The organism is Oscillospiraceae bacterium NTUH-002-81 (genome assembly GCA_032620915.1).
GTDB lineage: Bacteria > Bacillota > Clostridia > Lachnospirales > Lachnospiraceae > JAGTTR01.
On the sequence record CP136052.1, the window covers coordinates 2,917,672 to 2,973,467 of the forward strand.

At 52.2% G+C, this 55,796-nt stretch carries 63 protein-coding genes and 8 pseudogenes (2 of these 71 only partly in view); 16 read left to right on the forward strand and 55 right to left on the reverse strand.

Going from position 1 to position 55,796, the window contains the following annotated elements; translation table 11 throughout:
* The 12 genes from RJD28_14370 to RJD28_14425 form a co-directional block, all read right to left on the reverse strand.
* Positions 1-918, reverse strand: the 5' portion of a protein-coding gene (locus RJD28_14370; protein ID WNV57412.1) for a M20 family metallopeptidase. The gene continues 261 nt to the left of window position 1, outside the view; only the first 918 of its 1,179 coding nucleotides appear in the window; the start codon lies at positions 916-918; the stop codon falls past the left edge of the window.
* 166 nt (positions 919-1,084) lie between these two features.
* Positions 1,085-1,429 (reverse strand): SbcC/MukB-like Walker B domain-containing protein, encoded by a 345-nt coding sequence (locus tag RJD28_14375; GenBank protein ID WNV59637.1) that lies wholly within the window; start codon positions 1,427-1,429, stop codon positions 1,085-1,087.
* Complete coding sequence (locus RJD28_14380; GenBank protein WNV57413.1) at positions 1,320-1,688, reverse strand: hypothetical protein; 369 nt, start codon at positions 1,686-1,688, stop codon at positions 1,320-1,322. Before RJD28_14380 ends, RJD28_14375 begins: the two co-directional genes overlap by 110 nt.
* A complete protein-coding gene (locus tag RJD28_14385; protein ID WNV57414.1) occupies positions 1,609-3,543 on the reverse strand; it encodes a hypothetical protein in 1,935 nt (644 codons plus the stop codon). The genes RJD28_14380 and RJD28_14385 overlap by 80 nt, the downstream gene beginning before the upstream one ends.
* Positions 3,513-3,938 (reverse strand): AAA family ATPase, encoded by a 426-nt coding sequence (locus RJD28_14390; GenBank protein WNV57415.1) that lies wholly within the window; start codon positions 3,936-3,938, stop codon positions 3,513-3,515. Before RJD28_14390 ends, RJD28_14385 begins: the two co-directional genes overlap by 31 nt.
* Positions 3,935-5,071, reverse strand: coding sequence for an exonuclease SbcCD subunit D (locus RJD28_14395; GenBank protein ID WNV57416.1), 1,137 nt, complete (start codon positions 5,069-5,071; stop codon positions 3,935-3,937). Before RJD28_14395 ends, RJD28_14390 begins: the two co-directional genes overlap by 4 nt.
* Positions 5,072-5,215: 144 nt before the next feature.
* Positions 5,216-5,908 (reverse strand): TrkA family potassium uptake protein, encoded by a 693-nt coding sequence (locus RJD28_14400; GenBank protein ID WNV57417.1) that lies wholly within the window; start codon positions 5,906-5,908, stop codon positions 5,216-5,218.
* Positions 5,909-5,920: 12 nt separating this feature from the next.
* Positions 5,921-7,219 (reverse strand): potassium transporter TrkG, encoded by a 1,299-nt coding sequence (locus tag RJD28_14405; protein ID WNV57418.1) that lies wholly within the window; start codon positions 7,217-7,219, stop codon positions 5,921-5,923.
* The gene (locus tag RJD28_14410; GenBank protein WNV57419.1) at positions 7,216-7,728 is read right to left on the reverse strand and encodes a DUF1003 domain-containing protein; all 513 of its coding nucleotides are present in this window, start codon (positions 7,726-7,728) and stop codon (positions 7,216-7,218) included. The genes RJD28_14405 and RJD28_14410 overlap by 4 nt, the downstream gene beginning before the upstream one ends.
* A gap of 307 nt (positions 7,729-8,035) precedes the next feature.
* Positions 8,036-8,881: a 4Fe-4S binding protein gene (locus RJD28_14415; GenBank protein ID WNV57420.1), complete on the reverse strand. Its 846-nt coding sequence runs from the start codon at positions 8,879-8,881 to the stop codon at positions 8,036-8,038.
* A 242-nt stretch (positions 8,882-9,123) separates the two neighbouring features.
* The gene (locus tag RJD28_14420) at positions 9,124-10,713 is read right to left on the reverse strand and encodes a hypothetical protein (protein WNV57421.1); all 1,590 of its coding nucleotides are present in this window, start codon (positions 10,711-10,713) and stop codon (positions 9,124-9,126) included.
* Positions 10,714-10,732: 19 nt separating this feature from the next.
* The gene (locus RJD28_14425; GenBank protein ID WNV57422.1) at positions 10,733-11,362 is read right to left on the reverse strand and encodes a TetR/AcrR family transcriptional regulator; all 630 of its coding nucleotides are present in this window, start codon (positions 11,360-11,362) and stop codon (positions 10,733-10,735) included.
* A 461-nt stretch (positions 11,363-11,823) separates the two neighbouring features.
* Between RJD28_14425 and RJD28_14430 the strand changes: the two genes are divergently transcribed.
* A complete protein-coding gene (locus RJD28_14430; protein WNV57423.1) occupies positions 11,824-13,146 on the forward strand; it encodes a putative DNA binding domain-containing protein in 1,323 nt (440 codons plus the stop codon).
* Positions 13,147-13,397: 251 nt separating this feature from the next.
* Here the strand turns inward: RJD28_14430 and RJD28_14435 are convergent, their stop codons facing one another.
* From RJD28_14435 to RJD28_14455, 5 genes and pseudogenes are all read right to left on the reverse strand, one after another.
* Entirely contained in the window at positions 13,398-14,315 is a 918-nt protein-coding gene (locus tag RJD28_14435; protein ID WNV57424.1) for a radical SAM mobile pair protein B, read from the reverse strand.
* Positions 14,303-14,434 (reverse strand): annotated as a pseudogene (locus RJD28_14440) (radical SAM mobile pair protein A). Before RJD28_14440 ends, RJD28_14435 begins: the two are co-directional and overlap by 13 nt.
* 46 nt (positions 14,435-14,480) lie before the next feature.
* Positions 14,481-15,317 carry an NAD-dependent protein deacetylase, SIR2 family gene (locus RJD28_14445; protein WNV57425.1) on the reverse strand — a complete coding sequence of 279 codons (837 nt, stop codon included), beginning with the start codon at positions 15,315-15,317 and terminating at the stop codon, positions 14,481-14,483.
* 17 nt (positions 15,318-15,334) lie between these two features.
* Positions 15,335-16,216 (reverse strand): NAD-dependent protein deacetylase, SIR2 family, encoded by an 882-nt coding sequence (locus RJD28_14450; protein ID WNV57426.1) that lies wholly within the window; start codon positions 16,214-16,216, stop codon positions 15,335-15,337.
* A 147-nt stretch (positions 16,217-16,363) separates the two neighbouring features.
* Positions 16,364-17,194 (reverse strand): NAD-dependent protein deacetylase, encoded by an 831-nt coding sequence (locus RJD28_14455; protein ID WNV57427.1) that lies wholly within the window; start codon positions 17,192-17,194, stop codon positions 16,364-16,366.
* A 127-nt stretch (positions 17,195-17,321) separates the two neighbouring features.
* On the opposite strand from RJD28_14455, the gene RJD28_14460 reads away from it, so the two are divergent.
* The 3 genes from RJD28_14460 to RJD28_14470 are packed head-to-tail and all read left to right on the forward strand — an operon-like array spanning position 17,322 to position 18,729.
* Entirely contained in the window at positions 17,322-17,774 is a 453-nt protein-coding gene (locus RJD28_14460; protein WNV57428.1) for an Rrf2 family transcriptional regulator, read from the forward strand.
* Complete coding sequence (locus tag RJD28_14465) at positions 17,723-18,070, forward strand: metalloregulator ArsR/SmtB family transcription factor (protein ID WNV59638.1); 348 nt, start codon at positions 17,723-17,725, stop codon at positions 18,068-18,070. Before RJD28_14460 ends, RJD28_14465 begins: the two co-directional genes overlap by 52 nt.
* Positions 18,067-18,729 (forward strand): hypothetical protein, encoded by a 663-nt coding sequence (locus RJD28_14470; protein ID WNV57429.1) that lies wholly within the window; start codon positions 18,067-18,069, stop codon positions 18,727-18,729. The genes RJD28_14465 and RJD28_14470 overlap by 4 nt, the downstream gene beginning before the upstream one ends.
* Before the next feature lie 26 nt (positions 18,730-18,755).
* On the opposite strand, the gene RJD28_14475 is transcribed toward RJD28_14470, so the two are convergent.
* From RJD28_14475 to RJD28_14495, 5 genes are all read right to left on the reverse strand, one after another.
* Complete coding sequence (locus RJD28_14475; GenBank protein ID WNV57430.1) at positions 18,756-20,267, reverse strand: recombinase family protein; 1,512 nt, start codon at positions 20,265-20,267, stop codon at positions 18,756-18,758.
* A 94-nt stretch (positions 20,268-20,361) separates the two neighbouring features.
* On the reverse strand, positions 20,362-20,553 hold the full coding sequence (locus tag RJD28_14480) for a hypothetical protein (GenBank protein WNV57431.1): 192 nt from the start codon (positions 20,551-20,553) through the stop codon (positions 20,362-20,364).
* Between the two features lie 70 nt (positions 20,554-20,623).
* Positions 20,624-21,565, reverse strand: a complete 942-nt coding sequence (gene mobV / locus RJD28_14485; protein WNV57432.1) for a MobV family relaxase — start codon at positions 21,563-21,565, stop codon at positions 20,624-20,626.
* 183 nt (positions 21,566-21,748) lie between these two features.
* On the reverse strand, positions 21,749-22,144 hold the full coding sequence (locus tag RJD28_14490; protein WNV57433.1) for a replication initiator protein A: 396 nt from the start codon (positions 22,142-22,144) through the stop codon (positions 21,749-21,751).
* 110 nt (positions 22,145-22,254) lie between these two features.
* Positions 22,255-22,668: a cysteine-rich VLP domain-containing protein gene (locus RJD28_14495; GenBank protein ID WNV57434.1), complete on the reverse strand. Its 414-nt coding sequence runs from the start codon at positions 22,666-22,668 to the stop codon at positions 22,255-22,257.
* A 363-nt stretch (positions 22,669-23,031) separates the two neighbouring features.
* Between RJD28_14495 and RJD28_14500 the strand changes: the two genes are divergently transcribed.
* The 7 genes from RJD28_14500 (at position 23,032) to RJD28_14530 (ending at position 27,779) form a co-directional block, all read left to right on the forward strand.
* Positions 23,032-23,475 (forward strand): hypothetical protein, encoded by a 444-nt coding sequence (locus RJD28_14500; GenBank protein WNV57435.1) that lies wholly within the window; start codon positions 23,032-23,034, stop codon positions 23,473-23,475.
* An 84-nt stretch (positions 23,476-23,559) separates the two neighbouring features.
* On the forward strand, positions 23,560-24,360 hold the full coding sequence (locus RJD28_14505; protein ID WNV57436.1) for a helix-turn-helix transcriptional regulator: 801 nt from the start codon (positions 23,560-23,562) through the stop codon (positions 24,358-24,360).
* A 184-nt stretch (positions 24,361-24,544) separates the two neighbouring features.
* Entirely contained in the window at positions 24,545-24,727 is a 183-nt protein-coding gene (locus tag RJD28_14510) for a hypothetical protein (GenBank protein ID WNV57437.1), read from the forward strand.
* Positions 24,711-25,715, forward strand: coding sequence for a hypothetical protein (locus tag RJD28_14515; GenBank protein WNV57438.1), 1,005 nt, complete (start codon positions 24,711-24,713; stop codon positions 25,713-25,715). The genes RJD28_14510 and RJD28_14515 overlap by 17 nt, the downstream gene beginning before the upstream one ends.
* 563 nt (positions 25,716-26,278) lie before the next feature.
* Entirely contained in the window at positions 26,279-26,542 is a 264-nt protein-coding gene (locus tag RJD28_14520; protein WNV57439.1) for a hypothetical protein, read from the forward strand.
* Positions 26,543-26,751: 209 nt separating this feature from the next.
* Positions 26,752-27,030, forward strand: a complete 279-nt coding sequence (locus RJD28_14525; protein WNV59639.1) for a hypothetical protein — start codon at positions 26,752-26,754, stop codon at positions 27,028-27,030.
* A gap of 524 nt (positions 27,031-27,554) precedes the next feature.
* On the forward strand, positions 27,555-27,779 hold the full coding sequence (locus RJD28_14530) for a helix-turn-helix transcriptional regulator (protein WNV59640.1): 225 nt from the start codon (positions 27,555-27,557) through the stop codon (positions 27,777-27,779).
* Here the strand turns inward: RJD28_14530 and RJD28_14535 are convergent.
* The 3 genes and pseudogenes from RJD28_14535 to RJD28_14545 all read right to left on the reverse strand — a co-directional run bounded on the left by RJD28_14535 (position 27,760) and on the right by RJD28_14545 (position 28,953).
* Positions 27,760-28,026: pseudogene (locus RJD28_14535) on the reverse strand (LysR family transcriptional regulator). The gene RJD28_14530 and the pseudogene RJD28_14535 overlap by 20 nt on opposite strands.
* Before the next feature lie 115 nt (positions 28,027-28,141).
* Positions 28,142-28,537 carry a pyridoxamine 5'-phosphate oxidase family protein gene (locus tag RJD28_14540; protein WNV57440.1) on the reverse strand — a complete coding sequence of 132 codons (396 nt, stop codon included), beginning with the start codon at positions 28,535-28,537 and terminating at the stop codon, positions 28,142-28,144.
* Between the two features lie 77 nt (positions 28,538-28,614).
* Positions 28,615-28,953 carry a helix-turn-helix domain-containing protein gene (locus tag RJD28_14545; GenBank protein WNV57441.1) on the reverse strand — a complete coding sequence of 113 codons (339 nt, stop codon included), beginning with the start codon at positions 28,951-28,953 and terminating at the stop codon, positions 28,615-28,617.
* Positions 28,954-29,072: 119 nt separating this feature from the next.
* Here RJD28_14545 and RJD28_14550 point away from each other — a divergent pair, with 119 nt between their 5' ends.
* The gene (locus RJD28_14550) at positions 29,073-29,639 is read left to right on the forward strand and encodes a flavin reductase family protein (protein ID WNV57442.1); all 567 of its coding nucleotides are present in this window, start codon (positions 29,073-29,075) and stop codon (positions 29,637-29,639) included.
* A 66-nt stretch (positions 29,640-29,705) separates the two neighbouring features.
* On the opposite strand, the gene RJD28_14555 is transcribed toward RJD28_14550, so the two are convergent.
* The 17 genes and pseudogenes from RJD28_14555 to RJD28_14635 form a co-directional block, all read right to left on the reverse strand.
* A complete protein-coding gene (locus tag RJD28_14555; GenBank protein ID WNV57443.1) occupies positions 29,706-30,917 on the reverse strand; it encodes an ATP-binding protein in 1,212 nt (403 codons plus the stop codon).
* A 146-nt stretch (positions 30,918-31,063) separates the two neighbouring features.
* Positions 31,064-31,162, reverse strand: a pseudogene (locus RJD28_14560) (Maff2 family protein).
* 232 nt (positions 31,163-31,394) lie between these two features.
* Positions 31,395-31,884, reverse strand: a pseudogene (locus RJD28_14565) (hypothetical protein).
* Positions 31,885-32,024: 140 nt separating this feature from the next.
* On the reverse strand, positions 32,025-32,360 hold the full coding sequence (locus tag RJD28_14570) for a hypothetical protein (GenBank protein ID WNV57444.1): 336 nt from the start codon (positions 32,358-32,360) through the stop codon (positions 32,025-32,027).
* 53 nt (positions 32,361-32,413) lie between these two features.
* Positions 32,414-34,150, reverse strand: coding sequence for an ABC transporter ATP-binding protein (locus tag RJD28_14575; GenBank protein ID WNV57445.1), 1,737 nt, complete (start codon positions 34,148-34,150; stop codon positions 32,414-32,416).
* Positions 34,151-34,153: 3 nt separating this feature from the next.
* Positions 34,154-35,926: pseudogene (locus tag RJD28_14580) on the reverse strand (ABC transporter ATP-binding protein).
* Positions 35,927-35,968: 42 nt separating this feature from the next.
* Positions 35,969-36,346, reverse strand: coding sequence for an L-2-amino-thiazoline-4-carboxylic acid hydrolase (locus RJD28_14585; protein WNV57446.1), 378 nt, complete (start codon positions 36,344-36,346; stop codon positions 35,969-35,971).
* Positions 36,279-37,205 carry a 2-dehydropantoate 2-reductase N-terminal domain-containing protein gene (locus tag RJD28_14590; protein ID WNV57447.1) on the reverse strand — a complete coding sequence of 309 codons (927 nt, stop codon included), beginning with the start codon at positions 37,203-37,205 and terminating at the stop codon, positions 36,279-36,281. Before RJD28_14590 ends, RJD28_14585 begins: the two co-directional genes overlap by 68 nt.
* The gene (locus RJD28_14595) at positions 37,202-38,044 is read right to left on the reverse strand and encodes a class I SAM-dependent methyltransferase (GenBank protein WNV57448.1); all 843 of its coding nucleotides are present in this window, start codon (positions 38,042-38,044) and stop codon (positions 37,202-37,204) included. The genes RJD28_14590 and RJD28_14595 overlap by 4 nt, the downstream gene beginning before the upstream one ends.
* Before the next feature lie 14 nt (positions 38,045-38,058).
* Positions 38,059-38,460: a hypothetical protein gene (locus RJD28_14600; GenBank protein WNV57449.1), complete on the reverse strand. Its 402-nt coding sequence runs from the start codon at positions 38,458-38,460 to the stop codon at positions 38,059-38,061.
* 14 nt (positions 38,461-38,474) lie between these two features.
* Positions 38,475-38,717 (reverse strand): hypothetical protein, encoded by a 243-nt coding sequence (locus tag RJD28_14605; GenBank protein ID WNV57450.1) that lies wholly within the window; start codon positions 38,715-38,717, stop codon positions 38,475-38,477.
* Positions 38,718-38,912: 195 nt separating this feature from the next.
* Positions 38,913-39,122: pseudogene (locus RJD28_14610) on the reverse strand (MBL fold metallo-hydrolase).
* A gap of 9 nt (positions 39,123-39,131) precedes the next feature.
* Positions 39,132-39,740 (reverse strand): methyltransferase domain-containing protein, encoded by a 609-nt coding sequence (locus RJD28_14615; protein ID WNV57451.1) that lies wholly within the window; start codon positions 39,738-39,740, stop codon positions 39,132-39,134.
* 1 nt (position 39,741) lies between these two features.
* Positions 39,742-40,356, reverse strand: coding sequence for a class I SAM-dependent methyltransferase (locus tag RJD28_14620; protein WNV57452.1), 615 nt, complete (start codon positions 40,354-40,356; stop codon positions 39,742-39,744).
* Between the two features lie 68 nt (positions 40,357-40,424).
* Positions 40,425-40,583 carry a nitrous oxide-stimulated promoter family protein gene (locus tag RJD28_14625; GenBank protein WNV57453.1) on the reverse strand — a complete coding sequence of 53 codons (159 nt, stop codon included), beginning with the start codon at positions 40,581-40,583 and terminating at the stop codon, positions 40,425-40,427.
* 124 nt (positions 40,584-40,707) lie between these two features.
* A complete protein-coding gene (locus RJD28_14630; protein ID WNV59641.1) occupies positions 40,708-41,220 on the reverse strand; it encodes a ferritin in 513 nt (170 codons plus the stop codon).
* On the reverse strand, positions 41,214-41,393 hold the full coding sequence (locus tag RJD28_14635) for a transcriptional repressor (protein ID WNV59677.1): 180 nt from the start codon (positions 41,391-41,393) through the stop codon (positions 41,214-41,216). Before RJD28_14635 ends, RJD28_14630 begins: the two co-directional genes overlap by 7 nt.
* Positions 41,394-41,589: 196 nt before the next feature.
* Between RJD28_14635 and RJD28_14640 the strand changes: the two genes are divergently transcribed.
* From RJD28_14640 to RJD28_14650, 3 genes are read left to right on the forward strand one after another with little or no spacing between them, the layout of a single operon-like run.
* Positions 41,590-42,018 (forward strand): rhodanese-like domain-containing protein, encoded by a 429-nt coding sequence (locus RJD28_14640; GenBank protein WNV57454.1) that lies wholly within the window; start codon positions 41,590-41,592, stop codon positions 42,016-42,018.
* Positions 42,015-42,437: an Rrf2 family transcriptional regulator gene (locus tag RJD28_14645; GenBank protein ID WNV57455.1), complete on the forward strand. Its 423-nt coding sequence runs from the start codon at positions 42,015-42,017 to the stop codon at positions 42,435-42,437. The genes RJD28_14640 and RJD28_14645 overlap by 4 nt, the downstream gene beginning before the upstream one ends.
* 12 nt (positions 42,438-42,449) lie before the next feature.
* Positions 42,450-42,770: a thioredoxin domain-containing protein gene (locus RJD28_14650; GenBank protein ID WNV57456.1), complete on the forward strand. Its 321-nt coding sequence runs from the start codon at positions 42,450-42,452 to the stop codon at positions 42,768-42,770.
* A 264-nt stretch (positions 42,771-43,034) separates the two neighbouring features.
* Here the strand turns inward: RJD28_14650 and RJD28_14655 are convergent, their stop codons facing one another.
* From RJD28_14655 to RJD28_14675, 5 genes and pseudogenes are all read right to left on the reverse strand, one after another.
* A complete protein-coding gene (locus RJD28_14655; protein WNV57457.1) occupies positions 43,035-44,216 on the reverse strand; it encodes an FprA family A-type flavoprotein in 1,182 nt (393 codons plus the stop codon).
* Positions 44,217-44,235: 19 nt separating this feature from the next.
* Entirely contained in the window at positions 44,236-44,928 is a 693-nt protein-coding gene (locus tag RJD28_14660; GenBank protein WNV57458.1) for a DUF2249 domain-containing protein, read from the reverse strand.
* A gap of 4 nt (positions 44,929-44,932) precedes the next feature.
* A complete protein-coding gene (locus tag RJD28_14665; protein WNV57459.1) occupies positions 44,933-45,190 on the reverse strand; it encodes a DUF2249 domain-containing protein in 258 nt (85 codons plus the stop codon).
* Positions 45,191-45,215: 25 nt separating this feature from the next.
* A complete protein-coding gene (locus tag RJD28_14670) occupies positions 45,216-45,371 on the reverse strand; it encodes a rubredoxin (GenBank protein WNV57460.1) in 156 nt (51 codons plus the stop codon).
* Positions 45,372-45,404: 33 nt separating this feature from the next.
* A pseudogene (locus tag RJD28_14675) lies at positions 45,405-45,770 on the reverse strand (ferredoxin).
* A 113-nt stretch (positions 45,771-45,883) separates the two neighbouring features.
* Between RJD28_14675 and RJD28_14680 the strand changes: the two are divergent.
* On the forward strand, positions 45,884-46,579 hold the full coding sequence (locus tag RJD28_14680; protein ID WNV57461.1) for a Crp/Fnr family transcriptional regulator: 696 nt from the start codon (positions 45,884-45,886) through the stop codon (positions 46,577-46,579).
* Positions 46,580-46,692: 113 nt separating this feature from the next.
* Here RJD28_14680 and RJD28_14685 read toward each other — a convergent pair whose 3' ends face one another.
* The 8 genes and pseudogenes from RJD28_14685 to RJD28_14720 form a co-directional block, all read right to left on the reverse strand.
* Positions 46,693-47,313, reverse strand: coding sequence for a hypothetical protein (locus RJD28_14685; protein ID WNV57462.1), 621 nt, complete (start codon positions 47,311-47,313; stop codon positions 46,693-46,695).
* Between the two features lie 469 nt (positions 47,314-47,782).
* Positions 47,783-48,712, reverse strand: a complete 930-nt coding sequence (trxB, locus tag RJD28_14690) for a thioredoxin-disulfide reductase (protein WNV57463.1) — start codon at positions 48,710-48,712, stop codon at positions 47,783-47,785.
* A gap of 14 nt (positions 48,713-48,726) precedes the next feature.
* Positions 48,727-49,050 carry a thioredoxin gene (gene trxA / locus RJD28_14695; GenBank protein ID WNV57464.1) on the reverse strand — a complete coding sequence of 108 codons (324 nt, stop codon included), beginning with the start codon at positions 49,048-49,050 and terminating at the stop codon, positions 48,727-48,729.
* 161 nt (positions 49,051-49,211) lie between these two features.
* Positions 49,212-50,393, reverse strand: a complete 1,182-nt coding sequence (locus RJD28_14700; GenBank protein WNV57465.1) for an MBL fold metallo-hydrolase — start codon at positions 50,391-50,393, stop codon at positions 49,212-49,214.
* Positions 50,394-50,430: 37 nt separating this feature from the next.
* Positions 50,431-51,474, reverse strand: a complete 1,044-nt coding sequence (locus RJD28_14705; GenBank protein WNV57466.1) for a ribonucleotide-diphosphate reductase subunit beta — start codon at positions 51,472-51,474, stop codon at positions 50,431-50,433.
* 10 nt (positions 51,475-51,484) lie between these two features.
* Positions 51,485-54,002 (reverse strand): annotated as a pseudogene (locus RJD28_14710) (ribonucleoside-diphosphate reductase subunit alpha).
* Positions 54,003-54,167: 165 nt separating this feature from the next.
* Positions 54,168-55,379 (reverse strand): FprA family A-type flavoprotein, encoded by a 1,212-nt coding sequence (locus RJD28_14715; protein ID WNV57467.1) that lies wholly within the window; start codon positions 55,377-55,379, stop codon positions 54,168-54,170.
* Positions 55,380-55,401: 22 nt separating this feature from the next.
* Positions 55,402-55,796, reverse strand: the 3' portion of a protein-coding gene (locus RJD28_14720) for an acyl-CoA dehydrogenase family protein (GenBank protein WNV57468.1). It continues 1,519 nt past the right edge of the window; 395 of the gene's 1,914 nt are visible here — the last part of the coding sequence; the start codon falls outside the window, past its right edge; its stop codon occupies positions 55,402-55,404.

Sequence of the window (55,796 nt, forward strand, 5' to 3'; positions counted from 1 at the left end):
TTCCTCCGTCATGGCCTGGTCGCAGATCAGCGGCGGCACCTCCGAGAGCATCTCGATGCTGGCCGTTCCGCCGTACACCGCAGCGGTACGCTCCGCCACCTCCTTCATCCTGCGCACCAGCAGCTCCCGCGCCTGCTTCTCATTGGTGCGGATCGTTCCCTCCAGCACCGCCGTCTGGGGGATGATGTTGGCTGCCGTACCCGCATGAAACTGGCCGATGGTCAGCACGCAGGCGTCCGACGGCTTGCACTCTCTGGCGATCAGCTCCTGCAGCGCCAGATGCACATGCACCCCGATGTTGATGGGATCGATCCCTGCCTGAGGATAAGCGCCGTGACAGCCTCTCCCTGTGATCGTGATCCGAAAACCGTCCACCGAATACATCATGGTGCCGCCCGCATTGTACATAAACAGCCCCACCGGCATCCGCCCCGGGGACACATGGTAGGCCAGCGCCGCATCCACATGCGGCTCCTCCAGAATGCCGTTTGCGATCATATCCCGGCTGCCCTGGAACGTCTCCTCCGCCGGCTGGAACATGAATTTCACCGTTCCCTTTAACATCCCTTCCTGTTCCTTTAACATCCGCGCCGCCGTCAGCAGCATGGCCGCGTGAAAATCATGGCCGCAGGCGTGGGCGTCCTCCCCTGTGGGGCAGGCGAAAGGCTCCCCGCTCTCCTCCGGCATGGGCAGCGCATCCATATCCGCCCGCAAAAGCAGCACTGGCTGGCCGCCTCCCAGCGTCGCCGTCACCCCGTGGCCGCAGTCCTTCGGTTCCAGCCCGTAAGCCCGTAGCCGCTCCATCACATAAGCCTTCGTCTGAGGCAGCTCCAGGCCGTCCTCCGCGTGGGTGTGCAGATACCGCCGGTCTGCGATGGTCTCTTCCTTTAATTCCTGTGCACGTTTATAAAAATCCATACAAGCAACTCCTTCTGTCATTCTGTTATTTTATGACCGTTGATGCACGGCCTGTCCGTCATCCTGCTGACAGATCTTTATTCTATTATACCCAATCCTGGAAAAGCGGACAATCCTCATATCTTTTCCAAGTTTTTCATGTCTGACCTCAAAAACCACCCATATTTTAATAGCGGATCTCCGCCCGGCTGCCCCCGGTGCGGTCTTTCGTGACAACGATCTGCCGGTCGATGCGCTCTTTCAGCTCCGACACATGAGAAATGATGCCCACCAGCCGGTTGCCCTCGGACAGCCCGGTCAGGGCTTTCATGGCCAGCTCCAGCGCATTTTCACTCAAAGAGCCAAAGCCCTCATCCACGAACAGAGTGTCCATCCGGATACCGCCTGCAGATGCCTGTACTTCATCGGAAAGCCCCAGTGCCAGCGCCAGAGACGCCAGAAAGGCTTCTCCGCCGGACAGGGGTATCGGCGCTGCGCTCGCTGCCGTTGTAATGATCGATGACGTCCAGATCCAGGCCGCTCTGGGATTTTCGATTGCCGGGGAGTTCCCGCCGTTTCAGCTCATACTGTCCATCGGACATGACCATGAGCCTGACGTTGGCCCGGTTCAGGATGCGGTCAAAATAGGTGGTCTGGATGTATGTTTCCAGTGTGATCTTTTCTTTGCCGCTGATGGTGCCGCTGGCGGTCTCATACAGTGCTTTCACCCACTGATAGCGGTGCTCCGCCGCCGTCAGCGCCTGGGACTGCTTGGAAAAATTGTCCCGCACGGACCGATGGTTGTTCTGATACACAGCAAGCTGCCGCTGTTTTTCCGTAAGCTGGCTTCTTTTTCTGCTGTGCAGCTTCCTGCTCTGCCTGTAACGCCTCCACGTCACAGACCGGCAGCGCCAGAAGCTGCTCTTCCAGTGTTTTTTTCTGTCCCTGTAACCCTTCGATCTGCTTTTGCACATCCTCCAGTGCCTGTCGGGCAGCCTCATTTTGCTTCTCGACCTCCTGCGCCTTCTGCACCAGCTTCTGTATGTGCTCTTCCACCGTTTTCCGGTCTTCGAAGGGCAGCTGCTCCGTCAGCTGGCGGATCTGTGTCTGCAGTGCATCCCGCCGGGCAGTTTCCCCGGCAAGCGTTTTCTCCAAAGCCTGTAGTTCGTCCGTTGTCTGCTTCTGTTTTTCCAGCTTTTCAGGAATGGTTTTGTCCAGGGACCGGCGGCGCTGCTGCTTTTTCTCCAGTGTTTTCAACTGGTCTGACAGCGTGCGCAGTTGGTCGTCCGCTGTTCGTATCAGATACGTCAAATGTTTCTGCTGTTGAAGAACATCCATCGGCACACCCAACGCCAGAACAATCAACACATTCGACCTTTCCTGTTTCCGGGGATCTATCGTCTGTGACTCTTCCTCTCCTGCTTTTGCAAACTGCACCCGCAGTGCCTCCACAAGAGCTGCCTCCTGGCTTTCCTGCTGTCCCCGCAGCGCTGCCGCTGCTGCACTTTTCTCGCTGGTCTCCTGGCTTGCCTGATCTGCCTCCTGTTTCGCCAGTTCCACCGCCGCCTGATCCGGCGCCTCTGCCGACGCCTCTGCCAGCACCGGATGATGGAGGGATCCGCACACCGGGCAGGGCTGCCCTTCCGTCAGATCCCGGGCCAGAATGCCCGCCTGGGCATCCAGAAACGCCCGGTTCTTGTGGACATACTCTGCCTGCCGCTGCTCTGCCGTTTCCCGGGCTGCCACATACGCCTCCTGCGCCCGGGCCAGTCTGTCCAGCAGTTTCCCGTAATCCGTCAGCTGCCGCTGCAGATTTTGAATGGTTGTTTTTTGAAGGTGCAGCTGTTCTTCCCGGTGCCTGGCCTCTGCCAGAGCCACGGATACATCCCCCAGGCTCCCTGCCTCTGTCTGCATGACAGTCAGTTCTTCTGCCAGTGTGGAAAGCCGGTTCTTCGTATCCGACAATTCTTTTTCTCTGCGTTGTATCGCCTGATTGGTCTGCCGCAGATCTGCCTGTTTCTGTTCCAGCTCTTCATACCGTGGCAGCTGCTGTTCCAGGATCACATTCTGCCGCTTTGCCTCCTCCGCCTGGGGAAGAAGCGCCTGCGCCTCCTGCGCAGTGGACTGCACGGCCTGCTGCCGTTGTTCTGCCTGTTCCAGGTTCTCCTGCACGGCCTTTTTCTGGCTTTCCCGCTCTGCCCGAGCAGCCGCATCCCGCAGCTTCTGTCCCAGCACATCCAGTTGCTGCTCTGTCCTGTGCAGGTTTTCTTCCAACATCACGGCTTCCTGTTTGTCCCGGGCCAGCAGCTGCTCCAGCAACGGTAAAATTTCATCCGAAGGAAGCCTCCCCTCTCTGGCCAGTTCCACCCGGGAAGCCAGCGGATCCTCCGCTTCACACCGAAGCCCAGACACATATTGCTGCACACTCTGCTGCAGCGCGGCGCAATGTTCTCTGGATCTGGACGCCTCGTTTTTCAACTGCTGCTGCAGCGTGGCATACCCTTCTGTTTTAAAAATCCCCCGAAAGATTTCCATGCGTTCTTTCGTATTTGCCTGCAATAACCGCCGAAATTCTCCCTGGGCGATCATGGCGATCTGAGAAAACTGCTTTCTCGTTACCCCCCAGAATATCCTGCACCCGGGCATCCACATCCTTCAGCCCGGTCATGACACGGCCATCCGGCAACGTAAGCTCGGCTTCCGCCTTTTTGGGTTACCAGCTTATCCCCCCGTTTTGCCGGGCGTTCATACTCCGGGCTGCGCCGCACCTTATAGGTTTTCCCTGCATAAGCAAACACCAGCTCCACCTGCGTGGGTGTTCCGGCATCTGCATATTTGGAGCGCAGCATATCTGCCGTGCGGCTGTCCCCACTGGCCTCCCCGAACAGGGCAAAGGTGATGGCATCGAAAATCGTTGTTTTTCCGGCACCGGTATCCCCGGTAACAAGATACAGCCCTCGGGTACCCAGCTGCTCCAGGGAAAGCTCTGTTTTCCCGGCATAGGGGCCGAAGGCGGACATGGTTAATCGAAGTGGTCTCATTGCGCGTCCTCCCATATGTTCTCTATCAGTCCCTGCACAAAAGCCGTCTGCTCCCCGGTCATAGGCTGCCGGTTCTGTTTTTCATAAAGCCGGGAAAACAGCTCCATGGGCGACAGGTGCTCCACGTCCACCGTGGCCTCGACCTGAAAGCTGCCCCGGGTGCGGGCATTGTCGTAATCCAGCTTCATCAGATTCGGGTAGATCACCCGGAGCTTTCCGATGGCATTTGGCACATCCGTTTCATCGGTCAGGGTAATATGAAAGTAATCATCCCGCGCCATGCCCTCATAAAATGGTCGGGACGTCACTTCCATATAGGTTCCCCTGATCTCCCGCAGATCGTGGCAGGGCCGCAGCGGTACCGTGCGCACATGGATATTCCCCTTTTCTTCCAGTTCCACAATGGAGACGGATTTCTCATGTCCCGCCTCGGAAAAGGAATATTTTAACGGTGATCCGCAGTAGCGTACCGTCTCCCGCCCCACCTTCTGCGGTCGGTGGATATGCCCCAGTGCCACATAATCAAAGCAGTCAAAAACCGCCCCGTCCACATTGTCTGTGCCGCCCACCGACACCTCCTCCGAATCGCTGCGCACTGCCCCCGTGACAAACTGATGGGTCAGCAGCACATTGCGCCGGCTTTCGTCCACCTGCATATGGTCTATGGCAATCCGCAGGGCATCTGTATAATTCTCCGGATCCTCTTCATCAAAAAAACGCCGCACATGGGACGGTTTTAAAAAAGGGAGCAGATACAGATGTACCTCCCCCCAGGCATCCGGCAATGAAATCGGCGCCACATTCCCATCATAGACCGGTGAAACATGAATGCCGCTCTGTCCCATGAGCCGCCCGCCAAAAGCCACCCGTTCCGGGGAATCGTGATTGCCGCTGATCAGGAATACCTGTCGCCCCCGACTGGCCAGCTGCCAGAGAAAATCATCCAGCAGCTGCACGGCCTCCGCCGGCGGTACCGGTTTATCATATACATCCCCGGCGATCAGCACCCCATCCGGCTGCTCCGCATCCACCACGTCTGTGATCTGTTTTAATATATACCGCTGGTCGTCCAGCATAGAAAACCCGTTCACCCGTTTTCCCAGATGAAGGTCTGATAAATGCATCAGCTTCATACTTCTCACCTCTGCATATATTTTACCATAAAATCTACAGTTCCATCGCAAGTTTCTTTTCCCGGGCCAATCTGGCAACGATTTCTATCAGCTGTTCGCGATCCAGCGGCTTTGCGATATGCTCATCCATGCCTGCAAAAACGGTTAAACAGCTTTGGTCTTTTGATAAATTGCCCATTCATTGATTTGGAGCAAGCCATCTTTACTGCCGGAAAGATACAGGATATCCTTTGCGCAGAACAAATAATCCGGCTGAATATTCTCCAGCACCCGTCCGTCACTTTCTATGGCAATAATATTCAACCCGAACCGCCCCCGCAAATTCGCATCGGCCACACTCTTGCCAATGAGTTGCATCGGCACTTGCATTTTGGAAATGTTAATCTGTTCACTCAGTTGGATAATATCCAGTTCTCTTGCCATTTCCAGACGGGCAGCCAGGCGAACCGCCATATCCCGCTCCGGATAGACGACCTCTGCGCCAAGTTTTTCCAAAATAACACCATGTTCCATACTTGTAGCTTTTGCCAGCACCTTTGGAATCCCCAGGGAAACCAGATTCAGGGTCGTCAGGATCGAGGTATCCATCTGCTCTCCGATACAAACTACAGCAACATCGCAATTCTGAATCCCAGAAGCCTGCAATGTCTTTTTATCCAAACTTTTCACGACATACGCATTCTCCGTTAATTCCCTTATTTCAGACACCTTCTCCTCGTCACGATCCAAAACGATCAGTTCTGCACCGGATTCTGCCAATTCCTGGGCAAGCGCCTGGCCGAAACGTCCAAGACCAACGATACCGTAAGTTGTCTTACTACTTTTATTTCTAAACATAGTGTTCCTCCATTATCCAATTGAAATATTCCCAGCCGGATAGCTGATGCGTTCGCCTCTGCCAAAATACCAGAGTGAGGCCACCGTCAGAGGTCCCAGCCTTCCTATATACATGATAAGAATAGACAGCAGCTTTGCCCCGATCCCCAGATCGGTTGTGATACCAGTCGAAAGACCAACTGTTCCAAAAGCACTCGTAACTTCAAAAAGCGCATCCATCAGCGAAACCTCCGGCTCCAGAATCACCATCAGCCAGGTACCTGCGGATACGACAGCTGCAGCCAACAAGGTTACGACAGATGCTTTCCGGAAAGCATCCTTCGGGATCGCATGATGGAAAGCTTTTTCGGATGTGTTGGTTGCCGCTGCTTTAACACCCTGCAGCAAAACGAAAAAGGTACTCGTTTTAATTCCGCCCCCGGTAGAGCCGGGAGAAGCACCAATAAACATCAATCCCGTCAATACCAGAAGGCCTGCAGGCGAAAACGATCTCAGCGGATAGGTTGAAAAACCTGCTGTTCTGGCTGAAATACTGTGAAACAGAGCACCGAGCCAGGTCACATTTTCCGTCAATTTGAGCAGCAGCGTACCCAAGACGATCAACGCGCCGCTGACTGAAAGCACAACTTTCGTGTGCATGGAGTATTTCTTCCATTTCAGCTTATACTGCCATATTTCCCGAATCACAAGAAAGCCGATTCCTCCAAAAAAGATTAACCCACAGGTAACAAGATTCAGCATCACATTGTTTCGGTACGGAATCAGGTTTTGGAAATTTCCCAATATGTCAAAGCCTGAGTTGTTAAATGCTGCCACGGAATGAAACACGCTGATCCAGAGTGCCTTTAAGGGCGGATAATCCTGTACAAAAACAAGAAAACTCAGCAACACCCCTACCAGTTCAAAAACCAGCGTGGTAAACAGCACACTTCTGACAAACCGCACCGCTCCGCTGTTGGAATTCAAATTTGAGGCCTCCCGAATCAGATTTCGACTTTTTAGGTTTAGCTTTTTACCCATAGCCAGAATGATTCCAGCGCTGATGGATGTAACCCCAAGTCCTCCGACTTGTATCAGCAAAGCAAGAAAAAACTGACCTAGCGGTGTAAAGGTGTCACCGGCATCTACGGCGATCAGCCCTGTTACACAAACTGCGCTGGTAGAAGTATAGAGGGAATCGATATACTTTAGCTTAACTCCTTCCCGCACACTGCATGGAAGAAGCAGGAGTAAAGATCCAACAAAAATGACGGCAACAAAGCCTATTGCAATTACCCGTGCCGGTGATTGTGCATGAAATATTTTTTTCATTTTCTTTCCTCTTTTACATTATGGTCTACCTGTAATCGCTTTTCCAGTGCCGACTGCTTTGCAAGAATCGCGTTCACCTTATCGTGCAGATCCTCAATCATGATCTCTGTCTTCAGATTAACTTTGTAGTCGTTTTCAGCCCTGCGGCGGTCCTTTTCCTCCTGACGGTTCTGGCTCATCATGATCAGCGGTGCCTGGATTGCCGCGATACAGGACAGCACCAGATTCAGCAGAATGAAAGGATACGGATCAAACGCCCGCGCTGCCAACACCGTATTTATCATCATCCACAACACCAGGCCGCCGGTAAACGAGAATATAAACGCCCAGCTCCCGGCAAATTTCGCAATAGCATCCGCCGCACGCTGTCCAAGCGTATACTTTTCTTTTCCGCTCTCCGGACTGACTGAAATCTTACTGTCTGCCAGCAGGTTCAGTACCTCCTCGTCAGTCATATCGTGACGGATATCCTTAAGTACCTCTTTTAGCAGTTTTCTGTTTTCTTTCATGATCATATCTCCTTGGTTTTATCATATCAATACCGGTATCTGTGCCAAAACAGAGACAACCGCAACTGCAGCAAAAATGGCAGCGATGGCCAGCGCCGCAATGATGATTTTTCTTTTCATAGACATACCTTCTTTTTTCTGCCCATCCTCTTTCAGGATTTCCTGCACAATTTTGACAATATAGTTCAGATTTATGGATTCTCTAAAGTATATCACACCATCATCTGACAAGCTATATCTTTGTATTCCATTTTGTCATGCGTTTTAAAGATTTATATGGCAACCGGCTATTATCCATCATTTTATCCTAACGCAGTGCTTTCGTGGGGCAGGCCTTTGTGCATTCATAGCAGAGGATACACTCCGTTCCGTTCTTTCGTCTGCGGGACTCTTTACTGACCTCAACATTCATGGGGCAAACCTGCAGGCATTTCCCGCAGTGGACACATTTGCTCTCATCGCAGTGGACACGCAGAAGTGAAAAATAGCTCATGGGCTTGAGAAATACCGTAACAGGACACAGATATTTGCAGAACGCACGGTTATCCCTGAACACAAAGGCCAGCGCAATGCCCGTGATATAGTAAAGTGCGTTCCCCACAAGGAACATCCGGAACATGATCTCCTCCAGATTTGCGACCCTCAGCAAAAACAGCCCGGAAACCAATGCCAGAGATAACGCAAACATCACATACCGCAGCATCCCCAGCTTTTTCACTCGCGGTTTCTGCGGCTGCCTGTAAGGCAGAAAGTCCAGCACCATAGCTGTCCAACAGGCATAGCCGCACCAGCCGCGCCCGAAAAGCAACGGGCCAAATATCTTCGCTACTGCATAATGGATGGTTGCCGCCTCAAAAGCTCCCAAAAACAGATAGTACCAGAAGCCTTCGATCTGCATATTTTCACAGGAGATTATCCCCAGATATAACAGCATATAACTTCCCACCGCCAGCTGCACAAAATGTCGGGCATAACTTTTCCCCGCAGTAAAAAGTGCTGTTCCCAAAGCAATGCAGCCTCCGATGTAGCTGAAATTCAACAGATAAAACAGGTTATCCTTAACAAGCCACAGAGTAATCGCTACTGTCTCAAATAACAAAAATAACAGAATTGACAACATATATTTGCGAAGCATACTATTCTTTCTCATCATTATCTTCGGTCTCCTCGGTTTTGTTCTGAATGCTTTTATCTTTACTCATAAATGCCTCCTCAGGTATATACATCATAAAATATAAATGGGCATTATAAAAGACACAATCTGCATATTGCAAAATTATTGTAAAATTCTATGCTCTTTTATACCGTCAATCCCATCAGGACTGGCAATTTTCATGCAAAAAATTCCGGTGCAGTATGGGCATGACGCGCACACTGCACCGGATATTTCATTATCTATCTGATATTCTCTTTATTTTTTCCTTTCTGTCTTTTGCCATGCAGGACAATGCCGGTTACCCCGAAGCCGGAAGCAAGCAGCAGCGTAATCCAAAGCAGCCTCTGACTGCTGTCGCCTGTTTCGGGAGTACTGGTGTCCCCCACAAAGGTAACTTCAATGGTGTGGCCTTCGTTGTCTGGGTTCTTTTCACCATACTCCGCCTTGCATACCTCGCAGATGGCCTTCGCCGTGCAAGTCGCCGTGCCGCCTGTGCAATCCCCGGTCTCGGTGTGGCTCGCATCGCGCTTGCAGACGCGGGTATGGGTACCGTCACCGTTAGAGACCCAATCGCCATACATGTGCCCGAGCGCAGCGAGTGACACGTCTTTATATACATCTTCTGCCCAGTCCGCTTCAAAGGAAGCCTGATATTTACCAAGGCCGGTCGTAAGGCAGGTCGGTTCAGTGACGACAGAACAGGATGCCGTGACGGTCTCGGTCTCCACGTGCGTGTCGTCCTTCTTGCAGACGCGCTTCGCAGTGCAGCTGTAGCCATCTTTGGTTGACGTCCATGTGTATTCCGTTTTCCCCCAGTCATGGCCGGTGGCGGGAAGGGTAACGTCTTTGGTCTGCATGGGGAAACCAAAGGCAGTGGAGAACGTTGCGGTATACGTACCGGTGCCCTCCTGCAGGCAGGTCGGCTCCGTTGTCACGGCATAGGTCACAGATGCAACATCGCTGACGTCTGTGTTGCAGTTCTTGCACTTGCTGTATGCTGCGCACATATAACCGTCCGGAACCACCGTCCACGTATAGTCCGGTTCGCTCCAGTCGTGGTCTAACAGGTCACCGGATACAAAGGTCGCCGCATCTGCTGTGCCCTCGGAACTCACGCCGCAGACGGTACAGGACTTGTAATAGACCGCCTTTTCGGTACAGGTTGCCGCAGACTTCAGATACATCTCCTCCGCGTTTTCCGCCGTGAAGTCGTGGGTGGAAAAGACTGCCAGGATGGTCACATCAGCTGCGGGCATGGTAAACGTGAATCTGCCGTTTGCAGTCTCGTCGCGGACAAATTGGACGCCTGGCTGATCCGCTGTCAGGTTCTCGAAGTGATACCCCGTATCAGGCATGGCGGTCAGGACAATTTCGCTTCCTGCCCCCGCATCTGCGGATGTAGCGGTCGCCGTGCCGCCGCCCTGCGTCCGCACCGTGACGGTATACCGCCGCGCCACGAGGTACAGCTTCTGGTCGCCGGTATTGTACTCCACCTGGGCGGCCGCATCGTCCGAAGAGAAGAAGCTCTCATAATTCGTGTCACAGATACCCGAGAACGCAACCGGATAGGTCATGATTGGCACCTTTCGTCCATCATCACAGTCGATCTCCGACCGCACATAGATGACCTGCCCGATCAGCTCACCGTTCAGCTCCATCACAAAATCCAGCTCCGGCACAAATGCCGGGTCATCCCGATAACAGTGCAGCACATAGTGCTCCATGCAGCCGGGCCGGTAAACATTCCAGAATGACTCGCGGGTCAGGTTTTCAACAACTTTGTAATCGTCTTTTGTTTCCGGGCGAATGATAATATTCTCTTCTGACATAACTTTTCTTCTCCATCTTTCATGTTGTTCTTTCCTTCTTTCTGTAACCAGCCTCAACCTTGGCAATAAAGTGATCAATATGTGTCGCCAGCAAAGAAGAAAACGATTCTTTTTCCTCTGCACCGTCATAGACACTGTATAAAAGATACATCGGCCCATAGAACTCCAGCGCCAACTGCATAGCGTCCTCATCAGAATCTGCCAGCTTGCGGAAGATGGCCGCCATGTACTCCAAAGGGCCGCCCGCCAGATAATCGTGATGGAGCTGTGCAAGCTTGGGATCACGATACTGCTCCAGCGTCAGCATTTTACGGAAATTAGAAGAAAACGATTCCTTTGTCCAATGGTCAAACTGGGCAAGGCTGTATGTGCGAATTTTTTGAATTGGCGTATGCAGATATGCTTCCGCAAAGCCGTCCGGTTCCATTTCCGGCATTTCATACGCCTCAGCGCGCTCATAGTCCATCTTGTTCATCCGCTCCACGATCTTATCTAAGATTTCCTGTTTGCCGGCATAGTGCTTATATAAGGCGGCTTTCGTAAATCCCAACTGCCCTGCAATATCATTCATAGATGTCCCCAGATAGCCGTTCTGCGCAAACAGTTCCAGCGCGATTCTCAAAATCCGTTCCTTTGTACCCTCTGCCATAACTATCTCCTTCTTCAAAGTAACCATTCGGTAACTCTATTATAGTTACCGAATGGTTACTTATCAAGAACTAATGAAAAAAATATACCCTTTGTTAAAGAGCTGAAAAATGGGCAGCGGTTTTCTCGCGCAGGGCGTTGTCGTTTGTAATCGTTGCGATTCTGGCATCACACTTTTCGCAATCCAGTCCGCAACAGCCGATCAGCTTATTCAGGTGCCCCTCCTTACATCTATCTGCATATATCTAATTTCTGTGCACATTCCAATCGCTTTGATTTTCTTGAGATGTTTTTCTTCAAGCGCATATACGATTCATATACTGGCGTTGTTCCCTCAAGGAAGCCGCCCTGGTGGCCATGTAATGCTTGCAGATCGACAAAATACTTGTTTCAACACCTCTTGGCCTTTCTTTCTTTCTCTCGTATAATAAGAAAGAAAGAACAAGAAAGGAAGCGTAGCTGATGCTAACATTCGACAACCAAAATATCGAATTCAAACAAGAATACGTCCCTGACATCCGCAAAGAGGTGATGGGATTTGCAAATGCAGATGGCGGTACCGTTTATGTCGGTATCCGTAAAGATGGAGTGGTTCTGGGTGTTTCTGATCCAGATGGTGTGATGCTTCAAATCGTGAATTCTTTAAAGGACTCCCTGGCACCGGACATCATGCCGTTTGTCAGTGTCACTACGATTGAATTAGAAGAAAAAACAGTCATCGAAATTGATGTAACAACCGGAACAAATCGGCCGTACTATCTACGTGAAAAAGGGTTAAAGCCGAGTGGCGTTTATGTAAGAAAAGGAAGCTCTACACAGCCAATGACCGAAGAAGGCATTCGAGAGATGATTCTTCAAAACAGCGGCAGATCCTTTGAACAGTGTAGAAGTATGAATCAAGAACTGACTTTTCACACCCTCCAAACCGAGATACAGAGAAGATCCATCGAAATCGGAGCATCCCAAATGCGGACACTCAAACTGATTGGTGAGGATGGTTTGTATACGAATCTTGCATTGCTGCTATCAGACCAGTGCGAAACCACAACAAAAGTCGCGCTATTTCAAGGGAAGGATAAGGAGCTATTCCGTGACAGAAAGGAATTTAAGGGCTCCATTTTGAAGCAACTTGAAGATGTCTATCAATTTATAGATTTGGTCAATAAAACAAAAGCCACCTTTACCGGTCTGGATCGAACCGACAGAAGAGATTATCCAGAGGATGCAATCAGAGAATCTTTATTGAACAGCATGGTTCACCGTGATTACTCCTTCAGCGGAAGCAATCTGATCAATGTCTATGAGGATAGAATCGAATTTGTCTCTCTTGGAGGTCTTGTATCCGGTCTGGAACTGGAATCCATTTTCTTAGGTGTTTCACAATCGAGAAATCCGAACCTTGCGGCTGTTTTCTACCGAATGAGATTGATTGAAAGTTATGGCACAGGAATTGGAAAAATTGAACGTGCATATAAGACTTGCCCATCCCAACCAGAGTTTGAAACGGCAAAAGGTGTTTTCCGCGTAACACTTCCCAATAGGAATGAGCAGCCGGAAATGGATGTCCGGGTATCTGATAAAGCGGACAAAGATGTATCACTAAATGAACAGAAGTCACTCATTCTTCAATATGCACGGGGAAACGGCAGTGTTACAAGAAAAGAAGTCGAGGATTTGATTAGCGCAGGAACAACAAAGGCTTTCCGGTTGCTTAAAGAACTTTGCGAAGATGGCAAACTTGAGCAAAAAGGAAGCGGCAAGTTGAGCACCTATGTTGCCAAATAAAATCATTGCACAAAGGAATACCCCGGCAATGAAATCAGCTTCATAAGTTTAGTCAAAAAACAAAAGGTCTGAATTCTGTGCTGTGCACAGGACTCTGGTCTCTCCTACATTTTGTGTAAAGTCCAGACAGCTATAAAACAAGAGCAATTTTAATATGAGGCGGCAGACGGCGAAACCGGCTGTCGCCTTAACAACAACATAACGCCGGCAAGGGGGAATGTCAAGGGCGGCGAAGCCATTTATTTTACAAATTATTTTTGGGGGTTGCGTCGCCCGCTGTTTTCCGAGCCACGCACTTCCTCATGGTAAAAGTAATCCACAATGACCGGGTGCCCAGGCTCTGCCCGGCCGTAGGGCAGCTCGTTGTCCACGAAGGGACAGTTGTTTTCTTTCGCCAGCCGTTCCGCTTGATCCTCCAAACCACGAAAGTAGCTTCTGTCTCCCTTGTTGTAGATAGCGTCGTACAGCGGAACCAAGTCAGGATATTTTTTACGAATATAGTCCATGATGTCTTTTTTGAATCCGCCTCGCAGATTTAGATTTTCCAACCATATCAGGTCGCATTGATTTCTGACCTGATGGAAGATAGCCTCAAAATCCGTGATGCCCGGAAAGACAGGGGCAATAAAGCAGACGGTGCGAATGCCCGCATCATAGATCTGCTTCATGGCATCCAGCCGTCGCTTGATGCTGACGGCATCGTCCATATCATTTTTAAAGCCTTCGTCCAATGTATTGATCGACCAGGAGACCGTGACCTTTCCCAATTTTTTCAGAAGGTCAATGTCACGGATTACCAAGTCTGACTTGGTACAGATGAGAATTTCTGCCTCACTGCCCCGGAGCTGTTCAAGAAGCTTACGGGTGTTCTGAAACTGAGCCTCCTGGGGCAGATAGCCATCGGTCACTGAACCGATGACTACGCGCTGCCCTTTGTATTTTTGCGGATTTTTGATTGCCGGCCAATGTTTCACATCCAGGAATGTCCCCCACGGTTCGGTGTGCCCGGTAAATCGCTTCATAAACGAGGCGTAGCAGTATTTGCAGCCATGGGTACAGCCCACATAAGGATTGACGGAATAGCCTCCCACCGGCAGGGCGGATTTTGTCATAATATTTTTGGTTTCTACATCTTGAATCAGAATGCTGCTCTCTTTTACTTCCGCCATGTCTTCTGTTCCTCCAATACCCAGTAAAAAACCGGGGGAAATTCTTGTACCATCTGTGCCTCTCCCATGATAGGAAGCAGATCTTCCTTCATAAATACAGGGATGCCAAGCGCATAACTCCCACCGCCTGCAAATAGGCATAGATGATTATGGTCCCCACAAACCTCATGCCCCGCACGCCTCCCGGAGCGCAGGCAGCAGCTCATCCAGCCGCCCGTCCAGTCCGAAGGACTTCTCTTTGATATTGTCCGCAATGTAGATCTCCCCCAGATTGATGGTCACATAAGTGGCGTTTGGCTCACCGGCCACCAGGCGCATCATCGGAGCCTTGATCAGCTGATTGCGCCAGCCAATGCCCAGCTCCAGAACCACCAGTTTCTTTCCGTGGTAGGTTTTCAGAAAGTTTTGGAACCGTGCCTGGGCAGAGGTATCCGGAATCATTCTCTGTCCCGCGCCCATGTGGATGTCCATGGGACCTCCGCACTTGGGACAACGCGGCACCAACTCTGTGGGCACATGGGCGCCCTGTTCAGCAGCCGATAATTTTTCGGCCACCTCTAAACTTGAATAGAGGGTGTCGTGGCAGGGGCGGGCACACTGCATCGTAAACCAGTTGCCCTCGATCTCATAGATTTTCGTCGGATCGAAGCCACACAGTTCAAAGTGACCTTCTCCGTTTGACGTGACGACAAAGTAATCTTTCTCTCCCACAATGGCCTTCAAATCGTTCATCACCGGCGTAGGCTGGTACTGCCCACAGTAATGATGGACGAGCCGGGCCCAGAAGGCCCATTTTTCCTCCTCGCTGGGCCATCCGGCCATCATGCCCTGCAAAATGCACCCAAGGCCGTACTTCCGTTTAAAATCCCCAAACAGTCTTTCAAAGGCCGCATTGTCCGCAAACAAATGCAGTCCTTCGGTGATGGACAGGCCGTTACTGGCCCCGATCAGGATAGCGTCCGCTTCTCTGAATTTTTCCGCAATAGGGTTCCAATCAATCATATTCGTTCGCTCCTTTTCTATTTTATGGTTGCTGCGATGGATCGCTCCTGCCGGAGGACGGCTAGAGTTTCCGACAAATCTCCTTGCAGATACAGGCTGCGTCCCCTCAGATGCTCTGGCCTATGAGCTGCCTCTTGATTAAGACATGCATAAAAGACGTTTTCGTTTTTGGCAGTAAGTTCCCAGAAGGGTAGTTTGATGATACTAGGTGTCATCTCACCCACACCAAGTTCCAACAGCAGAATATTCTTTCCCGTCTGCTCTAGCAGCCAGCGCCGGAGGAAAGCATGGTAGCGGTGCAGACTATCCTGCCAGAAGGTTCCCTCCAGAAAGGTATCATCTCGTACCCAGGGCACCAGCACCCGCCCGCAATCCGGGCAACGAGGAACAGCCTCCTCCGGCAGGCGAACACCTGCCAAGCAACCAGTCAGCTCCTTCACCAGCTCTCGGTTTTCCCAAATATCATCCCGGCAGGGCTGACTGCATTGGCAGTAACTAAAGTCTCCCTGAAAGGCGCAAATTTGTTTCTGGGGAAATACCCGAAAAAACTGCTGATCCACATTGGTGGTCAGAACAAAAGCAGGTTTGTCCGCAATAAGCGCTTGCAGGTCCAGATAGGGCTGCCCAGTAGGGGCTTCCCACAGGAAGCGGATATATTGACTGTAATATCCCCACTGCTCTCCATAGCTGGAAAAGCAATGGTAGAATCCAGCCAGCGGAGAGGTAAAGCCATACTGTTTGCGAAAGGGAGCCAATGCCTCCGAAAGTGCCGGGGACCAATGGTAGTGGTCGTATCCAGCCGCGCTTGACAGGCCGGAGCCGCCTCCGATCACAACAGCATCTGCTTGATCAATACGCTCGGCAAGTTCCTGAAGCACCGCTTGGTTTCCAACCCTCATTGATTGTTATCTCCGCTGTCCATGGTATCCCGTGCATCCCGTAGCACTTGAGCAATGTCGGCCACAATGGTCATGCCCTTGTCCTCCAACTGCTTGGGCAGGAAGTCATACTTGTTGTTGATAGCAATATATCGAGCATGGGGAAAGCTAAGGGTCAGGTTCCAGAAAGGTTCTTGGATAAACATGGGAGTCATTCGGCCAACGCCCAACTCCAGGAACAGAATTTTGCTGTCTTTGTGTTCCAGTACGTAGCGAGAAATTTTTTTCGTACTGTTCTTCATATTTCTTTCCTTGCAGGAAATTCCCATATCCTCGCACCCAGGGGAATGCCTCACCGCCGCAGTGAGGGCACCGGGGAATGAGATCCGTAGGAATCTTCGTGCCATCCCCCATAGCGGCTACCATATCAGCCACCGGCTTTACAGCATCCCAAGTGTCATCGGTACAACAGGCGGCACACTGGAAGAAACGGTGATCCCCCTGGATCTCTGCCACCTTCTCCTCCGGGTAGAGTTTGACAAACTGGGTATCCTGGTTCGTGGTGAGGATGAAGAAGTCCTTGCCTTTCAGCAAAGCGTCTAAATCCAAATAGGAATGACGCACAGGTGCGGTCTGGGTGGTGTGAAGGAAGGTTGCAAGATACCCCCAATACTCTTCCCTTGTCTTCCAGGGGTGCATCATCCCTGCAAAAGCACCTTTGAAGTGGTACTTCTCGGCAAAAGGGCGGAAATATTTGCGGTAGGAGTCGTTGTCCTCGTAGTAGAAATCTCCGCCACCGGCAGCGGACAGGCCGGAGGCCCCGCCCACTACCACACAGTCAGCTTCCTTTACCTCCTGTACCAAACAATGGATCTGTTCGCTATACGGCAGCGGCTTTTTGTCAGTTAGCTGATAAGGCGTACTGCCGGAAGCATAGATAGGATAGTGCCTGGAATAATTCATCTGGGTCTGCATGACCAAATCATCATAGAAGTTCATTTTCACCATTCCTTTTGATTGGGTGTTATTTTTATTTTTACTTCAAAACATTTTAGCATCCTCTTGCGTCACTGTCAATATGTTGTTATAATAAAAATAACATCAAAACAAAAAAGGAGATCAGGCCATGAAATATTCTACCCGCCTTAGCGATGCTGTTCATATTCTGGCTTTTATCGCTCTGTACCCAGACTGCGACCTGACCAGTAACAAGCTGGCAGAGAGCATTCAGACGAATCCTGCCTATGTACGCCAGCTCATGTCCGCCCTGCGGAAGGGAGGACTGCTGGTCAGCGTGAAGGGACATCCCCGACCTGCTCTGGCTCGTGAGCCGGAGAAAATCACTCTGCTGGATGCCTATCGGGCAGTAGAGGGCAACAAGCCCCTGCTCCATCAGGACATCCACACCAATCCTGCCTGTGGCGTGGGTGTAAATATCCAACTGGTGCTGCGGGATTTTTACTTGGACATTCAAAAAACAGCGGAACAAAGAATGCAAGAAATCACGCTGAAAGATGTGCTGGAACAATATCACAAGAAATTAGAAGGGATGCTCTTGCAGCGTTCTTTCAAACCGTAGCTGATATTTTCAAGCAGCTGGGGGATGGCAGCCGTATTCGCATTTTGGGGTTGCTTTGCCACTGTGAGGAATGTGTTATCAATCTTTCAGCCATGGTAGATATGAGCGGTCCTGCAGTTTCTCACCATCTCAAGCAGTTGAAATCAGCAGGTCTGATCGTTAGCCGCCGGGACGGAAAAGAGGTCTATTATAAAGCGGCTGATACCGAGCAGGCCCGAAATTTTCATCACATGATTGAGTCGCTTGTAAAAATCGCCTGTCCGTCGCAAGTAGAAAAACAAAAAGGAACGCCATGAAAAAAGAAGAATCCAAAGTTATCGCTCAAAAACTTCAAAAGATTCCAAACGGCACCCTCGCCTTGAAGCATTGCCGGGCTGGTGGAACGGGTAGCACACTCTTTGGAGAACAGTTTCGAGCGGTTACCGCTGGAAAAGGGTGCATGGAGGCATATGAAGCTTTTCCTGGAATAGAGGTATCCTTCAATGTTTTTCTTGCTTCAGAGGTCAAGTTTCGGCATGATGCTTCGGATTCTGTTTTAGAAATTTACTATTGTCGCAGTGGCCGCGTGGGTTGGAATATGCAAAGCGGTACTGCCGTCTATTTAGGTACAGGTGATGTGACTGCACACAGTATAGCCTGCTGCGCGGATTCCGCCATGATGTTTCCCCTAGGATATTCAGAGGGAATTTCCATTTCTGTGGATCTGACACAGCTCTCTTCCATTTACCCGGAAGTTTTAAAGAATGCCGGTGTGGAGGCAGACCAGTTACGGGATCGATTTTGCTCTGGAAAGCCATCCGCAATCCCGACCTGTTCCGATTTAGAGCATATTTTTGCTCCACTCTTTTCTGCTCCTGCGTCCGTTCGAATTTCCCTCTTGAAATTGAAGGTGCTGGAAATTTTGATTTATTTGAGCAACATGAAAGTACAGTTTACAAGGGACTACACAGAGTAGGTATCTGACGGGAGGGGTTCCGCCCGTCAGATTTTCCATGTGATGTTCAAGCTGTCGCTTGTAGCGGCTATGGTGGTAATCATTAAATCCACCACCCGCCGCTTGTCGTCAAAGGATACATTCTCCCAAGTGTCGAGGTAGCCGGAAATCTGACTGACTTGTTCCGGGCTAATGGCTTCCACCGTCAGTTCCGCTATCCTCGCCAGAAGTTCCTGCTTGCGTCCGTCCAGTTCCGCTATCTTCACATTCACATAGGAGAGCAGCACATTGTTTGCGCCCGTCAGACTGTCCACCAGCTTTTCAATCTCGCCGTCCACATGGGCAAGCTCCACTTGCAGGGCGGCAATTTTAGGGTTTGCCTTTGCCGCTTTCTTTCTGCCTGTCAGCGTCTTGTAGCTTGCCAGTTTCTTTACCATCTGCTGATAAACAACCGTTTCCAGTTCCGAAGTGATGATTTTCCCGCACCCGGCACAGCTTTTATTGTCCAGCCGTTTTGTGCAGCGGAGATATTGCTTCCTCACAGGATTGTTAATGCTCATAAGGGCATACCCGCAGTTCCCGCACTTGATTTTTCCCGCCAGCCATGTGTGGGTGGCTTTCCGGGCAGACTGGATTTTCATGTTGTTCATCAGCTTCTTACGACAGGTCAGCCAGATGTCGGAGGGGACAATGCCCTCATGGGGAGCCAGTACCAGCATTTGGCCTTTCAAGTCGTTCTTCTTGCTGGGCTTCACATCCCGCCCTTGATACAGATAGCAGCTGTTCATGCCAGTAAAATCGGCAGCGTCATTGACAATGACCGTCCCTTGACTTTTGAAAAATTCGTACACATCAAGGTCTGCCTGCACATAGACAGGATTGCGTAACATCTGCGCCAGCGTGGGGCGTATCAGCTCTTTGCCATGGAACAAAATCCCCTGTTCCGCAAAGTACCGGGTAATGTCCCCGTAGGAGGTTGTGGGCTGGGCATACATCTCAAACATCAGCCGGATATTTGCTGCTTCGTCCGGGTTTACCACCAGCTTCTTTGTGTTGATACCGTCCATCTTAATCGGCTCTGTATGGAAGCCGTAAGGGGCTTTCCCGCCCATCTTGAAGCCCCGCTGACTGCGGGAGTAGTAAGCGTCCGTCACCCGCTTCTGTATCGTTTCCCGTTCAAGCTGGGCGAACACGATACAGATATTCAGCATAGCCCGCCCCATCGGGGTGGAGGTGTCAAACTTCTCCGTAGAGGACACAAACTCCACTTCGTACTTTTGGAAGAAGTCCATCATCTTCGCAAAGTCGAGAATGGAACGGCTGATGCGGTCGAGCTTGTAAACCACCACTTTCCGCACAAGGCCGCTTTCAATATCCCGCATAAGCTGTTGGAATTGTGGACGCTCCGTATTTTTCCCGGAATACCCTTTGTCCTTGTACTCTTTGCAGTTCCCGCCTTTCAATTCGTATTTGCAAAACTCAATCTGGCTTTCAATGGAAATGCTGTCCTTTTTGTCTACCGATTGTCTTGCATAGATTGCGTCTATTCGATTGTTCATATTGTCGCTCCTTTTCTTAAAAAAGAAACGGAGCTGCTGACACCTTTATTATACCGCCAGCAGCCCCGCAAATCAATGATGGCTTCGGAAAACCTTATGCCCCGGCTTCCTCACTCTGCCGTTTGTCGGCATACTTGCGGAATACCTCATAAAGCTGCTGTTCCAGCTCCCGGCGTTTTGCCGCTTCCTGCTCCGGCGTGAACACCGGGGAGAGATTTTCCAGCGTGATTTCCTTTCCTTGAAAAGTCACGACTTCGGTTTCTTTCTTGTATCTGATATGCTCCATAGTACCTCCGTATTTAATTTTCAAAGTGCAGTGCCGCCATGCTGCGGCGTGAAATGTTTTCTGTCATCAATCACCTCTCCTTTGTGTGCTGCTGCTGCCGTTTCAGTTCTGCCAGCACCTCCGGCGGGATACGGTCTACCAGCCGCTGAATGTCTTTCAGCTCGCTTTCCAGCTTTGCCCGTTCCATCGTATCTTTCATCTTGCCTTTTTCACTGGCTTTTGCTCTGGCTTCCAACTGTTCATTTTCTGCTAAAAGGTCGTTTATTGTGACCTTGTATTTTTTGAGCTGACCGGAGAAATTCTCCATCTGCGGAAACCACTTTTTCAGCAGGGAGAGGGCTTCCTCTTTCTTCTTTCCGGCGTTGAACGGGGTAATACCGTCCAGCGTGGCTTCAATGGCTCTTGCCTGTTTGGAGAGATTGACCGCCTGCTTGAACAAACGGGTGGGGATATGCTTCCTGCCTGTCTTGCTGGCACTTTCCCCACGCTCCAAGTCGGGATATTTCTCCACCATGTAGGCGTGAAAATCGTCCTGCCATTTTGTGAGGCTGGCTCTGTTCCCAATAATCTCCTTTGCACACAGGCGGTTGTCCTCTGTCAGCGGGACAAAGACCAAATGCAGGTGGGGCGTTTTCTCGTCCATGTGTACCACCGCCGACACGATATTTTCTTTCCCTACCCGCCCGATTAAGAAATCAGCCGCCCTCTGGAAAAACGCCTGTATCTCCTTTGGGGATTTTTTCTTGAAAAACTCCGGGCTGGCGGTTATCAGCGTATCGACAAAGCGTGTGCTATCCTTGCGGGTGCGGCATCCGGCTTGTTCAATGCGGCTCTGAATGAAATGGTAATAGCGGCTCTCCGGCTTGACGATATGGAAATTGTACTTGCTCCGGCTGGTGTCAATGTCGGGGTTGCTGGCATATTGCTCTTTCTGCCGTTCGTGATGGGCTTCCAGCGGTCTTGCCGGATTGCCCTTGTGCTTTTCAAATCGCAAAATTGCGTGTTGTGCCATTCTGCTCCTTTCCCAATCCCTTTCCTATCCGGGGTTTTCCACAGGGAAAATCTCACAGGAATTAGCTCGGATAGGATTGGACTGGATAGAATATAAATCAATCTTTTTATCTTTGTATTTCTATATACCGTCCGGTTTTCGTACTTCAAGAGGATTGATTATCGTACTTGTGGAGTGCGGTTTTCAGTCCGACCGCGTTCCATAACCGGATTTCTTGAAGTCGGTGTTTGGAACCGCTTCGTAGGATTTTGGGTAAATGCGGTTGGGTTTTCCACAGCCCTGCTTCTGGATCTCCACCAGTCCCGCATACTGCAATTCCCGTAGGGTATTGACCGCCTTCTGCCGCCCGCAGTGGAGCAGCTCCACTACCTCGTTGATGGGATAGTAGAGGTAAATGCGCCCATATTCATCTGCCCAGCCGTTTTTCCGGGACAGGTCTGTCCGGCGCAGGACAAAGGCATACAGTACCTTTGCTTCGTTGGACAAGGGCGTGAATGTGGGGGCTTCAAAAAGGAAATTAGGAAGCCGGGTAAAGCTGACCGCCTTTTCCGGCTGATGGATATAAATGGTGTTTGTCATATCGTGTTTGTGGACGGTTAGAAGCCTGTTTCCGGGGGCAGACGGTAGTTTCTATTGCCTGCCCCTGTTCTGTGCTTGCAAAGCCTTGAAAATCAAGGACTTTTCAGCCCCTAACTGTCCACACAAGACCTCCTTTTCCGTTCACTTTCTGTTTTCTGCCGCCTGTGAACTCTGGCGGCACAGTCGGGACAGTATTTCGCCCGGTTGGACTTGGGGACGAACACTCTGCCGCAGACCGCACAGCGTTTTAGCTCCTTATCCCGGAAAATCTCTGCTTCCAGCGTCCTGTCCAGCGGCAAAACCGCCCAGCGGAACCACTTACAGCAGACTGAGAAAGAAACCGTCTGCGGGCAGGTGCAGGTGTCCCCATCGTCAAGGAGCATACAGTTCCCGTCCTCATAGTTGCAGCACTCCCGGCGGATCAGGGCGTTTGCCTGCTTCCTCTGTGCCGGGGTCATGCGGCAGAGGGTACCGTCCGGCTTGCGCTCCAACGGTGGTAGGCGTTTATATGGATTATCTTTCATGCGTCCCTCCGTTTTTCACTTTTGCCGTTCTCCCCGAAAAGGCTTCCTGCCCCATTCCTGCGGCGTGTTCCGGCGTTGGCACGCTCCCCACAGCTTCGGGACAAGTTGTCCCGAAGTGACTTCTGGACAAAGTGTCCAGAAGTTGGCTCCTTGCGGTGCTTCCCCTGCCGGGGTATTCCTTTTCGGACGGTCATTCGGTTTTCAAGGTGCGGCTCATCGATGAACTACCCTAAGTCTACACCTAAAAGACCGCCCGTCCCGTATATCCATAAGGTCGGAAATCAGCCTGGAAAACAGCCTATTTCCACGCTCTCGGAATTGTGGTAGAATGATAAATAACGAAGAATTGCGGAGGTTAGGAGTATGATATACGGAGCAATCAATGAAAAAGGCGAGCGTTGGTATACGCAGATGGGAAGGGTTTTTGACGCAATTAGGAACAAACAAACAGAATATAACTGGCTGATTACAGATATTGACTGCGTACCTCAAAAAATTGAAGAACTTTGTGATGGCAAAGATTATTGCTGGATTACAGGAGAAGAACTAAGCAGAATTGTTGAGGAAGATGATTGGCAATGGGTGTGGGCCGTTCTTTCCGGTTTTAATAAGAACATTACTTTAGCAGAAGTCATGCAATATCCAAAACCATATGCAGATGGCTATGAAGGTTTTTGGAGAAACCCTCTTTCAATACAACACCCATTAGCTACTATTGAGATTGTGCCGTGGGATAGTTCCCTAACTTTGTTTTTCAGTAAGAAGGAAGATTTAGTCAATGATTTTTTTGAGGTTTTTCCCTTTTAGTGAAGACCTTGCGATCTACAATTCACGACAATAACTATTTATAGGCCGGTAATAAATATGATTTAGCAGACAAGGAGGTATTGCATGGAACTATCCATACAAGAACGATTGAAAGACCTGCGTGTGGCGCGTGGGCTGACGCTGGAACAGCTTGCGGAGGAAATCAATCTCTCCAAGTCTGCGTTGGGCAGTTATGAGGGGGACAAACTCAAAGACATCAGTCACTATGCCATTATCAAGCTGGCGAAGTTTTACGGCGTGACCGCCGATTATCTGCTGGGGCTGTCCCAAACAAAAAATCACCCAAACGCCGATCTTGCAGACCTGCGTTTGAGTAATGATATGATTGAACTATTGAAAAGCGGGCGGGTGGATAATTCCCTCTTGTGTGAGCTGGCGGCGCACCCGGACTTCCCCCGGCTCATGGCTGACCTTGAAATCTATGTGAACGGTGTGGCGGTGAAGCAGGTGCAGGCCGCAAACGCCATAGTGGATACCATGAGCGCAACGATTATGAAGCGGTACAATCCCGGCCTGACCGACCCGCAGCTACGGCAGCTTGTCACCGCCCATATTGACGATGACAGCTTTTGCCGCTATGTGATACAGCAGGACATAAACAAGATAGCCTTCGACCTGCGGGAAATACATAAGGATGATTTTTTCAGCGTCCCGGAGGATAACCCACTGGAAGATTTTTTGCAGACCGCCGAGGAAACCGCCAAAGAGGGCAGCGACCCGGAACAGGTAGCTTTGGCATTTATCTGCAAGCGGCTCAAATTGAATTTGAAGAAGCTGTCCGAAGAAGAAAAGAAGTGGCTGAAAAAGATTGCACAGAAGTCGGACTTGCTGAAAAATCCAAACCCACAGCGGGGGAGGAAATAAGAGAGCGATAAATAAGAAATCTGAAAGGAGTTATCAATATGAGTTATGATTTGATGGTTTTTGAGAGAACAAAGCCATTGTGGATAAAACTGCGGAAACTCAAGAGGCTTTGGGTCTTGTCAACCCCCATGAATCATGCTAAAATAGGCGGGTATTTAAATACCGTGCGGACAGGAACCGCAATGTGCTGAAGACTGTTCTGGAGGATGCCAAGGGCAGCCGACTGGAGGGCATCAGCTTCGGCGATGTGAAAGCCGATCTGCATTATACAGAAAGCAAAGATACCGTCTGCCTGCTTTACTACCCGGAAATCAACGAATTCCAGGGGCGGAGAACCGTGCAGGCGGTCATTGAAAGCTGGAGATAGGAAAAATACAAAAAAAAGACATAAGAGGAGAGAATGTTATGACAGCAAACAGAAGGTAACAGCCCGTTATGCGGAGATTGCCCGGTTTCTGGGCCTGCATTTTAACGAGGAATTCTGTGTGGCTTATGGAGAAAAAGACGGATTTACATTGCGCGTCAGCGGTCTTGATACTGGCAGGGGTATCGAGTACGGTATGGTCTGCATATCAGTCGGTGTGGCTGAGAACGGCGTGAAGTTTGAACCGGATAAACAGTTCCGCAAGGAACATAAGGGTATCATGGGCGTGGTGCAGGAGAAGCATACGGTCCGGATGACCCTGAAGCGGTATACCAGGGTAGAGAAGATCAAAGACATCCTGCAGGAGTCCCTTCCGGCATTTCTGAATATGCTGAGAATGGAAGGCTTCACCAATGGATGCGAGCTCTGCGGCGAAATGAAGGAGACCGGCGCAGCTTACGTGGCAGGCAATGCGATCTGTCTCTGTGATGAGTGTTACGACAAGGCAACCCAGAATGCGGCGGCTTACACTGCCAACGAGAAGAATAAGAAGGAAAACCTGGTGGGTGGCGTCGTAGGCGCTCTCATAGGCTCCCTGCTCGGCGCAGCCAGCATCATTCTGCTGAGCCAGCTGGGCTATGTGGCGGCTATTTCCGGCGTCATCATGGCAGTCTGCGCCCTGAAGGGCTATGAGCTGCTGGGCGGCAAGCTGACGAAAAAGGGCATCATCATCAGCGTCGTGATAATGATCGTCATGACCTACGTGGGCGACCGTGTGGACTGGGCCATCATGATTGCCAGAGAACTGGAGACCGACGTCTTCTACGGCTACCGCCTGGTACCGCTCCTGCTTTCCGAGGAAGTCATCGACATGACCAGCTACGTGCTGGGTCTGGTACTGCTATATGCCTTTCTGCTGGTGGGAGCTATCCCGACTATATCCAACGCCATGCGCAAAGACAAGGTGGCAGGAACCATCTGTAAACTGTAAAAAGAAAGACGAGAACGGCCCGGGCTGCGAACCATGCAGCCGGGCCGTTTTGCAACAGTCGGAGTTAATGTCCGGAAACCCCGCCATCCTCGCCCCTCCCCTTGAGTTTCCGCAAAATGTAATTTAAAAATAAATAACTTCTTCTAAAGCACCAATCTGCCAGCTTTTAATGAATCAAAAACGGCAGTATTCCAGATTAGAGGCACTTTAATAAGCCCCGTCGTGAACCGGACTTTAGAAGACTTATTCTTTTATCTATTTAAGCGACCAGCTTAAGGCAGATCTGACGGTATGCCGGACGTTTTGTCCGAAACCAGAGCCGGACGCCTTCTTTTGCATACGATAGTATGCCACGGATGCCTTTTGCCAGTCGGTAATAGCAGAAATATACCTTTCTCTTTACAGGATCTGCTGATTTTATAATTGAAACCTTTACTGCACTTGTTTCGGATTCCATTGAAATCATTGCCAGAAATGCCATACATAAGGTGATATAAAAATTAAGTGCATTGATTGCACGAAGCTTCCGTACACGGAAGTTTTCAAATTGAAACATCTGCTTTATGGAAATGAAAGAAAAATTCCCGCCCATGAATGGGGAATATGCACCAAATGACGATGCTCTTGATGACGATGAAAATTTGGAGTTGCATATGGTTGATTACAGTATTGGATATAATGTAATTTACGCTGTGTTTTCTTGGTCGGTAGCAGACGAGGCGTATGAACTTATGCGTAGTTTAGCTCAAAAACACAAGGTTGGATTTTTTGATGTGAGTGGAGATGATGGCGATATTATTTTGCCAGATGGGATTATGATAAAATAATATGATACATACCTATTCCCATTCTCACTTACCGGGAAAATAGCAAAGCCAGCCGAGCCAGTCAACGGTCAAGATGAACGGCGTATTTCATGCGCCGCCGTTGACAGTCCTGCCCGACTTTGCTAATGGGCAATCAATGCGGGAAAGCCCTAAAACGGCTTCCCGCCCATTTCAAAATTTAGAAAAATTTGGTTATGGAGGGAGTTGCAATATGTGACTACTGTCATAATATTCAGGAATGGAAGAAATTTAACGCACCGAAAGATTATCTGGCGTGTATCGAATACATCCAACAGCTTGTGACAAATGGCGGTTTTGAACTGCTTGAGGAAGAATCCACTTGCCCGTTGAATCAGGTAGAGACCGAAGATGGATGGGCGGATGAAATTATGGTTCACATGGTACGGTGCAAACACTGTGGACAAGTCTTTACCTGTGTTGTCAACACTTATCGTGGTAGTGGTTCTTTCAAAAAGGGTAAAGGTTGACAAGTACGCTTGCTTATCAAAATGGTTCGGGACATTTTGTCCCGTAGTCCGGCGTGGGACGAGGGACGGGGGCTTTCATATCCGCCCTGTCTGCTGATGAAACCAGTCCTGCGCTTGCAGCTCCACGCCACGCAATCACAGAGCCCTGTTTTCCTGCCGTTTCAAATGCCCTTGCCCTCCCCGGCGGCAACGGCATTTTCGCAGCAACGCCGACAGAGCGTATAACACACTACACTTTGCAAGCAAAGTCGTGTGCCAAAGGGAAAGCCCCTTTGGAAACCCCGGACAACAAAACAGGCTGAATATCTCGCACTTCCCCGGTGCTTGATATTCAGCCTTTATTTGTTGTCAGCAGCCCCCGTTTCGTGGTCTGCGTGTAGTTCCTTGTAAACTGACCTAAATCGGAGCATAAAGAATTGACTCAATACTTCTCCCAGCAAACCGAATTGATAAAAGAAATTCATCAACAGCTGACAGAGCACTTGGATCAACGATTTACGATTGCAGAACTTTCCAAACAGTATTTGATAAATACCTCCACTCTAAAGGAGATATTCAAGGCAGTCTACGGTCAGCCTATCGCCACCTATATGAAGGAATTTCGAGTGCGTCAGGCTATGAAATTATTACGGGAAACAAATGACACTATCGCGGATATTGCTTCCCAGGTAGGCTACCAAACCCAGGGAAAGTTTTCAAGCGCTTTTCAGTCTATCGTCAAAATGTCACTTTCCCCGGAAGCTTTGTAACATACCGATCCTCCAGCAGTTCCATCTGCTGTATCACCTGACGAGCATAACCGAGAAATTCAGCACCATCTTTTGCCAGCGTAATTCCGGTCCTACTGCGGAGAAAAATGGTGATACCAGCCTCTTTTTCCGTTTCTTTGATGGAATTGGACAGACTTGGCTGTGATATAAAAAGCAGTTTTGCCGCTTCGGTAATAGAGCCAACTTCTGCTACCTTCAAAATATATTTTAATTGTTGAACCGTCATTTCTTCATCCTTTTTATTCTTCCGACTTCCCGATTTATCTCATAGTACCATTGTCAGCGTACCTGCACCGATCAGTACAGTTCATATAATCAGCATAAACGTAAAGCTCATGCTGTTAAGCTTTCGATCTTGATTTGGCTGTGAACTCTGAGATAACAACTTTGATGACCTCTACTGTCGATGCCATCTCTTCATTGATATTGAATTCACGACCCGTCTGACTTTTCATAAAGAGCGAAAGGCCTCGTATTTTCTCCTGCACATCCTCTGTTAATTCTGCACGGCCACGCCCAATCACAGATGCAAATGATGCTCCGTATTTGCAAGCTACATCTCCGCCGGATATAAGCTCAACATCACTTTCTACCTCAATGCACACATTTGGATTACTTCTGATCAGATCCAGCTTATGCCCTTCTTTTGCGCAGTGCATGTAGAAAATCAAGATACCCTCTGTATATTCGTATCCGTAGTGAAGTGGAACGATGTAGGGATAATCAGCATCAAACAAAGCAAGATAGATAAATACCTAAAGAATCGTACACGATTCCTTTTTTCAAATTTTAAAATTATACAATCTGGAAGTTGTCACTCTGTCAGTCGATTCTCCTCGCCCCAGACACAGAGCTGATCCAGCACAGTCATCAGCGTTTTTCCTCGTTCCGAAAGCGTATATTCCACCTTCGGCGGGATCTGCGGATACTCGGTGCGGACGATCAGTTTATCCGCTTCCAGCTCCTTGAGATTCGTGCTGAGAGTTTTGTCGGAAATGGTTTTCAGATACCGTTTCAACTCATTGAATCGCACCGTCTCAAATTCCATCAGGCAGTAAAGAATGACCATCTTGTGCTTGCCGGAGATCAGCGACAACGTATAGGCAAAGCCGGTATCTTCGAAATTGGCGTTCTCAATATAGTTCTGTATCATTCACTTTCTCCTAAGATAGTACCTGTCATAATTACCAGTACTTGAATTTACAATTCGCGTGGATATAATTATAAGCAGGATGAACAGTCCTGTCAATATGATCACAAGGAGGAGTTATCATGAGAACAAAACTGAAAATTACCGAAGGCATTTTCCCCATGCCGGTTCTGATGGTTGCAACTTACAACGAGGACGGCAGCGTCAATGTCATGAACGCCGCATGGGGCACCATGCAGGAGCGGGACTCCGTTGTTCTGAACCTCACCGAGACACACAAGACCGTACAGAACATCAAGGCACGGGGAGCATTCACCGTCAGCATTGCCGATGCTGCCCACATAGTGGAAGCAGACTATTTCGGCGTAGAGTCCGGCAATAAAGTTGCCGATAAATTTGCCCGCAGTGGTCTGACCGCCAGCAAAGCAGAAACAGTAGATGCCCCTGTCATCAACGAGTTCCCGATCTGCCTGGAGTGCAGGTTCATCGAGTATCAGAACAATGCATACGGATGCGGCGTCATCGGCAAGGTGATCAATGTCACTGCCGATGAGAGCGTTATGGTGGATGGAAAAATTGATATGTCTAAGGTCAACGCCATCGCATTTGACCCCTACACCCACGGCTATTATAAAGTCACCGAGCGTGTGGGCGAAGCATTCCGAGATGGCTTAAAGCTGAAAAAGTAAGGTGCGCAGAAAATGGGCTGTCGCAAAATCATCAACAATAGATGATTAAGCGGCAGCCTCTCATCGTTAGTATTCAGTGCTCAATAGAAAATCTGCAATGTGCATACTTTTGATTCCCTGGTAATTGCCTCCGGCAAATTCATCGGTTCTTAAAACATACTTCGGATAGTTATCCCGGATTTCCAGCAGCCGTTCATATTCGCGCTTTTCTGTTTTTTCGGATTTAATCTCCTGTGTGACCTGCACATACAACCGGTCATTCTGCTTCTGCGCCACAAAATCGACCTCACCATCCGGCGTTTTTCCAATCGTCACGGTATATCCTCGTCTGCAAAGTTCCAGATACACCACATTTTCCAGACTGGAAGCGACGCTGTCCGGTGTGTAGCCCAGCACGCTGTAACGCAAAGCGGTATCGGCAAGATAAAACTTCTCCTGCGTTTTCAGAATCTCCTTTCCGCGCAGATCGTATCGAGAACAGCGATGAAGGAGATATGCTTTCTCCAGCTTTTCCAGATAGCTGTACACCGTTTCATTGTCGATAGAACGATGCTCTGATTTCAGATAATCAGAAATTGATTTTGCCGAGAATGAATTTCCCACATTCGCAAATGTGTACCGAACCACTCGTTCCAGCTGGTCGATCTTGCGAATCTGGTTTCTCTTAACAATATCCGAGAAAATCGTGGAATTATAGATATCCCGGACAATCGTATAAACCTCATCCTGTGAATACTCTCGCAGGTGCGTTGCAGGGAAGCCGCCCAAGCGGATGTAGTCTGCCAGTTCAGCATGGATATCCTTTACCTGTGTATACTGCTTTTTGAATTCCAGATATTCCTGAAACGAAAGCGTATAGATACGGAAGGAAACATATCGTCCGGTCAGGTAAGTCGCTATTTCTGAAGACATCATTCTGGAATTGGAGCCTGTCACATAAAGGTCAACATCATAATCCGTTGCCAAAGTGTTTACTACTTTCTCCCAGCCTTCAATTTCCTGAACCTCATCCAGAAAGAGATACGTTCTTCCCGTTGGACTGAGCTTTTCTTTGACAGTCTTGAACATATCCTTCGCTGTCATATCCTCATAATCCATGGAATCGAAACGCATGCTGACAATCCTCTCAGACGGAACACCATGCTCCTGTTGCAGCTTCTCCATGATCATTTTAAGGACTGTGGATTTTCCGCAACGGCGAACACCCGTCAACACTTTTACAAAAGGTGTGTCGGTGTATGCCATAATCTTATCAACGTAGAGCGGTCTGTTTATCATAGGAACCACCTCCATGATTCCATAATACCGCAAACGCATCAAAAAATCAATAGAAGTTGCGATTACAAACCGCAACTCCTGCTGATTTTCATTGATTTTTTAGGTTGTGTCGAATTCTGTCCTTCTCTGCTTCAGAATACCGTCGTTTACCCGAAAAGCCCAGAAAGCAACGGCACCAGAGTCGTGCCGATCAGTGCCACACCGCCGCCAGCCATCAGCTGTTTCATGCCCTGAGACTTTGTACCAAATAGCGATAGGTAATCCTTTGATATAATCTCCGGATTTTTCCCCGCTCCACACCGTGCATGCAGCTTTCACCGTACACGGCGTTCCATCGAATTCAACAGCCAGGGTTTTTCATATACGATTTACACACTTCGTAACAGCATATTTATCAAAGAATGATTACAGGCATTTCTGTCATAGTTCGAAGTTTGTTAAGCTTTGCAAGTTTAGAATCATCTAATTGCAGTGGGTTCATCTCAGCAAATCAGACAAGCTGTATTCTCCTTTGGGGATATTTGCTGTTCTGCGATACTCTTTTATGGCTTTCACCAAGAGCTGAGGGTTACTGAAATACTGCTTCACAAAATCATACGACTTCACATCATGCATCCGAAGATTTGTTTTACAAAATTCGCTTGGTTTTTTTTCAGAACGCTTAAATTGATCATATGCTCCTTCCGCATGAATAATCAGCATTTCAATTTCTGGCGCAGTAATGACATTTACCACATCAATTTTCTGCTCATATGCTTTACTCAATCGAAATTCCTCTCTGCGAGAATCCAAAATTTTTCCGTAGGTATCGCTCCTCGAATCGTTTAGCACTTCTGCAACGGATAACACGTTCTTCCAACATTTCTTCTCTGTTGAAAATCAGAAGATCATTATCAACCAGTATGTCGATAATAGCTTCTTCGGCAGAGCCTTCACATATACACGCCTTGTATTTTGCTAATTTCATTCTGCCGCCTCCTTAATTGATCGAAGCAGCCAGGTTTTTCTTCAAGCGCATATACGCTTCATGTGCTGGCGTTGTTCCCTCAAGGAAGCCGCTCTGATAAGCATCACTCTTTTTAATATCATTACGTTTCAATATATCACTTATCCTCCAAGGGTTGCTCCATCTTCTTTCAATTCTCGCATACAAACCCATGATAACTTAGATGGTGACACCCACCAAGCTATCCACCAAGTTAGCCACCAAGATTCAACGCCGTCAGCAGTTATATTGCACCTAATCCCCCCCATTTCCAACTCGTTCAAAAGCGAATCCTGCGGAAGCGAGGCAAACACATCATTCTCGACCGCACAGCGTAAAGAGTCTGTATTTCGTTTCAGTACATCCGATGCAGAAACAGCAGAAACCTGATATACGCCTTCCTCCAGATGTTTACGCAAAAACACATAACTATGCTTTGGCAGGTTCAAATCCAGCATATCTGTATCCCGTGCTGTACACAGGGCTCAGACCGTTTCGCTTTCCTTCTCTGTTATGCCTTAACCAACGACCAGCCTTGGCTCTTAGTCTGGAGCTGTACCATGTGGGCAAAAATGCCGCCCTTATGCAGCAACTGTGCAGGCGATCCCTGTTCTGCTACTGCTCCATCTTTGAGCACCACAATCTTATCTGCACTGGAAACAGTGCGCATTCGGTGAGCAATAATGAGAACCGTTTTATCCTTGATAAGTCGTGACAGTGCTTCCTGAATGGCAGTTTCGTTTTCCACATCCAAGCTGGCGGTGGCCTCGTCCAGCAGGATGATGGGCGCATCCTTCAGGAAGGCGCGTGCAATGGAAATACGCTGGCGTTCTCCGCCGGAAAGGGCGCAGCCGTTCTCGCCGATGTTGGTGTTCCACTTGTCCGGCAGCTTCTCGGCAAATTCCTCGCAGTTTGCCAGCTTTGCTGCCGCAAGGGCTTCCTCGTCGGTGGCACCTTTGCGCCCCAGACGGATGTTTTCGAGGATCGTGTTGTCAAACAGGGTCACATCCTGAAACACAATGGAATAAAGGCTCATCAGTTTTTCCGGGTCGATTCGGGAAACCTCCATACCTCCTACGGTGATGTGTCCCTTCTGGTAATCCCAGAACCGTGCCGCCAGCCGGGAAACAGTGGTCTTGCCGCCGCCGGAGGGGCCTACCAGTGCCGTGACCTCCCCCTGCTTTGCGGTAAAGGAAACATCCCGCAGCACCGTCTCGCCGGAGTTGTAGGCAAAGCCCACATGGTCGAACACGATATCACAGCCCTGATTGGTCAGCTGCTCGCTGCCGGTCTGCAGGGGAGCGTCCAGAATCTCGTTCATCCGCCCCACATTGGTGCGCATGGCGATGACCGCCGCCAGATTCTGCAACGCGCCCTGCATAGGGTCGTACATCCGGGATGCCGCCATCAGGAACAGAAACAGAGTCAGCACGTCGATGCCACCCTGCACCAGCAGCACCGAACCGGTGAGCGCCACCGACGCAATACCCAGCTTGAGCACCATGCCGGCGGAGGACACAAACAGCGCTGTTTCCAGCTCTGCCGTGATGGACTGCTTTTCCACTGCTCGAATTTTGTCGGAAAGGCCAGACAGATACCGCTGCTCCGCATTGCTGGCTTTCAGGTCCCGGAGAGTCTCGATGTACTCCTGAATGCCGTCCGCACAGGCCATTTTCGCAGCCATGGTCCTGGCCTGCACCTTATCCTGTACCCGATAGCTGCCCACCACGATGGCAGCGGATACCGGAATGACCCACAGAGCCGCCAGTGCCATCCGCCACTCAAAGGCGAACAGGCTCAGGGCAATGAGCACGGTGGAGATGAGGGAGCCGAACAGACCTGGGATGAAGTGGGAGCAGTCCTTTTCCAGTACCTCGCAGTCCGCCATGATGGTGCTGGTCAGGTCGGCAAGGTCTCGCTTGCCGAAAAAGGACAGAGGCAGCTTCCGCAGCCGCTCCGCAAGGGTCAGGCGGCGGGTGCCGCTCTCTTTATAAGTGGTAAAATAGGTGCCGTTGTACTGGAACCATGTGGTCAGCAAAATCAGCACAAAGCAGGCAACGCATCCCAGCAGATAAAAGGTGCTTCTCCCGCTCGTAGAGCCTGCCAGCAGGTCTTTTACCAGAAGATACAGCAGCCCGGTGGGCAGCATGAACGCCATGTTCTGGAACGCACAGGCCAGAACGCCCTTTACAAGCCCCTTTGCGCCCTCCGGGGAGCTGGCTGTGGCGTGTTGAATTTTTTCGATCATTCCTTACCCCTCCTTTGCGACCTTCCACTGCACCGACGCCTGATACTCCTGCCACATCTGGGCAAACAGGCCGTTCTGCGCGCACAGTTCGTCCTTTGTGCCGGATTCCACAATCTGCCCATCCTGCACCACATAGATGCAGTCGGCGTTGGCGACGGTGGACAGGCGGTGTGCGATCATCAGCACCGTTTTGCCCCTTGGCAAGCTGGGCAAAAGCGGCCAGCACCTTAGCTTCATTGTCCGGGTCAGCAAAAGCGGTGGCCTCGTCCAGGATCAGGATGGGCGCATTTTTCAGCATGGCGCGTGCAATGGCAATGCGCTGCTGCTCGCCGCCGGAAAGATACACGCCCTTGGTGCCGATAACGGTATGGATGCCCTCCGGGAACTTTTCGATAATATCCATGCACTGCGCTGCTTTCAACGCTGCCAGCACCTCGGCTTCGGTGGCCTGCGGTCTGCCAAGACGGACATTATCCAGAATGCTGCCCTTGAGCAGGCGGCTGTTCTGGAACACAAAGGAGATGGTATCCATCAGCTCTTCCTTGGGGATTGCCCGCACATCCGATCCGCCCACCCGGACGCTGCCGCTCTGCACATCAAAGAACCGGCAGACAAGGTTTGCCAGCGTGGATTTTCCGCCGCCGGAAGGGCCTACAAAAAGCCACGGTCCGTCCCGGCTGGATCTCCAGCGAAACGCCCTTGATGACCTCGGTTTTTCCGTCATAGCTGAAACGCACGTTCTGCAGCGCGACGGAAGCATCCTGCGGGTGCTGCGGAACAACCTGCACCTGCATGGGTGCTGCCTCCAGCACCGAGTCGATGCGTGCCAGCGCATCCGCTACCACCATCTTGTTCTCGCTCATGTACATTATGCGGGTCAAAGTCAGGGAGATCACCGGCGTGATGATGATATAGAACAGCAGGTTCAGCAGAAATTCCGGGGTCACGCCGTGAGCCGTGAACAGCAGCCCACCTGCAATCAAAAAGGCGAACACGCCGTTGACGGCGGCGGTGTAGAACATCATGGGCAGGCGCAGTTCTTTGGTGTAGGAGATGACCCACTTTTCGTAGTCATCAATGGCGGCCTTGAATTTTTTGAAGGAAAATATACTCTGCCCGAAGGTCTTGACCACCGGAATGCCCCGGACGTATTCCACTGCCTCATTGGACATGGCCTCCAAGGCGTTTCCGTACTGCCGCATTTTTTTCGACCATCCGCTTGCCGGTCATGGTCGCCATAATGAGGAAAGCCAGCACCACCGGCGCAAGGCTCAGCAGCCCCAACCTCCAGTCGAACGCCAACAGCAGCACCAGCAGCCCCACCGGGGTGGCAATGGCGTTGTACTGGTCGGGCAGCTGGTGGGCAAGATAGGTCTCGGCGGCTCCGGTGCTCTCGTGGATGATCTTGCGCAGCTTACCGCTGCCGAAATTCTCGGCAAAGCCCAGTGGGAGCACCGCCAGATGCTCCGACACTGCCAGCCGCAGATTCGTCGCCACCCGGAACGCCGACAGATGGGAGCACATCAGCGCCGCAATGTAAATAAGGTAAGACAGTACTGCGAATAACACTGCCATCCAGCCGTAATGAGGGATGTTCACCGCCTGCGCATAGTCAGGTGCGACAGCCAGCACATCCCGCAGGATCTTCCAGATGTACACAAAGGGCACCAGTGCCACCAGTGCGCTGACCGCAGACAGCACCCACGAGGCATAGGTAAAATATCGGTAGTTCCCGGCATAACCCATCAACCGGGAAAGATCGGACTGTTTTTTCACGAAAGAACCTCCTTCAAAAAAAATTATGCAAAAATCGCAGCGTTACCCTTTCTTTTTGTACCCGCAGTCGCAGTAGGGTCCGCCGGAGGCAAGGGTGTACTGCCGCACAAATTCGGTCACACCGCCCGCTTCGCTCATGGTGTAGTCCAGATGGCACAGGGCAGGGGGCAGGTCGTACAGACCCAGCTCCTCCATCAGCACACAGATGCCGCATTTAGTAAAGCGTCCCTCGTAGCCGCTGCCATCCGGGTATTCGTAAAACTCCATGTTCCACGAATAGGGGTTGCGGTCGGCTGCTTTTGAAAGGAACCGGCAAACAGCGCCCACATCCCAAAGGGCATTCCAGCGTATTTCATTGCAGATACCTCCCGGCTTCCGCTTCCAGTGCCTGCCATACCGGGTAGACTGTGCCATGTTCATCGAAAAATTTCTTAAGATCCCGGTTCAGCGCACTCATTTCGTCGATGGCGTTCATGGCATGGTCGGAGGCGCAGAGCTTGCCCAGCGAGGTGGCACACATCAGCTTGAAAAAGCGCAGGCAGGTCTTGCGGTATTTCTCCCCTTCAAAGTCTGCATCCTCCTTGGGCAGAATGGTGTGCCCGGCATCTCGGATGGCGCGATATCCCTCGATGTTGGCATCCAGCACACGGTTCAGGTACGCGGTATCTCCCCTGAGCTTTTTCAGGTCGCCATCTGTCTTATAGCAGGCGAAGGCCGCAGGCATCACAAACGCGGCATGGCAGAGCAGATAGTCCTCCATGTTCGGCTCGTAAACAACCTTATATTTTGTGCCGTGGAAGATGCGCCCGATCAACTGTTTATTGGAGGTTGCACCCGTCAGCTGCCCGATGGTGATCTTCTTCAGGTCGATGGAGACCACCCGGTCAGCCTCCCGATGCCCCGCAGAAAGCGCAAAGGCAAACAGGACATTCTTCCCCGGCAGCGCCGCCGCCAGCGCCCTCGCCTGCACATTGTTCCCCACAAAAACGATGTTCTTCGTCCGGTTCGCCCGCAGCGTGTCCAGAACGGAATCCAGCTGTGTATAGCGCAGGACCACAAAGATCACATCGTACATTGCATCCGGTGCAAGTTCAGTCACCACCGGAATGCGGCTGACCGAGGTGCGGAGCGAAAATTTGTCCTTGATCCGCAGGCCGTTCTGCTTGATCTCCGCAGCCCAGTTTCCCCGCGCAAGCAGAGTGACATCCTTTCCGGCGCGCAGCAGATTTCTTGCCAGATTGCACCCCAGAACGCCTGCACCATATACCAGAATTTTCATAGCTTACCTCCAAATCCGATCTTCACGATCTGCATTTTCATCCCGTTGTCCCCGACCTTGGCGAGAAATCGGAAAAAGCCGCTGACGGAAGGGTCTTTCAGGTCGTTGTAGCCCATCATATAGCCCCTGCTGGATACCCGTAACCGGCTGTCCCACTCGCCAATCTCCTTGGGAGCATCCGAAACCGCGAAATATGCCCCTACATCCTTGATTTTCGCCGTCCTGAGCCACGTTTTGGCGATCATCTTCACCGCCGTACGGTTGGCAGCATCAAAGACCAGCACTCCGCCGGGGAAAGCGTCCGCCATCCACTGCACCAGTTCCCGAACCTGCTCCGTCAGGAAGTAATAGAACACCCCGGAGGCAAAGAACACCGCCCCGCCGGAGGCATCGATCTTGTCAAACCATGCGAGGTCTTTCAGGTTGCAGGGGATATTTTGCTCCCGCTCCCCGGCGGGCAGCAGCTGCTGCCGCAGGGCAATCACATCCGAGAAATCCAGATTGTAGATTTTACAGCTGCCGTTGTCGCAGGCTTTGCCGGTGTTATCCAGCCCACAGCCCAGATTGACCACTGCCGCGCAGGGGTGGTTTTTCAGGTACGCCTGCACTTCAAAGGCAAGGTCATTCTGCCGCATGGCGACCTCCAGCGCCCCGAAACGCTGCATCAGGCTGCGGGAATTTTTCTCTGCCTCTGAAAAGTCGTAGTCGATCTGGTCGATCAGACGCACCGCCGTTTCGTCCCGGTAAAGGTTCGGATACAACTCCGTACACAGCTTCCGGGAATACAGCGGGAGGATCAATGTCTCCTGCACGGTGTTTTTCTCGATTTTGTATTTCATAGGTTGTTCCTCCCTCAGTGAGTAAAAATAGTCATCATTACCGCCAGCACCATCGCTATGACTGCCATGCCCACCGTGCCGAATGGCCACTTTTTCTGCTTGTTTTTGGCAGTAATGTAGGGCTTCAGATCCTCTGTTCCGGGGATCGTCCATGCGTTCGTGTGCCCCACCCAGTAACCATCGATCAAAAAACGGTCAATGAGATTCATAACGGATAAGATGACCAGCAGCTGCCAGAAGCCCGCCGCAAAGCTGCGCGCACCGTTTATCCCATAGACACAGACCAACACATAGCTGATATAGCCGGGGACGCAGACGGCTTTGAACAGCAGGCTGTTGCGTCGGATGCGTTCCGGGCTTGTAAGCCCCAGTTTTACGCACCGCTGCTGCACCGCCGGGCTGTAAAGATGCACCATCCCAACAACCCCCCTTACGGATGCCCGCAGCGCAGATCAGAACCAGCAGAACTCCCAACCCAAGACCTTCCAGAATCACCTGTAAGAGCATTCCCTGTTCCTCCTGTATCCGTTTTCGTCCCGGTATTCGGGATGCTCCCTTGCATACGGGTCTTGATCTCCTCTGCTATGGGTATTGCCCCGCGATAGCATACGCCGCCTCCGGGCAGCATGACCATCAGTTCTGGATTTTCTTGCCCAAATTCAAAGTATTTCATCTGCATATCCCCCACGGCAGTAAGTATCCGGCAGCAGCAAAAGCATCGGAACTGTTCTGAAATTCACAGCCTTTTTATCTTCCCACACCTTTCAAGTACCCGCTCTTTGCTTTTTCTTCGGTATCGTCAGATTCATCATAGGCATCGTAAAGCGCATTGGGGGTGTGGGCTCTTTTTTGAAAGGCGAGCACAGCTCATTTTCTCCGCCAGACGGTCATAGTTGTATCCGGCATCAATCATAATGGTGGTATCGCCCTTGCGGTAGAAGAAGATATTTGCCACCCACTCTCGCACACAAGCGACATTTTCATCGATCCAGCCGGTGTTCAAAGGCTTAAAGATCTCCCTGACCCGGTACATCCGGCTCATTGCTTTTCTTTGAAATTCCGTTGCTTTTTTCGACATGATTGCACCTCATTTCTGTGCTGTGACGCACAGCCAGCCCTTTTTATTTTTGTGACTCTGAACCCTGCCAAAGTCTGCTTGCTCCAGATACACTTTCAGATCAGCATCCGTATAGATGGTCATACCGTTAATGATTCGCGTCCATTTGTCGTCTTTTGCTGTTTCGCCGTTTGCTTCGTTACAGATGAAAAAAGTCCCGCCGGGCTTCAGCACCCGATAGACCTCTCTGAAATTTTGCGCAAGCTCCGGCCAGAAATAGACCGTTTCAAATGCGGTCACTACATCAAACTGCTCCGCTTCAAACGGCAACTCTGCTACACTTGCCTGCTGCACAGTACACTGCCCTGCTGCAATGGCACCTGCATTGACCTTTCGCGCTTTTTCTACACTGACTGCCGAATAGTCGATGCCCTGCACCTTGCCCTTGGGACACAGCTTCAGCAGCGTTTTGATGTTCGCTCCACCGCCGCAGCCGCAGTCCAGCACCATGGCATCCGGGGCAGGCTGCAAAAAATGCAATCCCCACGCTGCCATTGCGCTGTGCCCAAAGTTCATCATAGCAACCATGATCTTCCCGCTAAAGCCTACGGGCTTGCGGGTGTTTTCAAAGAAGGACATATCACACCTCCGATTTCACACATTCCGTATAGGTCAGCGGAAAAGAGGCCTTTAGAACAACACTTTTTCGCACTGTCCAATCATTCTGTTGCAGAAATTTTAGGTATTCTTCACTCGTCCACTTGCTGTGGAGAGGAAAGCCTGCCAGATTCATGAAAAAGGCTTTGACCTTGCCGGGAAACGAGTTCCCCGCGTGGGTGAAGGTCGGCGCGATGAGCACGCCGTCCTCTTTCAGCACCCGCTTGATTTCTTGCAGGGCTTTTTCCGGCTGCGGCACGATGTGCAGCGCATTGGACACGATCACCACATCAAAGGACTTATCCGCATAGGGCAGGCGGAACATATCCTGCACGGAAAAGTGCAGCTTGGCAGAGCGGTTATCACGCTTGGCCTCGGCAATCATCTCCGCGGAGGCATCCGTCGCCTCGATGTGCGTTGCCGCGTTCACAATGTGCTTTGCAATCAGTCCCGTGCCGGTCGCCAGCTCCAGCACCGTTTTGGCTTTCACCACCGGCCGGATCAGCTTATACATCTCTTCGTATGCCGCCCGATCCTTTCGCATAAAGCGGTCGTAACGACCGGCATTTTTGTCCCAGAAGGTCTTTCGTTCTTTCATAGCCGTTGCCCTTATCTCTTCTTTATTTTTTGCCGCATTGTGCCTCTCGGAAAGGATTCAAAGTGCCGCTAAATTTTCCCGTGCAGGCATCTGTCCCGCCGCTCTCTGGCGTATTCCAGCAGTGCATTGCACGCCGGACAAAGCGCCTCGCCCCTTGTCCCATGCACGCCACAACAATACCGGCGCACCATGAGGGTAACGGTTTCGATCCCCTTTTCCTTGTTCAAGTTCTGAAGTCCTTTCTGTTTTATACGCAGTTAGTCTCCTATAACCATCTGGTGGAAGAAAAGGCAGGCCACCTGTATGCAGTCTGCCTTTTGCCTGATGCGAAAGCCCGCAGACGCGCGGGGCTTACAGCACCAGCGAGGGCGCGGTGTAGACCCGTGCCTTCAGCTCGCTGTTTAGCATATACAGCCCCTTGCTGTCACCGCCGAACAGCTCCATCTTGGTAATGAGGTCGGCGGCGTTCTTCTCCTCCTCGCCCTGTTCCTTGATGAACCAGTCCAGCATCTGCATGGTGCGGAAGTCCCTGACCTCGTATGCGGCGGCGTAGATGGCATCGATGCTGGCGGTGACCAGCTTCTCGTGCTCCAGTGCCTTTTTCAGCGGGGCCATGTGGTCGACTCGTTCCCACTCCGGCTTTGCGATAGCCTCAAAGGTGACGCCCTCGCCGTTATTCTGTAAATACTGATAAAACAGTATGGCGTGATCCCGTTCCTCCTGCGCCTGTACCCGGTACCAGTTCTCAAAGCCGTCCAGTCCGACGGCGGCGTAGTAGTTGGCAAAGTCCAGATACAGATAGGCGGAGTAGAACTCCTTATTGATCTGCTCGTTGAGCAGCTTAGATACGTTAGCGTTCATGATACTTCTCCTCCATAAGATTGTCTTTTTCCTGCTCCCGGCAGGCGGGGCAGATATACCGTACCCAGAGCGATGCTGGGATGCTCCCTTTTCATCTCCAGGAACACCTGCTCCGCCGTGGGATGCTGTTGCAGCTCCGTTACGGCGGCCAATATCTCCTCTGCGTATTTTGGCATACCGCCAACCCTCCAAATGCAAGAATGAGCCTTATTCTTTTGCTTTTATTATATCTATATTTTTTTCTCTGTCAACAACCACAAAGGGCTTGTGCTCCAAAAGCTGCCTCGAAGTACCTTGACAGTTTTAACTGTATCTGTTATATTTCAGTATAAACTGTATCAGCAGCAAACACAGTTGCATTGGAGGTTGATTATGCGTCAGATATTGCTTTTCGCGGCACTTGCCGCCGTGCTTGCACTGCTTCTGGTGAGCTGCGGGGGAACCAAGGACAAGCCGGTGCCGACAGAAGAGGACGCTCCCGGCAAGGCGGCGTATCATAAGATCAGCGCCGAGAAAGCCTATGAGATGATGGTCTCGCAGGAGGTCGTGGTGGTGGATGTCCGCACCCGGGAGGAATACGATGGCGGGCATATTGAAAACGCCGTCCTTGTGCCCAACGAGAGCATCGGGAGCGAAATGCCCGAGACGCTGCCCGATAAGGAGGCGACGCTGCTGATCTACTGCCGCAGCGGCCGCCGCAGCAAGGATGCTGCACAAAAGCTGCTGGCGCTGGGGTATCAGAGCGTCTACGACTTCGGCGGCGTCATCGACTGGCCCTACGAGCTTGTGAAGGAGGGATGATTGTGGACGGTTCTTTTAATCTGGCCGTCCATGCGCTGGTCTGCCTGAGCCACAGTGGACGCTCCCTCAGCAGCGAAGCGCTGGCGGAGAACATCTGCACCAATCCCACCCGCGTCCGCCGGGTGATGGCGGGGCTGAAAAAGGCGGGAATGGTGGAGACCCGGGAGGGCTTGGACGGCGGCTACCGCCTGACGGCAGACCCCGCAACCCTTTCTCTCCGGCAGGTGGCAGAGGCGGTGAATACCCGCTTTGTGGACTGCGCGTGGCACAGCGGCGACATTGACCGGGACTGCGCCATCTGCTCCGGCATGGCGGGCGTGATGGATGCGCTGTACTGGAGCATGAATGAGGAATGCGCCGCCTATCTCTCGCACATTACGATCACGGATATTGAAAGACAGCTTTTCACGCAGAAATAGAAGGATTTTACGATGCTTACCATTACGACCAACAGCTTTGAAAATGACGTCCTGCACGCGGACAAGCCCGTGCTGGTGGATTTCTGGGCCCAGTGGTGCCCCTACTGCCGCCGTATTGCCCCGGCCTTCGACAAGGTGGGGGAGCAGTACGCCGACACGCTCATCGCCGGCAAGATCAACTACGACGAGGAGCCGCAGCTCATCGAGCGTTTCGGCATAGACACCATCCCCACGCTGATGCTCTTTAAGAGCGGCGAGGTGATCGGCTCTGTGGTAGCGCCCGGCTCCAAAGCCGCCATTGAGACATTTATCCGGGAAACGCTGGCGCAGTGAGGGCGTGGCTATGGAGCAGATCTATGATACGCTTCCATGTAGCACACTTCGTGTCTCCTTAGAAACCGAGGGCAACGGTCAAAGCCATCCGTTTGCACCATGGTCAAAATGCAAAAAGTGCAGCCGCAGATATTCTCTGCGGCTGCACTTCGATCCATTTTCAAAGCTTCGGCATCACTCAACGCCATATTGTTGTCTAAATAAATCAGCGACGATGTTTTGCTTTTGAGGCATCGGGCGGCCGGACGAAGCCAGACTCGCCGCCTACTCCGCGCAGAGCTCCGCCACCAGAGCGTCCATCTGCGCTTCGCTGGTTTGGTTCAGTGCGCCGCGCAGCAATACCTCTGTTTCACACAGTCGGAGTTCCTTCATCTTTTCCAACTCGGCACGCATCAGCCGCGCGGCAGCAGGGGCCCATGAGCCGTTTTCCATGAGGCCGATCCGGCGGTTTCGGAATCCCTTTGTCTGTAAATGATCCAAAAAGGCCTTCATAGGCGGGAACAGTCCTCCGTCATAGGTGGAGCAGGCCAACACCAGTTTCCCACAGTAGAATGCGCTGGTCACGGCATAGGAAAGGTCTGTTGCCGTCAGATCGCACATGGTGACTTGCGCACCTTTTCCCTCCAGCTTGCTCTTGAGGGCCTCCGATGCATATGCGGTATTTCCATGGATGGACGCGTGGACGATCAGGATGCCCTCCGGTTCTTCCGGTTTCCATTGTGACCAGAGATCATAGAGCCGCAGATACTCCCCCAAGTCTTCTGTGAGCATGGGGCCATGGAGCAGGCAGATCGTTTTGATCTCCAGCGCGGAGATTTTTTTCAGCAGCACCTGCACCTGTGCGCCATACTTTCCGACGATGTTGTAATAATACCGCCGGGCCTGCGGCGCCCAGGGGGCACGGGCAGTCCGTTCCAGTGAACCGAAGCGGCCAAAGGCATCCGCCGAGAACAGGATTTTTTCCTCCTCTTCATATGCTGCCATCACCTCCGGCCAGTGTACCATCGGCGCCAGCAGAAAGCACAGCCGGTGCAAACCCAAGGAAAGCGTATCTCTTTCGCCAACCTCCAGCATACGGTCTTCCGACAATGCACCTGTGCCGAAGAACTGCTTGATCAGGGTAAATGTTTTCGCGTTTCCCACGATCTTCATCTCCGGGTACTTTTGTGCCAGCCGCATGAGGCTGCCGGAATGATCCGGCTCCATGTGTGTGACCACAAGATAGTCGGGGCTGCGCCCCTCCAACACCCGCGCCACATTGGAAAGCCATTCTTCCGCCGCCCGTGCGTCCACGCTGTCCATCACGGCGATTTTCTCGTCCAGAATGACATAGGAGTTGTAGCTCACTCCCATAGGCTGGACGGGGTACTGGTTTTCAAAGAGTGCCAATGTGTTATCATCCACCCCTACATAGCGGATGGCATCTGTTACCGTTTGAATGTTCATAATACAAAACAACTCCTTATCATCTGTTCAGGACCTGCATCTCTGGGTTCTTCTCCCCGAATTTCTCGCGCAGCGCACTGCAGATATCCTCCCGGGACTTGCCCTGCTTCTCACCGTTTTTAATGAGCTTGTACGCCTGAAACAGCGCCGAGGGGCCGATCTCGCTGCTGAAAAAGCCGATGCCCTGATTCCATGCCAGCAGCTCGAACACATCGTCCAACGCGGCGCTCTCCACACCGTGGATATATGCCTTTACCAGCTCCCGCGCCGCCTGCCTCATCCGGCCCGCACCGACAGCGTTGGTCAGGGACAGCAGCAGCCGCGTTTCGTAGGGCAGTACGCGCTTCTCGCTCTGCCATGTGGTCTCCCAAAAATCCACGGCGATCTGCCCCAGCTTTTCATCGATCATGGGATAGTTCAAAAGAGCCAGCGGCTTGAAGGGAGCGGAGCTGTCGCCTTCCTTCTTCTCTGTGCGGCAGAACCAGACATGGAACTCCGCCTCACTCCGCTGCTCGGTGTGGTGCTCGTAGCCCAAGCCCTCCATGACAGCGTACAGTGGATGCGGCTCAAAGGTCTGGATGATGTGCAATCCTTCGCCCACCTCCAACGCCTCGGCTCTTTTCTTCAGCCCTTCAAAGAAGCTGCCCTGTATATGGCGCACATCCACCGTCTGAAACCCCTGCGCCTTATTCTTCCAGTTTTCGTAGCTCATGCGGTTATTCTCCTTTCTTCACTCGATAAAACCAAATATGATATTCGCTGCCGCTCACCTTCTCCGTGTGATGCGCAAAGCCCATAAGGGCCAGCACCGGGTACAGGGGGACAGGCTCGAAGGTCTGGATGATATGCAGTCCTTCGCCGTTTTTCAGCGCGGCAGCCTTTGCCTTCAATGCGGGGAAGAAGTCCATCTTTTTGCCCCGCACGTCCATCACTTCAAATGTGCCGATTTTGTCCTTCCAGTTTTCATAACTCATAGTCTTTGCCTCTCTTGCAGAAAGCTCACGCCTCTTCAAAGGAATCCTTACCCACGCCGCACAGGGGGCATTCAAAATCCTCCGGCACCTCGCTCCATGGCGTTCCCGGCGCGATGCCGCCCTCGGGATACCCCACGCCCTCGTCGTACTCCCAACCGCAAACGGTGCATACATACTTCATTGTGCTTCTTCCTTTCTTTTTCTAATGATTTTGTTATTCTTCCACCAGCCGGCCGTCCACCGTCACGGTGACCACCTGCCACGGGATGAACTTCCCGCTCTGCTGGAGTGCCTTTTTCGCCGCCAGCTCCAGCCCGCAGCAGCAGGGTACCTCCATGCGGACGACGGTAACGCTCTTGATGTCGTTTTCCCGGATGATCTCCGTCAGCTTTTCGGCATAGTCCACGCTGTCCAGCTTGGGACAGCCCACCAGCGTGATGTGTCCCTTGATGAACCGCTCGTGGAAGGCGGCGTAAGCGTAGGCGGTGCAGTCGGCGGCGATCAGCAGCCGCGCCCCGTCAAAATACGGGGCGTTTACCGGCACCAGCTTGATCTGCACCGGCCACTGGGAAAGGCGGCTCGTCTGCTGGGCTTGCGGCGTTTCATGTTCGGTCCTCCTGTTGCTTTTGTGCGCTCATTGTACTATACTAAAAGCAACAAGTCGGTTGAATTTTCAACGAAAGAGGCCTTTTTATGAAAGAATTTTTTCCGGTGCTCCATACGGCGGTGCTTTTCTCCGGCATTTCCGATGAGGAGCTTGCCGCTATGCTCTCCTGCCTTGGGGCGAGGATCGGCACCTTTCCCAAAGGCTCCCGCCTGCTCCGCGCCGGGGAGTCGGTGGAGGAGGTGGGTCTCGTGCTGGCGGGCAGCGCCCTCATCGTGCAGGAGGATATCTGGGGAAACCGCAACATCCTCTCCAAGACCGGGCCGGGGCAGACCTTCGCGGAGGTGTTCGCCTGTGCGCCGGGAGCGGTGCTGAACGTGAGCGTAGAGGCGGAGAGCGCGATGACGGTGATGTTTCTACACATAAGGCGTGTTTTGAGCGTGTGCCCCTCCGCCTGCTCCCACCATAGCCAGATCATTCACAACCTGCTGGGCGAGTTAGCGGAGAAAAACCTGCGGCTCAACGAAAAACTCACCCACATGGGCCAGCGCACGACACGGGCCAAGCTGCTGTCCTATTTTTCCGGTGAGGCGCAGCGCCGGGGCGGCTATGAATTCGACATTCCGTTCTCCCGCCAGCAGCTTGCGGATTATCTCGGCGTAGAGCGCAGCGGGCTGTCGCTGGAACTTGGAAAAATGCGGGATGAGGGCCTGCTCGACTTTCACAAAAGCCATTTCCTTCTCAAAACGCCGGAAACTGACCGTCCCTTTCCTTCTGCGCGTTAAGGAGTCCTCTTTGGGCGTATTGGCAAGTGCGGATAACCCCCGTCAGCCACGGAGCGTCGGGGTTTTGCAGATGGAAGAAGCAGCTACGGTCTGTAGAGATCGGCAGGACAGCGTCAGCGCGTACAATCTGATTTGATCATACCCACAGCCGCTTTGGCTGTGGGTATTTTCTGTTTGAACTCCAAAAGCTTTGCAGAGCTCAAGGAGCCTAAGCCTTCACCGCGTCCAGGTATCTTTTCTTTTTGCGGTGTGTATTCGTAATACTGGAAAGTGATCTGCCGTTTTTCCTGAATGGCGTTATGGATCTCATCCACGCTGTAATAAATACACTCATTCTCCGGTTTGGCGGTACCTTCCATATAGATATGCCGATCCAACTGGCGGGCATGAGATTCACTGGTGAGCTTACCCAGCTTTTCAATAAGCCGTTCGCTTTTCTTGGCCGTAATGAAGCGGGAGGATTCCACCGCGTCCACCAGCAATTTTAACTCCGGCAGTTCAAATAACCGTTCTCCTACGAAGTATCGGTTCTGGGTGCTTTTGACACAGACGATGTCCATGCCGTTGCTTTGCAAGACTTCAATAGCGGAATATACGCTCTTGCGCCCTGCCTGAATGCCATGTTCCCGCCAGTAGGCAAGAATATCCGCTACGGAAGGCGGATGCTGATCATCCGTATGCTCATACAGATACTGCTGTAAGAGCAGCAGACCGTATTGGAATTCATTTTTCATACCGCTTTCCTTTTCTATTTCCACATTTTTAGGAACAATTCGTTACAGTACTTCTTTATAGCTATCCCTTTCGGGTGATATACAAGCCCTCGCGGTGATTAAGTCATGACTTTTTTCTGCTCACATTTTCGCGGCAAATCTCCAAGGCAGGGAGCGGCAATCATAATCGTACAACCGGAGCAGCGCCGCGCCGATTTTCTCAAATCATGTGACGTCGTCACAGTAAAACCGCTTGTCACGCGGTATACTATGCATAAAAACACAGCCGCAGAGTACATCTGTGGCTGTGTTTTGTGTTCAGTTGCTCACTGTTGCGTGGACTGGATATGGAGAGACAACATATCTCCCGATCTTACATGGGTTATCTTATCTACCATCACTCTGGCAGTTTGCCTTGCAGATATGTCGGCATCCCCACTGCAGTCGTATCCGGCCTGACCTTAAACATGGCTTTTTCAATCTACCTCCCTTATCGGTTTTCCGCGATATATTTCTCCGCCATGTGAACTGCCATCGCGCCGTCCGCCACGGCGGTGACCACCTGACGGAGGGGCTTCGTCCGCACGTCGCCCACGGCGTAAACGCCGGGAATACTGGTTTCCGTGGTCTCTCCGGCCACGATATAGCCGCCGCCGTCCAGCGCCAGTTGACCCACCGCCAACGCCGTGGCGGGCTGTCGGCCCACGCTGACAAATACGCCGTCGCAGTCCACCACGCTTTCCTCACCGGTGACGGTGTCCCGCAGGCGTACGCCGGTCAGCCTGTCCCCGGAAAGCAGCGCGGAAACGGTGCTGTTCCAGCGGAATTCCACATTTTCGGCCTGTTCCAGTGGCTCGTGATAGATCTTGGTGGCCCGCAGGGTGTCTCTGCGGTGGACGAGGATCACCTTTTTCGCCACGCGGCTGAGAAGGAGGGCATCTGCCGCGGCGGAATTGCCGCCGCCCACCACGACCACCGTTTTGTCCTTGTAAAACATCCCATCGCAGGCGGCGCAGTAGGCCACGCCCCGGCCCAACAGCTCCGTCTCTCCGGCAACGCCCAGCGTTCTGGGGTCTGCGCCGGTGGCCAGCACCACGGTTTTCCCCCGGAAGATCCCCTCGCTGGTCTCCACGAGCTTGGGAACCGCCGTCAGATCCATGCAGAGAACTTCCGCGTATTCGCTGCGTGCCCCAAAACGCTCCGCCTGCTTTTGCATCTTCTCCGCCAGAGAGAAGCCGTCGATCCCGTTCTCAAAGCCGGGGTAGTTGTCGATCTGCTCGGTCAGGGCCATCTGCCCGCCAGCAGACAGCTTTTCCAGCACGACGATGTCCAGCCCCGCCCGTGCCGCGTACAGGGCGGCGGTGTAGCCGCCCGGGCCGCCGCCCACCACGAGCATATCATAAACATGATTGTTGTTCATATCTGAACCCTCCGTTATTTCGCCAAGGCTTTCTGAATGAAGCGGTCGATCTCTGCCTTTGAGCCGGGCGCGGTGATGGAATCCACGGCCTTTCCGTTCCGGTACAGCACCAGAGTTGGGATGACCTCGATCCCCTCGGCCCCCGCCAGCCGCGGCTCCTCGTCAATATTGATCTTGCCGACGGCAAGGCTGTCCGCGTATTCCTCTCCAATCTTCTCATACGCAGGGCCGATCCTCCGGCAATAGCCGCACCAGGGCGCCCAGAAATCCACCAAAACAGGCTTTTCCTCCCGGATCAACTGCTTAAACTGCTCCTGATTCATGTTCATAGCTGCCATATCTGTCAGCTCCTTTCCTTTGTTTGGGTATTCTCAAGACTCCGGTCTCGCCCCACACCACATCGTGACTTCAACCTGAGATGACGGTACTCTGCCCTTGGGACATAAAGCAGATGAGTAAGACCCTCATCTGTACGAGAATAGCTGCGGTTTGTTGCAGCTTATTCCGCGCAGAGCTCAGCCACCAGAGCGTCCATCTGCGCTTCGCTGGTTTGGTTCAATGCACCACGCAGAGACACTACCGTTTCGTAAAGGTGGATATCCTTCATCTCCTCCAATTTGGTGCGCATCAGCCGCGCGGCAGCAGGTGCCCAAGAGCCGTTTTCAATAAGGCCAACCCGGCGGTTTCGGAATCCCTTTGTCTGTAAATGTTCCAAAAACTCCTTCATGGGCGGAAACAGTCCTCCGTCATAGGTGGAGCTGGCTAAAACCAACTTCCCGCAGTAGAACGCACTGGCAACAGCGTAGGAAGAATCTGTCACAGCGAGATCACATATGTTGACCTGCACGCCTTTTTTCTCTAATTTACCCTTGAGGGTCTTCGCCGCATGGGCAGTATTTCCATGGATGGATGCGTGGGCAATCAGTATGCTCTCCGATTCTTCTGGTTCCCATTGTGACCAGAGATCATAGAGCCGCAGACACTCCTCCAGCCCTTCTGTAAGCACGGGACCATGGAGCGGGCAGATCGTTTGGATCTCCAGCGCGGCGGTCTTTTTCAGCAGAGCCTGCACCTGTGCGCCATATTTCCCGATAATATTGTAATAATACCGCCGGGCCTGCGGCACCCAGGGGGCACGGGCAGTCCGTTCCAGTGAGCCAAAGCGTCCGAAGGCATCCGCCGAGAACAGGATTTTTTCCTCCTCTTCATACGCTGCCATCACCTCCGGCCAGTGTACCATCGGTGCCAGCAGGAAGCGCAGCCGGTGTGAGCCCAGAGAGATCGTGCTGCCCTCGCCAACCTCCAGCATACGCTCTTCCGACAATGCACCTGTGCCGAAGAACTGCTTGATCAGGGTAAATGTTTTTGCGTTTCCCACGATCTTCATCTCCGGGTACTCTTGCGCTACCCGCATGAGGCTGCCGGAATGATCCGGCTCCATGTGTGTGACCACAAGATAGTCGGGGTTGCGCCCCTCCAACACCTGTGCTACATTGGAAAGCCATTCCTCCGCCGCCCGTGCGTCCACGCTGTCCATCACGGCGATTTTCTCGTCCAGAATGACATAGGAGTTGTAGCTCACTCCCATAGGCTGGACGGGGTACTGGTTTTCAAAGAGTGCCAATGTGTTATCATCCACCCCTACATAGCGGATGGCATCTGTTACCGTTCGGATATCCATATAAAAAATACCTCCTATTCTGATGTCTTTGGTTTTCTTATAAATCGTCTATCAGTGCGGTGCTCTTGGCGTAGGCGGTACTGCGTGCCTCAAAGAAATCGGTCTTGACCATATTGGCGTCAGCGTACTGGCTGACCCATTCCATGCTCTCCGGTTCGCTCTCAAAGCCCGGATACAATGCCGGATAGCCAAGGCTCGTCCAGCGAAGATTGCCGAGATAGCGGATGTAATCGCTAATCATCTGCCGGTTCAACCCCGGGATGTCGTCGCCGATCACATAATGCCCCCATGCGATCTCCTGCTCCACGCCCTCACGCATCATCTCGCGCAGCGCTTGTACGCTCTCGGCGGTGAACAACTCCGGCTGCTCCTTTTGCAGCTCCGTGATGATATTGCGGAACAGCCACAAGTGCGTGTTCTCGTCGCGGTTTATATAGCGGATCTCCTGCGCCGAGCCGGGCATCTTCCCGTTTCGGGAGAGATTGTAGAAGAACATAAAGCCGCTGTAAAAATAGATGCCCTCCAAAATATAGTTCGCCATCATCACGCGCAGCAGCGTGGGAGCGCCCTTCCGCTCCTGAAACTCGTTGTAGCAGTCCCCAATGAAGGTGTTGCGGCGCAGCAGATGCTCGTCCGTTTTCCATTGGTAGAGGATGTCATTGCGCTCCACGGGGGAACAGATGGTGTCGAGCATATAGCTGTAGCTCTGTGAGTGGACACACTCCTGAAACGCCTGAATGGACAGGCAGAGATTGACCTCGTTGGCTGTAATGTAGGCGCCGATATTAGGCAGGTTCGCTGTCTGAATGGAATCCAAAAAGACAAGAAAACTCAGAATTTTATCGTAGGCGCTGCGCTCGGCTGACAGCAGGCGGGGATAGTCCTTCACATCCTGCGAGAGATTGATCTCCTCAGGGATCCAAAAGTTGTTCATGGCCTGCCGGTACCAGTCGCTGACCCAAGCGTACTTCATATTGTTGAAGTCGTTGAGGTTGGTGGTATTGCCGCCGATCATGCGCCGCAGGCGCACATCAGGGTCGCCCTCCGGGTTAAAGAGGGGCTTTTTCTTCAGTTCCATCATGCTATCCTCCTTATGACGAGCAGCTTTCACAGGCCTCGACCTCAAGGGCCTTGCTGCGGACATAATAAATGGTCTTGACGCCGGCCCTCCACGCCTCCAAATACAGTCTGAGCACCTGACGCATGGAATAGTCGTTGGTGATATAGAGATTCATGCTCTGCGCCTGGTCAATATGTCTCTGGCGAAAGCCCGCGGCGCGTACCGACCAGCTTTGGTCGATCAGATGCGCCGCCTTATAGTACCACCATGTATCCATAGAAAGCTCCGGAGCAACGCGGGGCAGCATGCTGCCCTTTTTTTTCCTCTAAAAAGAATTTCTTCATAATTGGATCGATGCCCGCCGACGTGCCGGAGAGGATAGATGTGCTGGAGGTGGGTGCGACAGCCAGCAGATAGGCGTTGCGCATTCCCTGCACCGCCACCGTTTCCGCAAGCGCCCGCCACTTTTCTGAGGTATAACCTCGCTTTTCAAAATACGCGCCTGTCTGCCAGTCGCTGCCCTCAAAGAGCGCATAGCGGCCCTTTTCCCGTGCCAGTGCTGTGTCCGCCTTGACGGCGGCGTAGTTGATATGCTCGAATACCGCATCGGTGAAGGCAAGGTGCTCATCGCTCTCCCATCGGATGCCGCGCTTTGCCAGCATGTGGTGGTAGCCGCTGACGCCCAGGCCGATGCTGCGGTACTTCTGATTGGTAAGCCGCGCGTATTCCAACGGGTAGAAGTTGAGGTCGATCACATTATCCAGTGCGCGGATGGCCGTTTCCACCGTGCGTTCCATATAGGCCTCGTCCTCCACCGCCAGATTACCGAGAGACAGACTCGCCAGGTTGCAGACCACAAACTCACCGGGGCGTGTGGCCGTCACCACCACTGTGTCGCCGTTCTCCGTGTGCACCTCAGTGCTGATATGCTCGATGGGCGCCATGTTCTGTGCGATCTCCGTGCAGAGATTGGAGCAATAGATCATTCCCGTGTGGCCGTTTGGGTTCATACGATTTACGCTGTCGCGGTTGAAGGCGAAGGGCGTGCCGGTCTCCACTGCCGAGCGAAGCACCAGCCGCACGATGTCCTTGACGGTGACGCTGCGCTTTTCGATGCGCGGGTCATTGACGCAGTCCAGATACCGCTTCTCCCATTCCGTACCCCAGTAATCCTCCAGTGCGTAGCCCTTGACCGTGAGGATCTCATGCGGACACATGAGATGCCACGGCGCGTCTATGTTCTCCTCCGCCAGTCGCCAGAAGAGATCCGGATAGCACACGGCGGGGAACACATCATGCGCCTTCATGCGGTCGTCGCCGTTGTTGGTGCGCAGTTGAAGGAATTCAGGCAGATCCCGGTGCCATGCGTCTAAGTAAACCGCCGCAGCGCCCTGCCGCATCCCCAACTGATCCACCGCCACGGCGGTGTCGTTGACCAACCGGATCCAGCGGATAACACCGCCCGCCGCCCCTTGAAAGCCGCGGATGGTGCTGCCTGCAGCGCGCACCTTACCGAAGTACATCCCCATTCCACCGCCAAATTTAGAGACTTTTGCGAAGTTGTCCAGCGAGCGGTAGATGCCGTCCAGACTGTCCGGCACAGTGTCCACAAAGCAGCTTGAAAGCTGATGGTAGGGCTTTCGTGCGTTGGACATGGTAGGTGTCGCCATCGTGACCTCCATACGGCTGAGCATATCGTAAAAGCGTTTTACCCACCCCATGCGGTCAGAGCCTTCGTTCATAGCAAGATGCAGCGCGATACCCAAAAACATCTCCTGCGGTGTTTCCAGCGGCACGCGGCTGCGTGACTGGATCACATAGCGTTTGAGCAGCAGGTCAAGGCCGGAGTAGGTGAACAACTCGTCCCGTTCCGGGCAGAGAAAGTCCTCCGCCATAGCGATCTCCTCGTGGGTATAGTGGGCAAGAATATAGTCACCGTAGAGTCCCTTATCCGTCAGATAGCGAAGCCTGCCATAGAGGTCGCCGACGCCGCGCCCCTCCCATTCCTGTGCGTTGCGACAGCGAAAGGAGTGGTTCAGAAGCCGCGCCGCGATGAACTCCCACTTGGGTGCCTCTGCCGTAGTCAGCTCTACCGCTGCCTTGGTCAGTGCCTCAGCCCTCTCATCCTCCGTCATGCCCGGGCGACAGAAGCTCTCAAACTTCATTTGAAGCGCCGCGAGGGAGTAGATTTCCTCGGTAAAATCCATCTGGATACGGCGCAGCACCTCGTCAAGCGAGTTATCCCCCACCGTCTGCGCGATGGTATGCCGGACGCGGCGCAGCGCAGACCGCTTTTCGCGATAGAGGATGTACGCCTTGGCCACCTCATAGTGTCCGCGCTCCATGAGCGTCCGCTCCACCTCGTCCTGCACACGTTCCACGGTGAGCGGTACTGTGACGGAGAGATTGTCGAGAACGGCGGCGAGGATCTCCTCCAGTTCTCCGCCCCCAATCTCCCTTCCCTGTCCATCAAACGCCTTTTTCATGGCGTTGAAAATTTTCTCCTGTTGAAAAGGAACAGACTTCCCGTTTCGTTTTCTGATCTCCATTTCGATCCTCTCATCTTCTCCGGTCACTTCTCATGTCCTTTTGGGCAAAGAGCGGGCAAGCGCAGTATCACGCTTGCCCGCTCTGTTTTTGAAAGCCGGTTTTTCTGCAGCCGACACGGCGGGGCTGTTTGTTGTCTGTTGTCTTGGTTTTGTCTTCCCTGCCAGTTACTTCATAGATTCCAGAATGGCGTCCGCCAGTGCTTCCAGCTCAGTGCGCTTGTCCGTGCCCATGGACGAGGCGAGGCTGAGCCGCTCGTTGAGCACCGTCATGTTCTTAAGCTCATCGTTGACGAATTTCTGCATGAGGTCACCGGACTTCACCGCCCATGAGCCGTTTTCAATGATGGCAAAGGTGCGGTTTTGCAGATTCAGTGCCTTCATATCCATGAGGAAGTCATGCATGGCGGGGTAGATGCCGAGATTGTAGGTCACAGAGGCCAGGACAATGTGACTGTACTTAAACGCCTCGGAGATCAGCTGGGAGACATGAGTGGAGGACACATCGTACATCGCCACCTTGCTCATGCCCTTATCGCAGAGCGACGCCGCCAGCGCCTGCGCCGCGTTCTCCGTGTTGCCGTACATGGAGGCGTAGACGATGAGCACGCCCTGGGTCTCAGGGGCATAGCGGCTCCATGTGTCGTACTTTTCGATGAACCAGCCCAGATCCTTGCGCCACACGGGGCCGTGGAGCGGGCAGATGTACTTGATCTGATCCAAAACGCCGCCGGCCTTTTTCAGCAGGAGCTGGATGTGGGGGCCGTACTTGCCCACGATGTTGGTGAGATAGCGGCGGGCGTCGTCCAGCCAGTCCCGCTCGAAGTCCACCTCGTCGGCGAACAGCTTGCCGTCCAGCGCGCCGAAGGTGCCGAAGGCGTCGGCGGAAAAGAGGACGCCGTCGGTGACGTCGAGGGTCACCATGGCCTCCGGCCAGTGAACCATAGGCGCGCCCACAAAGGTGACGGTGTGCTTGCCAAAGGAGAAGGTGTCGCCCTCCTTCACCTCGATGCACTCATGTCCGTCCACATGGAAGCCGAACTGCCGCATGAGCATGAATGCCTTCTCGTTGGAGATCAGCTTCACCTTGGGATGGCGCAGCAGGACCTCCTCGATGCAGGCGGCGTGATCCGGCTCCAGATGGTTGACCAGCAGGTAGTCCAGCTCGCGGCCATCCAGCACATACGCCAGATTTTCCAAAAGCTGGCGGCAGGCAGACCAGTCCACCGTGTCAAAGAGCACCGTCTTTTCATCCAGCAGGCAGTAGGCGTTGTAGCTTACGCCCCGGGGAATGGGAAAGCAGTTTTCAAACAGGGCCAGGCGATGGTCGTTGGCGCCCACCCAGTAGAGATCGTTCGTTACTTTACGCACGCAATACATCTTATCTTACCTCCTTCACGGCTCAAGCCTTTACAAATTGATCCTTCGTCTCCGCGCACTCGGGACACACCCACTCGGCGGGAAGCTGCTCAAAGAGCGTACCGGGTGCGATCTCGCCGTCCTCGTCGCCCAACTCCGGCACATACTCGTAGCCGCAGCCGCTGCAGACGTAGCGGTCGCCGATGGGGGTGGGCTTCGGCGGCGTGGGCCGCTTCATCTTTACCATGGGCGGCGCGGGCAGCTTTTCGCCGCTATCCAGCGCAGCAGTGAGCAGGGGCAGGATCTCCTCCACATCGCCCACGATGCCGTAGTCGCAGTTCTTGAAGATAGGCGCGTTACCGTTCTTATTGATGGCCACGATGGTGGAGGCGTCCTTGATGCCCTTAAGGTGCTGGGATGCGCCGGAGATGCCGCAGG

Coding starts and splice junctions, on each gene's coding strand:
- RJD28_14460 (WNV57428.1), top strand. CDS start 17,322: ATGAAATATTCTACCCGCCTTAGCGATGCTGTTCATATTCTGGCTTTT.
- RJD28_14425 (WNV57422.1), bottom strand. CDS start 11,362: ATGGCAGAGGGTACAAAGGAACGGATTTTGAGAATCGCGCTGGAACTG.
- RJD28_14480 (WNV57431.1), bottom strand. CDS start 20,553: ATGGAGCATATCAGATACAAGAAAGAAACCGAAGTCGTGACTTTTCAA.
- RJD28_14490 (WNV57433.1), bottom strand. CDS start 22,144: ATGACAAACACCATTTATATCCATCAGCCGGAAAAGGCGGTCAGCTTT.
- RJD28_14700 (WNV57465.1), bottom strand. CDS start 50,393: ATGGATATCCGAACGGTAACAGATGCCATCCGCTATGTAGGGGTGGAT.
- RJD28_14470 (WNV57429.1), top strand. CDS start 18,067: ATGAAAAAAGAAGAATCCAAAGTTATCGCTCAAAAACTTCAAAAGATT.
- RJD28_14430 (WNV57423.1), top strand. CDS start 11,824: ATGCTAACATTCGACAACCAAAATATCGAATTCAAACAAGAATACGTC.
- RJD28_14575 (WNV57445.1), bottom strand. CDS start 34,150: ATGATCGAAAAAATTCAACACGCCACAGCCAGCTCCCCGGAGGGCGCA.
- trxB (WNV57463.1), bottom strand. CDS start 48,712: ATGAACAACAATCATGTTTATGATATGCTCGTGGTGGGCGGCGGCCCG.
- RJD28_14545 (WNV57441.1), bottom strand. CDS start 28,953: ATGATACAGAACTATATTGAGAACGCCAATTTCGAAGATACCGGCTTT.
- RJD28_14415 (WNV57420.1), bottom strand. CDS start 8,881: ATGATGAGAAAGAATAGTATGCTTCGCAAATATATGTTGTCAATTCTG.
- RJD28_14715 (WNV57467.1), bottom strand. CDS start 55,379: ATGTATTGCGTGCGTAAAGTAACGAACGATCTCTACTGGGTGGGCGCC.
- RJD28_14555 (WNV57443.1), bottom strand. CDS start 30,917: ATGATAAACAGACCGCTCTACGTTGATAAGATTATGGCATACACCGAC.
- RJD28_14655 (WNV57457.1), bottom strand. CDS start 44,216: ATGAACATTCAAACGGTAACAGATGCCATCCGCTATGTAGGGGTGGAT.
- RJD28_14615 (WNV57451.1), bottom strand. CDS start 39,740: ATGTCCTTCTTTGAAAACACCCGCAAGCCCGTAGGCTTTAGCGGGAAG.
- RJD28_14385 (WNV57414.1), bottom strand. CDS start 3,543: ATGCCCGGGTGCAGGATATTCTGGGGGGTAACGAGAAAGCAGTTTTCT.
- RJD28_14605 (WNV57450.1), bottom strand. CDS start 38,717: ATGAAATACTTTGAATTTGGGCAAGAAAATCCAGAACTGATGGTCATG.
- RJD28_14645 (WNV57455.1), top strand. CDS start 42,015: ATGATTGTGGACGGTTCTTTTAATCTGGCCGTCCATGCGCTGGTCTGC.
- RJD28_14405 (WNV57418.1), bottom strand. CDS start 7,219: ATGAAAAAAATATTTCATGCACAATCACCGGCACGGGTAATTGCAATA.
- RJD28_14390 (WNV57415.1), bottom strand. CDS start 3,938: ATGAGACCACTTCGATTAACCATGTCCGCCTTCGGCCCCTATGCCGGG.
- RJD28_14680 (WNV57461.1), top strand. CDS start 45,884: ATGAAAGAATTTTTTCCGGTGCTCCATACGGCGGTGCTTTTCTCCGGC.
- RJD28_14455 (WNV57427.1), bottom strand. CDS start 17,194: ATGAACTTCTATGATGATTTGGTCATGCAGACCCAGATGAATTATTCC.
- RJD28_14400 (WNV57417.1), bottom strand. CDS start 5,908: ATGTTTAGAAATAAAAGTAGTAAGACAACTTACGGTATCGTTGGTCTT.
- RJD28_14640 (WNV57454.1), top strand. CDS start 41,590: ATGCGTCAGATATTGCTTTTCGCGGCACTTGCCGCCGTGCTTGCACTG.
- RJD28_14660 (WNV57458.1), bottom strand. CDS start 44,928: ATGAGCTACGAAAACTGGAAGAATAAGGCGCAGGGGTTTCAGACGGTG.
- RJD28_14495 (WNV57434.1), bottom strand. CDS start 22,668: ATGAAAGATAATCCATATAAACGCCTACCACCGTTGGAGCGCAAGCCG.
- RJD28_14670 (WNV57460.1), bottom strand. CDS start 45,371: ATGAAGTATGTATGCACCGTTTGCGGTTGGGAGTACGACGAGGGCGTG.
- mobV (WNV57432.1), bottom strand. CDS start 21,565: ATGGCACAACACGCAATTTTGCGATTTGAAAAGCACAAGGGCAATCCG.
- RJD28_14600 (WNV57449.1), bottom strand. CDS start 38,460: ATGGTGCATCTTTACAGCCCGGCGGTGCAGCAGCGGTGCGTAAAACTG.
- RJD28_14520 (WNV57439.1), top strand. CDS start 26,279: ATGGAAATGAAAGAAAAATTCCCGCCCATGAATGGGGAATATGCACCA.
- RJD28_14395 (WNV57416.1), bottom strand. CDS start 5,071: ATGAAGCTGATGCATTTATCAGACCTTCATCTGGGAAAACGGGTGAAC.
- RJD28_14505 (WNV57436.1), top strand. CDS start 23,560: ATGGAACTATCCATACAAGAACGATTGAAAGACCTGCGTGTGGCGCGT.
- RJD28_14650 (WNV57456.1), top strand. CDS start 42,450: ATGCTTACCATTACGACCAACAGCTTTGAAAATGACGTCCTGCACGCG.
- RJD28_14590 (WNV57447.1), bottom strand. CDS start 37,205: ATGAAAATTCTGGTATATGGTGCAGGCGTTCTGGGGTGCAATCTGGCA.
- RJD28_14435 (WNV57424.1), bottom strand. CDS start 14,315: ATGGCGGAAGTAAAAGAGAGCAGCATTCTGATTCAAGATGTAGAAACC.
- RJD28_14635 (WNV59677.1), bottom strand. CDS start 41,393: ATGCCAAAATACGCAGAGGAGATATTGGCCGCCGTAACGGAGCTGCAA.
- RJD28_14550 (WNV57442.1), top strand. CDS start 29,073: ATGAGAACAAAACTGAAAATTACCGAAGGCATTTTCCCCATGCCGGTT.
- RJD28_14410 (WNV57419.1), bottom strand. CDS start 7,728: ATGAAAGAAAACAGAAAACTGCTAAAAGAGGTACTTAAGGATATCCGT.
- RJD28_14475 (WNV57430.1), bottom strand. CDS start 20,267: ATGAACAATCGAATAGACGCAATCTATGCAAGACAATCGGTAGACAAA.
- RJD28_14450 (WNV57426.1), bottom strand. CDS start 16,216: ATGAGGGTTGGAAACCAAGCGGTGCTTCAGGAACTTGCCGAGCGTATT.
- RJD28_14500 (WNV57435.1), top strand. CDS start 23,032: ATGATATACGGAGCAATCAATGAAAAAGGCGAGCGTTGGTATACGCAG.
- RJD28_14420 (WNV57421.1), bottom strand. CDS start 10,713: ATGTCAGAAGAGAATATTATCATTCGCCCGGAAACAAAAGACGATTAC.
- RJD28_14585 (WNV57446.1), bottom strand. CDS start 36,346: ATGAACATGGCACAGTCTACCCGGTATGGCAGGCACTGGAAGCGGAAG.
- RJD28_14665 (WNV57459.1), bottom strand. CDS start 45,190: ATGAGTTATGAAAACTGGAAGGACAAAATCGGCACATTTGAAGTGATG.
- RJD28_14620 (WNV57452.1), bottom strand. CDS start 40,356: ATGAAAGAACGAAAGACCTTCTGGGACAAAAATGCCGGTCGTTACGAC.
- trxA (WNV57464.1), bottom strand. CDS start 49,050: ATGGCAGCTATGAACATGAATCAGGAGCAGTTTAAGCAGTTGATCCGG.
- RJD28_14445 (WNV57425.1), bottom strand. CDS start 15,317: ATGATTGATTGGAACCCTATTGCGGAAAAATTCAGAGAAGCGGACGCT.
- RJD28_14705 (WNV57466.1), bottom strand. CDS start 51,474: ATGATGGAACTGAAGAAAAAGCCCCTCTTTAACCCGGAGGGCGACCCT.
- RJD28_14570 (WNV57444.1), bottom strand. CDS start 32,360: ATGCTGGATTTGAACCTGCCAAAGCATAGTTATGTGTTTTTGCGTAAA.
- RJD28_14685 (WNV57462.1), bottom strand. CDS start 47,313: ATGAAAAATGAATTCCAATACGGTCTGCTGCTCTTACAGCAGTATCTG.
- RJD28_14595 (WNV57448.1), bottom strand. CDS start 38,044: ATGAAATACAAAATCGAGAAAAACACCGTGCAGGAGACATTGATCCTC.